This window comes from Pseudomonas sp. A34-9, assembly GCF_029543085.1.
Classification (GTDB): domain Bacteria; phylum Pseudomonadota; class Gammaproteobacteria; order Pseudomonadales; family Pseudomonadaceae; genus Aquipseudomonas.
Map to the genome: position 1 here is coordinate 1,859,203 of NZ_CP119967.1, position 57,039 is coordinate 1,916,241.

General features: G+C 59.2%; 58 protein-coding genes (2 of these 58 cut by a window edge). 51 read left to right on the forward strand and 7 right to left on the reverse strand.

Translation table 11 applies throughout. The annotated features are described in order from the left end of the window. The 33 genes from pseF to P3G59_RS08435 all read left to right on the forward strand — a co-directional run. Positions 1-185: the end of a pseudaminic acid cytidylyltransferase gene (gene pseF / locus P3G59_RS08275; RefSeq protein WP_277761177.1), read on the forward strand. The gene continues 511 nt to the left of window position 1, outside the view; the window shows 185 of its 696 coding nt (coding positions 512-696); its start codon lies beyond the left edge, outside the window; it ends in the stop codon at positions 183-185. Next, entirely contained in the window at positions 182-1,687 is a 1,506-nt protein-coding gene (pseG, locus tag P3G59_RS08280; RefSeq protein ID WP_277761178.1) for a UDP-2,4-diacetamido-2,4,6-trideoxy-beta-L-altropyranose hydrolase, read from the forward strand. The genes pseF and pseG overlap by 4 nt, the downstream gene beginning before the upstream one ends. Then, positions 1,680-2,732, forward strand: a complete 1,053-nt coding sequence (gene pseI, locus P3G59_RS08285) for a pseudaminic acid synthase (RefSeq protein ID WP_277761179.1) — start codon at positions 1,680-1,682, stop codon at positions 2,730-2,732. Before pseG ends, pseI begins: the two co-directional genes overlap by 8 nt. A gap of 226 nt (positions 2,733-2,958) precedes the next feature. Then, positions 2,959-3,885, forward strand: coding sequence for a ketoacyl-ACP synthase III (locus P3G59_RS08290; protein ID WP_095122707.1), 927 nt, complete (start codon positions 2,959-2,961; stop codon positions 3,883-3,885). An 88-nt stretch (positions 3,886-3,973) separates the two neighbouring features. Further along, a complete protein-coding gene (locus P3G59_RS08295) occupies positions 3,974-5,263 on the forward strand; it encodes a 6-hydroxymethylpterin diphosphokinase MptE-like protein (RefSeq protein ID WP_277761180.1) in 1,290 nt (429 codons plus the stop codon). Then, on the forward strand, positions 5,260-5,526 hold the full coding sequence (locus P3G59_RS08300) for a hypothetical protein (RefSeq protein ID WP_277761181.1): 267 nt from the start codon (positions 5,260-5,262) through the stop codon (positions 5,524-5,526). Before P3G59_RS08295 ends, P3G59_RS08300 begins: the two co-directional genes overlap by 4 nt. Positions 5,527-5,769: 243 nt before the next feature. Next, a complete protein-coding gene (locus P3G59_RS08305; RefSeq protein WP_277761182.1) occupies positions 5,770-6,621 on the forward strand; it encodes a flagellin domain-containing protein in 852 nt (283 codons plus the stop codon). Between the two features lie 71 nt (positions 6,622-6,692). Further along, positions 6,693-7,049 carry a flagellar protein FlaG gene (locus P3G59_RS08310; RefSeq protein WP_277761183.1) on the forward strand — a complete coding sequence of 119 codons (357 nt, stop codon included), beginning with the start codon at positions 6,693-6,695 and terminating at the stop codon, positions 7,047-7,049. An 82-nt stretch (positions 7,050-7,131) separates the two neighbouring features. After that, positions 7,132-8,580 (forward strand): flagellar filament capping protein FliD, encoded by a 1,449-nt coding sequence (gene fliD, locus P3G59_RS08315; protein WP_277761184.1) that lies wholly within the window; start codon positions 7,132-7,134, stop codon positions 8,578-8,580. Between the two features lie 129 nt (positions 8,581-8,709). Further along, complete coding sequence (gene fliS, locus P3G59_RS08320) at positions 8,710-9,108, forward strand: flagellar export chaperone FliS (protein ID WP_095191145.1); 399 nt, start codon at positions 8,710-8,712, stop codon at positions 9,106-9,108. A gap of 11 nt (positions 9,109-9,119) precedes the next feature. After that, positions 9,120-9,416: a hypothetical protein gene (locus P3G59_RS08325; RefSeq protein ID WP_007920054.1), complete on the forward strand. Its 297-nt coding sequence runs from the start codon at positions 9,120-9,122 to the stop codon at positions 9,414-9,416. Positions 9,417-9,588: 172 nt separating this feature from the next. Next, a complete protein-coding gene (locus P3G59_RS08330) occupies positions 9,589-11,064 on the forward strand; it encodes a sigma-54 dependent transcriptional regulator (protein ID WP_277761185.1) in 1,476 nt (491 codons plus the stop codon). Between the two features lie 125 nt (positions 11,065-11,189). Then, entirely contained in the window at positions 11,190-12,383 is a 1,194-nt protein-coding gene (locus tag P3G59_RS08335) for an ATP-binding protein (protein ID WP_277762122.1), read from the forward strand. Positions 12,384-12,388: 5 nt separating this feature from the next. After that, the gene (locus P3G59_RS08340; RefSeq protein WP_277761186.1) at positions 12,389-13,780 is read left to right on the forward strand and encodes a sigma-54 dependent transcriptional regulator; all 1,392 of its coding nucleotides are present in this window, start codon (positions 12,389-12,391) and stop codon (positions 13,778-13,780) included. Between the two features lie 128 nt (positions 13,781-13,908). Continuing rightward, on the forward strand, positions 13,909-14,238 hold the full coding sequence (gene fliE, locus P3G59_RS08345; RefSeq protein WP_123452716.1) for a flagellar hook-basal body complex protein FliE: 330 nt from the start codon (positions 13,909-13,911) through the stop codon (positions 14,236-14,238). A gap of 15 nt (positions 14,239-14,253) precedes the next feature. Next, the gene (gene fliF / locus P3G59_RS08350) at positions 14,254-16,041 is read left to right on the forward strand and encodes a flagellar basal-body MS-ring/collar protein FliF (protein WP_277761187.1); all 1,788 of its coding nucleotides are present in this window, start codon (positions 14,254-14,256) and stop codon (positions 16,039-16,041) included. Then, entirely contained in the window at positions 16,034-17,053 is a 1,020-nt protein-coding gene (fliG, locus tag P3G59_RS08355) for a flagellar motor switch protein FliG (RefSeq protein WP_007958288.1), read from the forward strand. The genes fliF and fliG overlap by 8 nt, the downstream gene beginning before the upstream one ends. A gap of 4 nt (positions 17,054-17,057) precedes the next feature. Further along, positions 17,058-17,864 carry a flagellar assembly protein FliH gene (fliH, locus tag P3G59_RS08360; protein WP_277761188.1) on the forward strand — a complete coding sequence of 269 codons (807 nt, stop codon included), beginning with the start codon at positions 17,058-17,060 and terminating at the stop codon, positions 17,862-17,864. Further along, complete coding sequence (gene fliI / locus P3G59_RS08365; protein ID WP_277761189.1) at positions 17,854-19,212, forward strand: flagellar protein export ATPase FliI; 1,359 nt, start codon at positions 17,854-17,856, stop codon at positions 19,210-19,212. Before fliH ends, fliI begins: the two co-directional genes overlap by 11 nt. Positions 19,213-19,218: 6 nt before the next feature. Next, positions 19,219-19,671: a flagellar export protein FliJ gene (fliJ, locus tag P3G59_RS08370; protein ID WP_277761190.1), complete on the forward strand. Its 453-nt coding sequence runs from the start codon at positions 19,219-19,221 to the stop codon at positions 19,669-19,671. 157 nt (positions 19,672-19,828) lie between these two features. Beyond that, entirely contained in the window at positions 19,829-20,134 is a 306-nt protein-coding gene (locus P3G59_RS08375; protein WP_277761191.1) for an STAS domain-containing protein, read from the forward strand. A gap of 5 nt (positions 20,135-20,139) precedes the next feature. Next, positions 20,140-21,843 (forward strand): fused response regulator/phosphatase, encoded by a 1,704-nt coding sequence (locus P3G59_RS08380; RefSeq protein WP_277761192.1) that lies wholly within the window; start codon positions 20,140-20,142, stop codon positions 21,841-21,843. A gap of 31 nt (positions 21,844-21,874) precedes the next feature. Next, entirely contained in the window at positions 21,875-22,222 is a 348-nt protein-coding gene (locus P3G59_RS08385; RefSeq protein ID WP_277761194.1) for an Hpt domain-containing protein, read from the forward strand. A gap of 106 nt (positions 22,223-22,328) precedes the next feature. Next, positions 22,329-23,693: a flagellar hook-length control protein FliK gene (locus P3G59_RS08390; protein WP_277761195.1), complete on the forward strand. Its 1,365-nt coding sequence runs from the start codon at positions 22,329-22,331 to the stop codon at positions 23,691-23,693. Between the two features lie 207 nt (positions 23,694-23,900). Further along, the gene (fliL, locus tag P3G59_RS08395; RefSeq protein WP_007920033.1) at positions 23,901-24,404 is read left to right on the forward strand and encodes a flagellar basal body-associated protein FliL; all 504 of its coding nucleotides are present in this window, start codon (positions 23,901-23,903) and stop codon (positions 24,402-24,404) included. Between the two features lie 9 nt (positions 24,405-24,413). Further along, the gene (gene fliM, locus P3G59_RS08400) at positions 24,414-25,382 is read left to right on the forward strand and encodes a flagellar motor switch protein FliM (protein WP_007920032.1); all 969 of its coding nucleotides are present in this window, start codon (positions 24,414-24,416) and stop codon (positions 25,380-25,382) included. Between the two features lie 53 nt (positions 25,383-25,435). Further along, positions 25,436-25,888 (forward strand): flagellar motor switch protein FliN, encoded by a 453-nt coding sequence (gene fliN / locus P3G59_RS08405; RefSeq protein ID WP_162835973.1) that lies wholly within the window; start codon positions 25,436-25,438, stop codon positions 25,886-25,888. Further along, a complete protein-coding gene (gene fliO, locus P3G59_RS08410; RefSeq protein ID WP_277761196.1) occupies positions 25,889-26,341 on the forward strand; it encodes a flagellar biosynthetic protein FliO in 453 nt (150 codons plus the stop codon). Continuing rightward, positions 26,341-27,099, forward strand: coding sequence for a flagellar type III secretion system pore protein FliP (gene fliP / locus P3G59_RS08415; RefSeq protein ID WP_277761197.1), 759 nt, complete (start codon positions 26,341-26,343; stop codon positions 27,097-27,099). The genes fliO and fliP overlap by 1 nt, the downstream gene beginning before the upstream one ends. Further along, a complete protein-coding gene (gene fliQ, locus P3G59_RS08420) occupies positions 27,096-27,365 on the forward strand; it encodes a flagellar biosynthesis protein FliQ (RefSeq protein ID WP_095191127.1) in 270 nt (89 codons plus the stop codon). The genes fliP and fliQ overlap by 4 nt, the downstream gene beginning before the upstream one ends. 3 nt (positions 27,366-27,368) lie before the next feature. Beyond that, the gene (gene fliR / locus P3G59_RS08425) at positions 27,369-28,154 is read left to right on the forward strand and encodes a flagellar biosynthetic protein FliR (protein WP_277761198.1); all 786 of its coding nucleotides are present in this window, start codon (positions 27,369-27,371) and stop codon (positions 28,152-28,154) included. Between the two features lie 3 nt (positions 28,155-28,157). Continuing rightward, positions 28,158-29,297, forward strand: coding sequence for a flagellar biosynthesis protein FlhB (flhB, locus tag P3G59_RS08430; RefSeq protein WP_277761199.1), 1,140 nt, complete (start codon positions 28,158-28,160; stop codon positions 29,295-29,297). A 176-nt stretch (positions 29,298-29,473) separates the two neighbouring features. Further along, on the forward strand, positions 29,474-30,142 hold the full coding sequence (locus P3G59_RS08435; RefSeq protein WP_277761200.1) for a hypothetical protein: 669 nt from the start codon (positions 29,474-29,476) through the stop codon (positions 30,140-30,142). 282 nt (positions 30,143-30,424) lie between these two features. Here P3G59_RS08435 and P3G59_RS08440 read toward each other — a convergent pair whose 3' ends face one another. The 3 genes from P3G59_RS08440 to P3G59_RS08450 form a co-directional block, all read right to left on the reverse strand. Beyond that, a complete protein-coding gene (locus tag P3G59_RS08440; protein ID WP_277761201.1) occupies positions 30,425-30,784 on the reverse strand; it encodes a hypothetical protein in 360 nt (119 codons plus the stop codon). A 628-nt stretch (positions 30,785-31,412) separates the two neighbouring features. Beyond that, positions 31,413-33,122, reverse strand: a complete 1,710-nt coding sequence (locus P3G59_RS08445) for an Ig-like domain-containing protein (protein WP_277761202.1) — start codon at positions 33,120-33,122, stop codon at positions 31,413-31,415. Between the two features lie 255 nt (positions 33,123-33,377). Continuing rightward, a complete protein-coding gene (locus tag P3G59_RS08450; RefSeq protein WP_102900463.1) occupies positions 33,378-33,737 on the reverse strand; it encodes a hypothetical protein in 360 nt (119 codons plus the stop codon). A gap of 574 nt (positions 33,738-34,311) precedes the next feature. Here P3G59_RS08450 and flhA point away from each other — a divergent pair. The 15 genes from flhA (at position 34,312) to P3G59_RS08525 (ending at position 50,710) form a co-directional block, all read left to right on the forward strand. Further along, positions 34,312-36,441: a flagellar biosynthesis protein FlhA gene (gene flhA, locus P3G59_RS08455; RefSeq protein WP_277761203.1), complete on the forward strand. Its 2,130-nt coding sequence runs from the start codon at positions 34,312-34,314 to the stop codon at positions 36,439-36,441. Between the two features lie 11 nt (positions 36,442-36,452). Next, positions 36,453-37,793, forward strand: a complete 1,341-nt coding sequence (flhF, locus tag P3G59_RS08460; protein ID WP_277761204.1) for a flagellar biosynthesis protein FlhF — start codon at positions 36,453-36,455, stop codon at positions 37,791-37,793. Positions 37,794-37,909: 116 nt separating this feature from the next. Continuing rightward, entirely contained in the window at positions 37,910-38,740 is an 831-nt protein-coding gene (fleN, locus tag P3G59_RS08465) for a flagellar synthesis regulator FleN (protein ID WP_277761205.1), read from the forward strand. Next, complete coding sequence (gene fliA, locus P3G59_RS08470) at positions 38,737-39,477, forward strand: RNA polymerase sigma factor FliA (RefSeq protein ID WP_093439777.1); 741 nt, start codon at positions 38,737-38,739, stop codon at positions 39,475-39,477. Before fleN ends, fliA begins: the two co-directional genes overlap by 4 nt. A gap of 166 nt (positions 39,478-39,643) precedes the next feature. Beyond that, positions 39,644-40,015, forward strand: a complete 372-nt coding sequence (locus P3G59_RS08475) for a chemotaxis response regulator CheY (RefSeq protein WP_161986607.1) — start codon at positions 39,644-39,646, stop codon at positions 40,013-40,015. Between the two features lie 18 nt (positions 40,016-40,033). Next, complete coding sequence (locus P3G59_RS08480; RefSeq protein WP_277761206.1) at positions 40,034-40,822, forward strand: protein phosphatase CheZ; 789 nt, start codon at positions 40,034-40,036, stop codon at positions 40,820-40,822. A gap of 54 nt (positions 40,823-40,876) precedes the next feature. After that, positions 40,877-43,147: a chemotaxis protein CheA gene (locus P3G59_RS08485; RefSeq protein ID WP_277761207.1), complete on the forward strand. Its 2,271-nt coding sequence runs from the start codon at positions 40,877-40,879 to the stop codon at positions 43,145-43,147. A gap of 49 nt (positions 43,148-43,196) precedes the next feature. Next, entirely contained in the window at positions 43,197-44,339 is a 1,143-nt protein-coding gene (locus P3G59_RS08490; protein ID WP_277761208.1) for a chemotaxis response regulator protein-glutamate methylesterase, read from the forward strand. Further along, positions 44,339-45,079 (forward strand): flagellar motor protein, encoded by a 741-nt coding sequence (locus P3G59_RS08495; protein WP_003222929.1) that lies wholly within the window; start codon positions 44,339-44,341, stop codon positions 45,077-45,079. Before P3G59_RS08490 ends, P3G59_RS08495 begins: the two co-directional genes overlap by 1 nt. Before the next feature lie 12 nt (positions 45,080-45,091). Continuing rightward, the gene (motD, locus tag P3G59_RS08500; RefSeq protein ID WP_277761209.1) at positions 45,092-45,982 is read left to right on the forward strand and encodes a flagellar motor protein MotD; all 891 of its coding nucleotides are present in this window, start codon (positions 45,092-45,094) and stop codon (positions 45,980-45,982) included. A gap of 43 nt (positions 45,983-46,025) precedes the next feature. Continuing rightward, entirely contained in the window at positions 46,026-46,814 is a 789-nt protein-coding gene (locus P3G59_RS08505) for a ParA family protein (protein WP_007919990.1), read from the forward strand. Between the two features lie 117 nt (positions 46,815-46,931). Next, positions 46,932-47,891: a CheW domain-containing protein gene (locus P3G59_RS08510; RefSeq protein WP_277761210.1), complete on the forward strand. Its 960-nt coding sequence runs from the start codon at positions 46,932-46,934 to the stop codon at positions 47,889-47,891. Between the two features lie 73 nt (positions 47,892-47,964). Then, positions 47,965-48,450 carry a chemotaxis protein CheW gene (locus tag P3G59_RS08515; protein ID WP_108226832.1) on the forward strand — a complete coding sequence of 162 codons (486 nt, stop codon included), beginning with the start codon at positions 47,965-47,967 and terminating at the stop codon, positions 48,448-48,450. Then, positions 48,451-48,846 (forward strand): DUF2802 domain-containing protein, encoded by a 396-nt coding sequence (locus tag P3G59_RS08520; protein ID WP_277761211.1) that lies wholly within the window; start codon positions 48,451-48,453, stop codon positions 48,844-48,846. Between the two features lie 217 nt (positions 48,847-49,063). Further along, on the forward strand, positions 49,064-50,710 hold the full coding sequence (locus P3G59_RS08525; RefSeq protein ID WP_277761212.1) for a hypothetical protein: 1,647 nt from the start codon (positions 49,064-49,066) through the stop codon (positions 50,708-50,710). A gap of 83 nt (positions 50,711-50,793) precedes the next feature. Here P3G59_RS08525 and P3G59_RS08530 read toward each other — a convergent pair whose 3' ends face one another. From P3G59_RS08530 to P3G59_RS08545, 4 genes are all read right to left on the reverse strand, one after another. Next, positions 50,794-51,441: a hypothetical protein gene (locus P3G59_RS08530; protein WP_277761213.1), complete on the reverse strand. Its 648-nt coding sequence runs from the start codon at positions 51,439-51,441 to the stop codon at positions 50,794-50,796. A gap of 52 nt (positions 51,442-51,493) precedes the next feature. Further along, entirely contained in the window at positions 51,494-53,218 is a 1,725-nt protein-coding gene (locus tag P3G59_RS08535; protein ID WP_277761215.1) for a hypothetical protein, read from the reverse strand. Positions 53,219-53,424: 206 nt separating this feature from the next. Beyond that, the gene (locus P3G59_RS08540; RefSeq protein WP_095050198.1) at positions 53,425-53,754 is read right to left on the reverse strand and encodes an EscU/YscU/HrcU family type III secretion system export apparatus switch protein; all 330 of its coding nucleotides are present in this window, start codon (positions 53,752-53,754) and stop codon (positions 53,425-53,427) included. Continuing rightward, positions 53,751-55,325, reverse strand: coding sequence for a flagellar hook-length control protein FliK (locus P3G59_RS08545; RefSeq protein WP_277761218.1), 1,575 nt, complete (start codon positions 55,323-55,325; stop codon positions 53,751-53,753). Before P3G59_RS08545 ends, P3G59_RS08540 begins: the two co-directional genes overlap by 4 nt. A gap of 197 nt (positions 55,326-55,522) precedes the next feature. Here P3G59_RS08545 and ccmA point away from each other — a divergent pair, with 197 nt between their 5' ends. The 3 genes from ccmA to P3G59_RS08560 form a co-directional block, all read left to right on the forward strand. Further along, positions 55,523-56,158: a cytochrome c biogenesis heme-transporting ATPase CcmA gene (gene ccmA / locus P3G59_RS08550; RefSeq protein WP_034151524.1), complete on the forward strand. Its 636-nt coding sequence runs from the start codon at positions 55,523-55,525 to the stop codon at positions 56,156-56,158. After that, on the forward strand, positions 56,155-56,823 hold the full coding sequence (gene ccmB / locus P3G59_RS08555) for a heme exporter protein CcmB (protein ID WP_008083427.1): 669 nt from the start codon (positions 56,155-56,157) through the stop codon (positions 56,821-56,823). The genes ccmA and ccmB overlap by 4 nt, the downstream gene beginning before the upstream one ends. A gap of 78 nt (positions 56,824-56,901) precedes the next feature. Next, positions 56,902-57,039, forward strand: partial view of a heme ABC transporter permease gene (locus P3G59_RS08560; protein ID WP_123452759.1) — the beginning only. 618 nt of this gene lie beyond the right edge of the window; only the first 138 of its 756 coding nucleotides appear in the window; the start codon lies at positions 56,902-56,904; its stop codon lies off the right edge, out of view.

The window sequence follows — 57,039 nt, forward strand, 5'->3', positions numbered from 1 at the left end:
AGGATGCCGGGCAGTTCTACTGGGGCCGCAGTGAGGCCTGGTTGCGTGGCGAGGTGGTCTATTCGCCGGCCAGTCTGCCGGTGGTTCTGCCCCGGCATCTGGTGCAGGACATCGACACGCCCGAAGACTGGACGCGCGCCGAATACTTGTACGCCGCGCTCAAGGCGGGCGGAGAGCTGCAATGAGAGTGCTGATTCGCGCCGACGCCTCGCCGACCATTGGCAGTGGCCATATCGCCCGTTGCCTGACGCTGGCGCGGGTGTTGCGCGGGCAAGGCAGCCATGTCGCGTTTGCCTGCCGGCAATTGCCGGGGCATCGGCTGGAGGCGCTGAGCGGCGAAGGGTTTGAAACTTTTGCGTTACCCGATCGCTACCCCGCTGAAGACCCACAGCAAGCCATCGAATCGATGCTGCCGTGGCAGGCCGATATCGATGCACTGGGTCTGTTGCTGGACGGCCATGCCGAGTTCGACTGGATCATCGTCGATCATTACGGCCTCGATCATCACTGGCAAACCGCTGCACGCCGCTGGGCGCATCGCATCGCGGCGGTGGATGATCTGGCGACCCGGCGCTACAGCGTTGATCTGTTGCTCAATCAGAACTTGTCCGGCCTCAGCGAAAACTACACACCGTTGCTGCCTGAGGGTTGCCGCACGTTGCTCGGCCCGCGCTACGCCATGCTGCGCGAAGAGTTCAATTGCCCGGCCATCGAGATAAAACCCACGGCTCGCCGGGTACTGGTGAATTTCGGTGGCTTCGATACGGCGATGCAGACGCATCACGCGATGCTCGCTCTCGCTGATTTCAACCAGTTGCAGGTGGATTTTGTCGCCGGTGCCGACAACCCGGCGTGGGCGCAGATGCAGGCGATGGCCGAGACGCGGCCGAACTGGCGCCTGCACAGTTTCGTCACTGATTTCTACCAGCGCATGAGCGAAGCCGATCTGTTTATCGGCGCTGGCGGCGGTACCAGTTGGGAGCGTGCGGCGCTGGGCTTGCCGACGATCTGTATTGCGGTGTCGAACAACCAACAGGTCAACGGCGAAGTCATGGCTGCTGCGGGGGCGCATGTGTTCATGGGCGCCCGTGAGCAGGTCAGTGTCGAGCAATTGCGTGACGCTGTCGGCTTCGTCGTGGGCAATCATTTTCTACGCCAGAGCCTGGCCCAGCGTTCGCGGCAACTGGTCGATGGTCGCGGCGCCGAGCGCGTCGCGGCAGCACTGGCCGGCGCGGTGCTCAAGCTGCGCCCGGCGACGCTGGACGATGCGCAGTTGCTGTTCGAGGGGCGTAATGCCGAAGTTGTGCGGCGCTGGTCGCCGGAGACTGGCGCGATCGATTGGGAGCAACACCTCAACTGGCTGACGGCGAGTTTGCGTAATCCGCAGCGGTTGCTGTTGATCGCCGAGGCGGACGATGGCGCCGTCGGTGTTGTGCGTTATGACCTGCGCGGATTCGAAGCCGAAGTCTCGATCTACCTGCTGCAAGGGCGTTTCGGCCTCGGCTGGGGCAGGGCGCTATTGACCCGTGGGCAGGCATTTGTCGCCGCGCACTGGCCACAACTGACGGTCATCAACGCCTGCGTCCTGCCGGACAATCTGCCCTCATTGAATGTGTTTCGTGACGCCGGGTTTACCCAAGGGGCCTGTGCGTTCACCCGTGTGTTGAAGGATCACCCCCATGCCTAGTTTCAAGATTGGCCACCGCTCGATCGGTGCCGACGCGCCGCCCTTCATCATTGCCGAGATGAGTGGCAACCATAACCAGTCGCTGGACGTGGCTTTGCAAATCGTCGAGGCCGCGGCCAAGGCCGGCGCGCATGCCTTGAAGCTGCAAACCTACACCGCCGACACGATGACCCTGGATCTGGCCGAAGGCGAGTTCTTCATCAAGGATCCGGGCAGTCTGTGGGCGGGTACTTCGCTCTATGACTTGTATGAAAAAGCCCATACACCGTGGGAGTGGCATGCACCGATTTTTGCCCGCGCAAAAGAACTCGGCATGCTCGCGTTCTCGACACCGTTCGATGACACGGCCGTAGACTTTCTCGAAAGCCTTGATGTACCGGCCTACAAGATTGCCAGTTTCGAAAACACCGACTTGCCGTTGATCCGCCGCGTGGCCGCCACTGGCAAGCCGCTGATCATCTCCACGGGCATGGCCAGCATCGCCGAACTGGATGAAACCGTGCGCGCCGCCCGCGAGGCCGGGTGCAAGGACCTGGTGCTGCTCAAATGCACCAGCACCTACCCGGCGACGCCGCTCAACAGCAACGTGCGCACAATTCCCCATCTGCGTGAGTTGTTCGGTTGTGAGGTGGGGCTTTCCGATCACTCGATGGGCGTTGGCGTGTCGGTGGCAGCCGTGGCGCTTGGCGCGACGGTGGTGGAAAAACACTTCACCCTCGACCGTTCGGCGGGTGGCGTCGATGCGAGCTTCTCGCTGGAACCGGCAGAAATGGCCAGTCTGGTGGTGGAAACCGAACGTGCCTGGCAGGCCTTGGGTCAGGTGCGTTATGGCGCCACCGATGCCGAACTGAAATCGGTGGTGTATCGCCGTTCGCTGTACGTCACTGCCGACATGGCCGCCGGTGACACCTTTAGCGGGGACAATCTGCGCGCCATTCGCCCTGGTCTCGGTCTGCCGCCCAAGCACACCGACGCCGTACTCGGCCGCCGCGCCCGTGCACCGATCAAGCGCGGCACGCCGCTGGACTGGTCGTTGGTCGAATAACCCGATCTGCACCGATTCGGCAAAATAGCGTGACCTGCGAGTCATAACGCGCATCTTCACTGTATTGTATTGATCGGGGAGATGGCGCCTGGCTCGTTTTCGATTCCAGTGATAGCCCTTTGCGCTCCCCGTGGCTGCCCGTTGTGGCGGCCGTTTTCTGTTTGTCGGCGCCCCTCGAAATCCTTGCGAGCGGTGGTCTTGGGCTGTTTTTTATTGGGAAGCCGTAATGATTGGCATAAAAAGCATTGCGAGCTACGTTCCTGTAGCCGGCGTGGACAATTACGCACAAGGTGCAAAATTCGAGAAGGATGAAGAATTCATCCTTGGCAAGATCGGCTCGGCATTCCTGCCGCGCAAAGACGCTGAACAAGAAACTTCCGATCTGTGCGTGGAGGCGGCCAATGCGCTGTTTGCCAGCAACCCTGAACTGAAACGTGAATCGATCGACGCCTTGATCGTCGTCACGCAGAACGGTGACGAAGAAGGCCTGCCGCACACCGCAGCGATCGTGCAGGACAAACTCGGTCTGCCGACCAACGTTGCCGCGTTCGACATTTCCCTGGGCTGCTCCGGTTATGTCTACGGCATCTACGCGATCAAGGGTTTCATGGAAGCCGCCGGCCTGAAGAACGGCCTGCTGATCACCGCTGACCCGTATTCGAAAATCGTCGACCCGGAAGACCGCAACACCACCATGCTGTTTGGCGATGCCGCGACCGCTACGTGGATGGGTGAAGATCCGACCTGGGCGCTGGGCAAGGCCAAGTTCGGCACTGACGGTTCCGGCGCACCGCATTTGAAGGTGACCGATGGCGTGTTCTTCATGAACGGTCGTCAGGTCTTCAACTTTGCGTTGCTGAAGGTGCCGGCACACTTGCACGAACTGCTCGATGACTCCGGTCTGAAGGCCGATGACATCGATGCCTTCTGCATTCACCAGGGCAGCGCGGCGATTGTCGATGCCGTGGCGCGGCGTTTCGAAGGGGAGCCGGAGAAGTTCATCAAGGACATGGTCGAGACCGGCAATACCGTGTCGTCGAGCATTCCGTTGCTGCTGGAAAAGCACGTCATCGATTCCGACTGGCAGCGAATTGCGCTGAGCGGTTTCGGTGTCGGTCTGTCGTGGGGCTCGGCGATCATCTATCGTCCTTGAGTCTGAGCAAAAACGGCGGATACAAAAATAGCGTTCAAGGTTAACCTTGAACGCTATTTTTTTGCCTGAAGAGGGAGCGCGAGGCGCCATGAGCGAGTTTTTTCAAGCCAATGCCGAGGTGTTGCAGCGGCGCTGGCCGGCGCTGTTCGAGCGACTGATGGCGGAAGACAGTGCGGCCGTTCCCGCTCAATTGGTTGAGGGGCTTGGCTCGACGCTGAGCATCAACGGCGTTCAACTGACCAGCCGCCATGACCGCCTTCATGAAGCGCGGATTCAAGCGTCCAGCCTGCCCGACCAAGCGCAATTGCATGTCTATGGCACTGGCCTCGGCGATTTGCCCGGGGTGCTGCTTGAGCGCACGGGACTGCAACGCTTGTATGTGCACATCCTCAACGGCGCGTTGTTTGCGCTGGTGGTGCAACTGCTCGATCAGCGTCAGTGGCTGGAAGATCCGCGCGTCGAGTTGTTTTATGCCGGTGATCACGCGGATTTTTTCACGCCGTTTTTTGCCTTGCCTGCCGAGATGCTGCTGGCTGACGACTTCAACGCGAAAGTGCGTGATCGCTTGGTCAGTGAAGTGCACCTGAGCTTCAACAATCGGGATTTCGATCCGCAGTCACCGGAGATTCAACAGCGTTTGCAGGCGTGCCTGCCCGTGCTGCTCGCCGATGCGGATGTGGCGCAGTTGTTCGGCACGTGTGCGGGGCGGGAAATCTACGTGATCGCCACCGGGCCGACACTGGAGCAGCATTATCAGCGCCTGGCGGCAATCCGTCAGCGCGCCGAACGCCCATTGTTCATCTGTGTCGACACCGCGTATCGACCGCTGCGCGAGCACGGGATTGTGCCTGACCTGGTGGTGAGCATTGATCAGCGCATCAGTTTTCGTCATCTGCCCTTCGAGGAGTCCGACGGCATCCCGCTGGTGTATCTGCCGATGAGCGATCCGGCGGTGTTGAAGGCGTGGAAGGGCAAGCGTTACGGTGGTTATTCCGCGAGTCCGATCTACGCGAACCTGCGTGAGCAGCATCCGCGAGCGCAGCTGCACGTGGGCGGCAGTGTGATTCACCCGGCGGTGGATCTGGCGGTAAAGATGGGTGCCACCGGCATCACGCTGTTTGGCGCAGACTTCGCCTTCCCGATGAACAAGACCCATGCTGGCTGGAACGACGGTGATCTGGGGCCGCCAGTGAATCAGGCGCGACATTGGGTGCGCGATGGCCATGGCCAACGGGTCAGCACGCAACTCAATTTTCGCGGTTATCTGTGTGTGCTGGAGCGCTATATCGCTGCGCATCCACAGGTCGCGTTTCTCAACAGCAGCCGCTCCGGGGCGCTAATCGCCGGAACCGGTTTCAACCCGGAGTTTGTGCAATGAGTGCGCTGAGCCTCTGTAAGGATGAATGTCGCCAGTGTGCGGGTTTGTTTCGCCTCGGGCGCGATGTCGAGGCGGCGCTGACGATGGTCGATGTGTTTGAAAAGGCCCAGCAATGTTTAGCGTCTGCCCCGGCAGAGGTTCAGCAGGTGTGGGCGCAGCTGTTACTGCAAATGCTCGAATGCCAGGAGCGCCAGGACTGGTTGGGGCTGGCTGACTCTATGGAGTACGAACTGGTGGATTTGCTCGCAAGTGCGCCGGTCTGAGTCGTGCCGACTGCACTGGCCCGCAGGTTTGCGCGGCAGTCGGTTTTATGACGTCATTTTTTCGCGGTGGATGGGCTGCTAAGTCTTTGTTTTCTTGGGGGTGGCAGGGTGATGGCAAATTTTTTTCAAAAAGCCCTCAAGCAACCTGCAAACCCGACGATAACTATTACGAAGGTTCTCTAGGCCATACCCGGCGGTTGCCAGGGCCGGAAGCCGCAGTACCCAACCAACGAGGAATTCGTCATGGCTTTAACAGTAAACACCAACACCACGTCGTTGAACGTTCAGAAAAACCTGAACCGCGCTTCCGACGCTCTGTCGACTTCGATGCAGCGCCTGTCTTCCGGCCTGAAAATCAACAGCGCTAAAGACGACGCCGCTGGCCTGCAAATCTCCAACCGTATGTCTTCCCAGATCCGCGGTAACACCCAGGCCATCCAGAACGCCAACGACGGTATCTCCGTAGCTCAGACCGCTGAAGGCGCTCTGCAAGCCACTACCGACATTCTGCAGCGTATGCGTGAACTGGCTGTTAAAGCACGTAACGGTACCAACGGCACTGCTGACCAGACCGCTACCAACGCTGAATTCGCTCAGATGTCCGACGAGATCACCCGTATCTCGGCTTCGACCAACCTGAACGGCAAAAACCTGCTGGACGGTTCGGCTGGTACTGTGACCCTGCAAGTGGGCGCAAACACCGGTTCGGCTAACCACATCGACCTGGTTCTGAGCTCCAAGTTCGACGCAGTAAGCCTGTCGGTAGGCAGCGGTACTCTGTCCCTGACCGGTGCTAGCGTTTCTGGCGCTGCTACCAACATCGACAACGCTATCACTGCAATCGACGCCGCTATCGCTGCAATCGGTTCGACTCGTGCCAGCCTGGGTGCTTCGCAAAACCGTCTGACCAGCACCATCCAGAACTTGCAGAACATCACCGAGAACACCACTGCTGCACAAGGTCGCGTACAAGATACCGACTTCGCCGCAGAGACTGCTAACCTGACCAAGCAGCAAACCCTGCAACAGGCTTCGACCTCTGTTCTGGCTCAAGCCAACCAACTGCCTTCCGCTGTACTGAAGCTGCTTCAGTAATTCGGAATGAGTTTGAGCGGGGGAGTGCGCTTGTCGCGCTCTCTCGCTTTTTTCGTTAAGAGGTGATGGGCATGGACATGAGCGTCAAGCTTAACGTGTCTTATCCGGCTCCCAAGCCAGCGACACCTGTTGCTGACAAGCCGTCAGAGACGCCAAAAGTCGCGAAGGCCGATGCTCCGGTTGCTGACAAAAGTCAGGACACGGATGACGCCAAGTTGAAACTGGCAGTGCAGGAGATCGAGAAGTTCGTTCAATCGATCAAGCGCAATCTGGAGTTCTCGATCGATGAGCATTCCGGTAAGGTCATCGTCAAGGTGATCGCAAGCGAGACGGGTGAGGTCGTTCGACAGATTCCCTCCGCAGAAGCCCTCAAGCTGGCAGACAGCCTCGCCAATGCGAGCCACGTATTGTTCGACGCCAAAGTCTGATAGCTGGCATGAATAATGTTTGTACGTTCTCAGGACGCGTGTAACGGTCAAAAGAATGGCAACAATCTGAAGGGAGATGCACATGGCAAGTCCAATTCTACCGGGTTCCGGACTGGGTTCCGGCCTGGACATCGGCGCGATCGTGACCGCGCTGGTCAACGCCGACAAGTCTGCCAAGCAGACGCAGATCGACACTCAGACGAAAACCAACTCGCTGAAGATTTCCGGTGTCGGTTCGCTGAAAAGCGCACTGGCGGCGTATCAGAAGGCGATGACCGACCTTAATAAAGCGTCGAGCCCGGCATTTGCCGGTTTTACCGCAACGTCGGACACACCAACGATTGTCGGTGCAACATCGGACAAAACGGCCGTACCGGGTACTTACAGCGTTGTCGTGAAGAATCTGGCCACCGGCTCGAAAGTCGCCAGTGCCGCATTTGCCGGCGGTGCCGCCAGTGCCATTCCGAGTGGTACTCTGAAAATCAGTCAGAATGGCATTGATTACAATGTTGCGATTCCGGCCAATGCCACTTTGCAGTCCACGCGGGACGCGATCAACACGGCGCAGGCCAGCAACGGTATTTCCGCCAACATCGTGACGGACAGCAGCGGTTCTTCGCGCCTGGTGCTGAGCTCGAACAAGACGGGCGCCGGCATGGACCTGCAGGTCAGCGGTATCGCTGGTCTTGAGATCGATGGCACCCAGGAAATGGGTGACAATCCGGCGGCAGGCGCTTCCGGAGCGGTCGGCAAGGTCGCCAAAGATGCAAACCTCACCATTGACGGACTGGCTGTCAGCAGCAAGACCAACACGGTGACGGGCGCCATCAGCGGCATGACGCTGAATCTGGTTGCTGCGAGCCCTGTCGTCAACGGCACCGCAACCCCGGCGACGGTTTCGGTTGCGACCAATACCGCCGGTATCCAGACGTCGCTGCAAACGTTCATCGATGCCTACAACACCCTGAGGAAAACCGTCGACACGCTGTCCAAGGCAACGCCGGACGCCGATGGCAATCTGACCGTTTCATCGGCTTTCACCGGTGACGCGCTGCCGCGCTCGTTGATGGCTGATGTGCGTGCTCAGCTGACGGATCCAGGGGCTGGCGGCCAAGGGCAATTGTCCGTGCTGTCGCAGATGGGTGTTTTGACTGACAGCAAAACCGGTTTGCTGACGCTCGACACGGCGGTGTTCAACAAGCGTATGGAAATCCCGGGCATGGCTGGTCAGGTTCAACAACTGTTCAGTGGTACCGACGCCAAAAATGGTCTGTTGGCACGCATGAACGCGGCGGTTGATCCGTACGTCAAGACCGGTGGCCTGCTCGATCAGCGCAGTTCCAACCTGACGAACATCACCACGGCCCTGCAAAAGCAGCAGACGGCCCTGGACTTGCGCGTCGATAACCTGACGAAGACGCTGACGGCCAAATACAACGCCATGGACCTGCTGGTCGGGCAGATGAAAGCAACGGCGAGTAATATCACGTCGTTCTTCAGCTCCCTGAATGCTCAGCAGTCCGCGAAGTAACAGGCAGTAACGACAAAAACCCGGCTACGCTTTATCGGCGTGCGCCGGGTTTTTGTCTTTTGATCTAAAGTTCTGTGATTCGATGGCGATACACTGGTTATACGAGTCATTGTGGCAATGAGGTAGAACATGAATCCGATGTTAGCCCTTCGGCAGTACCAGAAAGTCGGCGCACACGCTCAGACATCCGAAGCGAGCCCGCACCGTCTGGTGCAAATGTTGATGGAAGGTGGACTGGCCCGAATCGCTCAGGCCAAAGGCGCCATCGAGCGCAAGGACATTCCTGGCAAGTGCACTTCGATCAGCAAGGCGATTGGCATTGTCAGCGGTCTGCGCGAAGGCCTCGATCTGGAGAACAGCGCAGACACCCTGGCTGATCTGGACGGGCTGTACATCTACATGATGAAGCGCCTCGCCGAGGCGAACATCAGCAGCGATCCGCGCATTCTCGATGAGGTTGCAGGCTTGCTGAGCACGGTGAAAGAAGGCTGGGATGCCATTGCTCCTGTGCCAGCTCCGCAGTTCTGAAGGAGATCGTCATGAGTCTTGTATTGCAGCGAATCGCCGATACCCGTGAAGCGTTGGTCACTGCGCTGGCCGAACGCAACTGGGAAGCCATTGGCGAGCTGGATCTGGCTTGCCGTTCCTGTATGGAAGACGTCATGGCTGAAGCTGCGCTGGATGAAGATGCGCTGCGCAACAATCTTGAGGAGCTGCTGCACGTCTACAAAGAGCTTCTTGAGGTGGCGATGGGTGAGCGGCAGGCGATAGCCAACGAGATGTCGCAGATCACCCAAGCGCAAAAGGCGGCAAAGGTTTACCATCTGTTTGGTTAATTAACCTCCAGTTAATCCAGACATGTGCGCCATAAATTTGACTGTGCACGGTTTTTTGACTTAACTAGTGGCTGTTTTCAGATTTCAGGCGTCTACAGGCACATGGTGTCCTGCAAGCGTCTCGCTTGCCCCTAATTTCGGGCATTGAGTTGACTAGGGAAGTTGCTATTGCATGTGGCGTGAAACCAAAATTCTGCTGATCGATGACGATAGCGTCCGCCGCCGCGACCTGGCGGTGATTCTAAATTTTCTCGGCGAAGAAAATTTACCCTGCGGCAGCCATGACTGGCAGCAGGCAGTCGGCTCTTTGTCGTCTAGTCGTGAGGTCATTTGCGTACTGATCGGGACCGTCAATGCTCCTGGTGCGCTTTTGGGCTTGCTAAAGACACTCTCAACCTGGGATGAGTTCCTTCCGGTTTTGTTGATGGGCGATAATTCTTCCGTTGACTTGCCTGAAGACCAGCGTCGCCGCGTGCTTTCGACCCTCGAAATGCCGCCCAGCTACAGCAAATTGCTCGACTCCCTGCACCGTGCCCAGGTCTATCGCGAGATGTATGACCAGGCCCGCGAGCGCGGTCGTCATCGCGAACCCAATCTGTTCCGCAGCCTGGTCGGCACCAGCCGGGCGATCCAGCACGTGCGCCAGATGATGCAGCAAGTGGCCGACACCGACGCCAGCGTGCTGATCCTCGGCGAGTCCGGGACCGGCAAGGAAGTGGTTGCGCGTAACCTGCATTACCATTCCAAACGTCGCGATGCGCCATTCGTTCCGGTCAACTGCGGGGCGATCCCGGCAGAGCTGCTCGAAAGCGAATTGTTCGGCCACGAGAAGGGCGCCTTCACCGGCGCGATCACCAGCCGTGCCGGCCGCTTCGAACTGGCCAACGGCGGTACGCTGTTCCTCGACGAAATCGGCGACATGCCGCTGCCGATGCAGGTCAAACTGCTGCGCGTCCTGCAGGAGCGCACCTTCGAGCGCGTGGGCAGCAACAAGACCCAAAGCGTTGACGTGCGCATCATTGCGGCGACGCACAAGAATCTCGAAAGCATGATCGAGATCGGCACTTTCCGCGAAGACCTCTACTATCGCCTGAACGTGTTCCCGATCGAGATGGCGCCGCTGCGTGAGCGCGTCGAAGATATTCCGTTGCTGATGAACGAGCTGATCTCGCGCATGGAGCACGAGAAGCGCGGTTCGATCCGCTTCAACTCGGCGGCGATCATGTCGCTGTGCCGTCACGGCTGGCCGGGCAACGTCCGCGAACTGGCCAACCTGGTGGAGCGCATGGCAATCATGCATCCGTACGGGGTGATCGGCGTGGTCGAGTTGCCGAAGAAATTCCGCTACGTCGACGACGAAGACGAGCAAATGGTCGACAGCCTGCGCAGCGATCTCGAAGAGCGCGTGCCGATCAATGGCCATACGCCGGACTTCACTGCCAACGCCATGCTGCCGCCGGAAGGTCTGGACCTGAAGGACTACCTCGGCGGTCTGGAGCAGGGCCTGATTCAGCAGGCGCTGGACGATGCCAATGGCATTGTGGCGCGTGCGGCTGAACGCCTGCGTATCCGTCGGACCACCCTGGTCGAGAAGATGCGCAAGTACGGCATGAGCCGGCGCGATGGGGATGAACAGGCGGATGATTGACGCCTGTTTTTCAACTGCTTCATTTATAAGCAGTTTTTTTTAGGCACGGGTATTGCTACAGCCCTCGCAACGTTCCGTTTAACTGACGGTCAGCCAAGCGAGAAAGCACAATGCCCCAAGCCCAGATGTCCTCTGCCTCCAGTCCCGAGGGGCAGCCGTCCTCCGTAGAGCAGGCAAGCCGACAGGGCCTTGAGCAGGCATTCGAGCTGTTCAGCCAGATGTCCAGCCAGTTGACGGACTCCTACAGCATGCTTGAAGCGCGGGTAACCGAGCTCAAAGGTGAGCTGGCGGTGGTCAGTGCCCAGCGTATGCAGGAGCTGGCGGAAAAAGAACGCTTGGCCAACCGTCTGCAAAACCTCCTTGATCTGTTGCCCGGTGGCGTCATCGTCATCGACGGTCACGGCCGGGTGCGCGAAGCCAATCCGGCGGCCATCGAACTGCTCGGTCTGCCGCTCGAGGGCGAGATGTGGCGCCATGTGATTGCGCGCTGCTTCGCCCCGCGTGAAGACGACGGTCATGAAATTTCCCTGAAAAACGGTCGACGCCTGTCGATTGCCACCCGCTCGCTGGATGCCGAGCCGGGGCAATTGGTGCTGCTCAACGACCTGACAGAAACCCGTCATCTGCAGGATCAGCTGGCGCGCCACGAGCGTTTGTCTTCGCTTGGCCGCATGGTCGCCTCGCTGGCCCATCAGATCCGCACGCCGCTGTCCGCGGCGTTGCTCTACGCCAGTCATTTGACTGAGCAGCAATTGCCGGTCGCCACCCAGCAGCGTTTTGCCGGGCGCCTGAAAGAGCGTCTGCATGAGCTGGAGCACCAGGTGCGCGACATGCTGGTGTTCGCTCGCGGTGAGTTGCCGCTGACCGATCGCCTCACCCCCAATGCCTTGATGCAGGCGCTGCAAGCGGCGGCGCTGACCCATGTGCAGGATCTGCCAATCCGCTGGCAGTGCGACAGCCATGCCGGCGAACTGCTGTGCAATCGCGACACGCTGGTCGGGGCGCTGTTGAATTTGATCGAGAATGCGATTCAGGCCAGTGCCGGCGACGTGCGCCTGAAAGTCCACTGCTACACCCGCGACAACACGCTGCGCCTGAGCATCAGCGACAGTGGCAGCGGGATCGAGGCCGCAGTTCTGGCGCGACTCGGCGAGCCTTTTTTTACGACCAAAGTCACCGGTACCGGCCTGGGCCTGACCGTGGTCAAGGCCGTGGCCCGGGCGCATCAGGGAGAATTGCGCCTGCGTTCGCGCGTTGGGCGCGGCACGTGCGCGCAGGTCATCCTGCCGCTGTTTTCCGCTGTACAGGGAGCTGAGTGAAAGACATGGGCATCAAGGTTTTGCTGGTCGAGGATGACCGCTCGTTGCGCGAGGCACTGGCGGATACGTTGTTGCTGGCCGGCCACGATTACCACGCGGTCGGTTGCGCTGAAGACGCGCTGACGGCAGTGTCGCGCGAGGCGTTCAGTCTGGTGGTCAGTGACGTCAACATGCCCGGCATGGATGGTCATCAATTGCTTGCCCTGCTGCGTGCCCGTCAGCCGCAATTACCCGTGTTACTGATGACGGCCCACGGCGCGGTCGAGCGTGCAGTCGATGCGATGCGTCAGGGCGCGGCGGACTATCTGGTCAAACCGTTCGAGCCCAAGGCGTTGCTGGATCTGGTGGCGCGGCATGCGCTGGGCAATATTGGCTTGAGCGAAAGTGAAGGCCCTATCGCCGTCGAACCGGCCAGTGCGCAACTTCTCGAATTGGCTGCACGAGTGGCACGCAGCGATTCCACGGTGCTGATCTCCGGCGAATCCGGTACGGGTAAAGAAGTGCTGGCGCGCTATATTCATCAGCAATCCCATCGCGCCAGTCAGCCGTTCATTGCGATCAACTGCGCGGCGATCCCTGACAACATGCTCGAAGCGACCCTGTTCGGCCACGAGAAAGGCTCGTTCACCGGCGCCATCGCCGCGCAGGCCGGCAAGTTCGAACAGGCTGACGGCGGCACGTTGCTGCTCGACGAAATTTCCGAAATGCCCCTTGGCCTGCAAGCCAAACTACTGCGTGTGTTGCAGGAGCGCGAAGTCGAGCGCGTGGGTGCGCGCAAGCCGATCGCCCTGGATATTCGCGTGGTCGCCACCACTAACCGCGATCTGGCGGGCGAAGTGGCGGCGGGGCGTTTCCGTGAAGACCTTTATTACCGTTTGTCGGTTTTCCCGCTGGCCTGGCGTCCACTTCGCGAGCGCACTGCCGATATCCTGCCGCTGGCCGAAAGGTTGCTGGCCAAACACGTCAATAAAATGAAGCACGCCGCAGCGAAACTCTCGCCTGACGCACAAGCCTGCCTGACCGCGTACCCGTGGCCGGGCAATGTGCGTGAACTGGATAACGCGATTCAGCGTGCGCTGATCTTGCAGCAGGGCGGTTTGATTCAGCCGCAGGATTTCTGTCTGGCAGGTCCCGTGACGTACACCGCAGTGCCCGTCGCCGCGCCGCTGTCTTCGGTTATTCGCGAGGTGGAAATCGATACCGATTGCGCCGGTGCACTGGGTGATGACCTGCGCCGCCGGGAGTTTCAGATGATCATCGACACCCTGCGCGCCGAGCGTGGACGACGTAAGGAAGCCGCGGAAAAACTCGGCATCAGCCCGCGCACCCTGCGCTACAAACTGGCGCAAATGCGTGATGCCGGGATGGACGTCGAAGGCTATTTGTTCGCCACCTGAGCCGTGCTGCCAAAAGTTGAAAATGCTTTTCTGAAAGGGGTGCCCATGAGCTGGCACCCTTGTTGCTAATACCTGTGTACCCGCCGAGTGAGTGTCAAAAAATTGCGGGCCGCCCAAGAGAGTAGACCATGAGCCAAGGTATTGAATTTAATCGGTTGATGACAGACATGAAGGCCATGAAGCTGGATGCCATGTCTGCACCGAAATCGACGACCGCTGTCCCTGAACTGGCGGGCAGCAGCTTTTCCGACATGCTCGGTCAGGCGATCAACAAGGTCAGCGATACCCAGCAGGCATCGACTCAGTTGGCCAACGCATTTGAAGTGGGTAAAAGCGGCGTCGATCTGACGGACGTGATGATCGCTTCGCAAAAAGCCAGCGTGTCGTTCCAGGCTCTGACCCAGGTGCGCAACAAGCTGGTTCAGGCTTATCAAGACATCATGCAGATGCCGGTTTAAGGACGAGATTGAGTCATGGCAGAAGCAGTCGCCGATAACGTTCCGGCCAAGGCCACCCCGATAGACGGCAAACCGCCGCTGTTCGGCCTGTCCTTCCTGGAAAACCTCTCCGAGATGACCGTGCTGCGTCAGGTGGGCCTGTTGGTCGGCCTGGCTGCGAGCGTGGCGATTGGCTTTGCCGTGGTGCTGTGGTCGCAGCAGCCGGATTACCGTCCGTTGTACGGCAGCCTTGCCGGCATGGACGCCAAGCAGGTCATGGAGACCCTGGCCGCCGCCGACATTCCTTACAACGTCGAACCTAACTCCGGTGCCTTGCTGGTCAAGGCCGATGACTTGTCCCGTGCGCGGATGAAACTCGCTGCTGCTGGTGTCACTCCCAGCGACGGCAATATCGGTTTCGAAATCCTCGACAAGGAACAGGGGCTGGGCACCAGCCAGTTCATGGAAGCGACGCGTTATCGTCGCGGCCTCGAAGGTGAACTGGCGCGGACCATTTCCAGCCTGAACAACGTCAAGGGTGCCCGTGTGCATCTGGCGATTCCGAAGAGTTCGGTGTTCGTGCGTGATGAGCGCAAGCCAAGTGCTTCGGTATTGGTTGAGCTGTATTCCGGCCGTTCGCTGGAGCCAGGCCAGGTCATTGCGATCATCAATCTGGTGGCGACCTCCGTTCCCGAGCTGAGCAAATCGCAGATCACCGTCGTCGACCAGAAGGGCACCTTGCTCTCTGATCAGGCGGAGAACTCCGAAATGACCATGGCCGGCAAGCAGTTCGATTACAGCCGTCGCGTGGAAAGCATGCTCACCCAGCGTGTGCACAACATCCTGCAGCCAGTACTGGGCAACGATCGCTACAAGGCTGAGGTCTCGGCCGATATCGATTTCAACGCCGTCGAGTCCACCGCCGAGCAGTTCAACCCGGATCAACCGGCGTTGCGCAGCGAGCAGTCGGTCAACGAACAACGCACCGCCAGCAATGGCCCGCAAGGTGTGCCGGGTGCCCTGAGCAACCAGCCACCATCGCCAGCCTCGGCGCCGCAAACCACCGGTGGCGCCGCAGCGCCGGCCACCATGGTCCAGCCCGGCCAGCCATTGGTTGACGCCAACGGTCAGCAGATCATGGACCCGGCCACCGGCCAGCCAATGCTCGCGCCATACCCGGCCGACAAGCGTCAACAATCGACCAAGAACTTCGAGCTTGACCGCTCCATCAGCCACACCAAACAGCAGCAGGGTCGCCTGAATCGTCTGTCGGTGTCGGTGGTGGTCGACGATCAGGTCAAGGTCAACGCGGCCAACGGTGAAACCACCCGTGCGCCGTGGAGCGCCGACGAATTGGCGCGCTTCACCCGTCTGGTGCAGGACGCCGTCGGTTTCGACGCCAGCCGTGGTGACAGCGTCAGCGTGATCAACATGCCGTTCTCCGCCGAGCGCGGCGAAGTGATTGCCGATATTCCGTTCTACTCCCAGCCATGGTTCTGGGACATCGTCAAACAAGTGCTGGGTGTGTTGTTCATCCTGGTGCTGGTGTTTGGTGTGCTGCGTCCGGTGCTTAACAACATCACCGGCGGCGGCAAAGGCAAGGAGCTGGCCGGTCTTGGCAGCGACGTGGAACTCGGTGGCATGGGCGGCCTGGACGGCGAACTGTCCAACGACCGCGTGAGCCTCGGTGGTCCGCAGAGCATTCTGTTGCCGAGCCCGAGCGAGGGTTATGACGCGCAACTGAATGCAATCAAGAGTCTGGTGGCAGAAGACCCGGGTCGCGTGGCCCAGGTCGTGAAAGAGTGGATTAACGCAGATGAGTGATAACCGAGCCGCAGTCGCTAAACTGTCCCGGGTCGATAAAGCCGCGATTCTGCTGCTGTCGCTGGGTTCGACCGATGCCGCGCAAGTGCTGCGCCACATGGGCCCGAAAGAGGTTCAGCGCGTCGGCGTGGCCATGGCGCAGATGGGCAACGTCCATCGCGAGCAGGTCGAGCAGGTCATGAGCGAATTCGTCGACATCGTCGGCGACCAGACCAGCCTCGGCGTCGGCTCCGACGACTACGTGCGCAAAATGCTCACCCAGGCACTGGGTGAAGACAAAGCCAACGGCCTGATCGACCGCATCCTGCTCGGTGGCAACACCAGCGGCCTCGACAGCCTGAAATGGATGGAGCCGCGCGCCGTTGCCGACGTGATCCGTTACGAACACCCGCAGATTCAGGCGATCGTGGTCGCGTACCTCGACCCGGATCAGGCCGGTGAAGTGCTCGGCAACTTCGACCACAAGGTGCGTCTGGACATCATCCTGCGCGTCTCGTCGTTGAACACCGTGCAGCCAGCAGCACTGAAAGAGCTGAACCAGATTCTCGAGAAGCAGTTCTCCGGCAACTCGAATGCCTCGCGCACCACCTTGGGTGGCATCAAGCGCGCGGCGGATATCATGAACTTCCTCGACAGCTCGATCGAAGGCCAGCTCATGGACTCGATCCGCGAAGTCGACGAAGACCTGTCCGGTCAGATCGAAGACCTCATGTTCGTGTTCAACAACCTCGCCGATGTCGACGACCGTGGCATCCAGGCGTTGCTGCGCGAAGTGTCTTCCGACGTGCTGGTACTGGCCCTCAAGGGTTCGGACGAAGGCGTCAAAGAAAAGATCTTCAAGAACATGTCCAAGCGTGCCGCCGAACTGTTGCGCGACGACCTCGAGGCCAAAGGCCCGGTACGCGTCAGCGACGTCGAAACGGCACAGAAAGAAATCCTCACCATTGCCCGTCGTATGGCCGAAGCCGGCGAAATCGTACTCGGTGGCAAAGGTGGCGAGGAAATGATCTAAGCCCATGGACAAGCACGACGACGATGTGACGGATCTGATCCGTGCCCGCGATGTCCGTGGTTTCGAATCCTGGGCCATGCCCAGCTTCGACCCGCCGAAGCCCGAACCCGAGCCTGAGCCGGAGCCCGAACCGCCGGAAATGGAAGAAGTGCCGCTGGAAGAAGTCCAGCCACTGACCCTGGAAGAACTCGAAAGCATCCGTCAGGAGGCTTACAACGAAGGCTTCGGCATCGGCGAAAAGGAAGGCTTTCACAGTGCCACCCTCAAGGTGCGTCAGGAGGCCGAGGTAGCGCTGAGCGCCAAACTCGCAAGCCTTGAGCAGTTGATGGCGAACCTGTTCGAGCCCATCGCCGAGCAAGACACGCAGATTGAAAAGTCGCTGGTCGACCTCGTGCAACACATCACCAAACAGGTGATCAAGCGCGAGCTGGCCATCGATTCCAGCCAGATCGAACACGTCATGCGCGACGCCCTCAAGCTGTTGCCGCTGGGCGTCGATAACGTGCGCCTGTACGTCAATCCGCAGGACTTCGAGCAGGCCAAGGCTTTGCGCGAACGTCATGAGGAAACCTGGCGCATCGTCGAAGATGAATCGCTGTTGCCGGGCGGTTGCCGGGTTGAAACCGAGCACAGCCGCATCGATGCCAGTATCGAAACCCGGGTTGTCCAGGTCATGGCGAAGTTGTTCGATCAGTTGCACGAGCAGGCTTTGCACCCGGCTGAAGCGGATCTGAGTCTGGACATTCCGGAAGACGTAAAACCGACGGCCACGCCTGAAGAGCCGCTCGCGGACGACCCCGATGCGCCTTGAACGCACCAGTTTCGCCAAGCGCCTGAGCAGTTATGCCGAGGCCGTTGAAATTGCCGGCGCGCCGATTCTTGAAGGTCGCCTGCTGCGCATGGTCGGCCTCACCCTCGAAGCCGAAGGCCTGCGCGCCGCCATGGGCACGCGATGCCTGGTGATCAATGACGACAGCTATCACCCATCCCAGGTGGAAGCGGAAGTCATGGGTTTCTCCGGCAGCAAAGTCTTTTTGATGCCGGTCGGCAGCGTTGCCGGTATTGCCCCCGGCGCCCGCGTTGTGCCACTGGCCGATACCGGTCGCCTGCCGATGGGCATGAGCATGCTCGGCCGCGTGCTCGATGGCGCCGGTCGCGCGCTGGACGGCAAGGGCGGCATGAAGGCCGAAGACTGGGTGCCGATGGACGGCCCGACGATCAACCCGCTCAACCGTGACCCGATCAGCGTGCCTCTGGACGTCGGCATCCGTTGCATCAACGGTTTGTTGACGGTCGGCCGTGGCCAGCGTCTCGGTCTGTTCGCCGGTACCGGTGTCGGTAAATCCGTGCTGCTGGGCATGATGACCCGCTTCACCGAGGCCGACATCATCGTTGTCGGCCTGATCGGTGAGCGCGGTCGGGAAGTTAAAGAATTCATTGAGCACAGCCTCGGTGAAGAAGGCCTCAAGCGTTCCGTCGTGGTCGCTTCGCCGGCGGACGATGCGCCGCTGATGCGTCTGCGCGCGGCGATGTACTGCACGCGCATCGCCGAGTATTTCCGCGACAAGGGCAAGAACGTCCTGTTGCTGATGGATTCGCTGACCCGTTTCGCCCAGGCCCAGCGGGAAATCGCCCTGGCCATCGGCGAACCGCCGGCGACCAAGGGGTATCCGCCGTCGGTGTTCGCCAAGTTGCCGAAACTCGTTGAGCGCGCCGGTAATGCGGAGAAGGGCGGTGGTTCGATTACCGCGTTCTACACCGTGTTGTCCGAAGGCGATGACCAGCAGGACCCGATTGCCGACTCGGCCCGAGGCGTACTCGACGGCCACATCGTGCTGTCGCGGCGTCTGGCCGAAGAAGGGCACTATCCAGCGATCGACATCGAAGCGTCGATCAGCCGGGTTATGCCGGCGGTGGTCTCGCCGGAACACATGCAGCGCGCGCAATATTTCAAGCAGTTGTGGTCGCGTTATCAGCAGAGCCGCGATCTGATCAGTGTTGGCGCCTACGTTGCCGGCGGCGATCGCGAGACCGATCTGGCGATCTCTCTGCAACCGCAGTTGGTTCGCTATCAGCGTCAAGGGCTGAACGACAAAATCAACATGGGCGAAAGTCAATCTTACCTCGCCACCCTGTTTGCCCCAGCGGCGGGCGGCTAACCGCTCATGGCTGCCGTCAGTCGAGCCGCGCGTCTGGCGCCGGTGGTGGACATGGCCGAACAGGCCGAGAAAACCGCTGTGCAACGGCTGGGCTATTTTCAGGGTCAGGTGAAGGTCGCGGAAAGCAAACTGGCCGACCTCAATGCCTTTCGTCTGGATTACTCCGAGCAATGGATCGTGCGCGGCAGCACCGGCGTGAGCGGGCAATGGTTGCTCGGCTTTCAGGGCTTTCTGGCGCAACTCGATACCGCCGTTGACCAGCAGCGCCAGAGTCTGGTCTGGCACCAGAACAAACTCGACAAGGCGCGTGAAGAATGGCAACAGGCGTTTGCCAAGGTCGAAGGCCTGCGCAAGCTGGTGCAGCGTTACCGCGAAGAGGCGCAACGCCTCGAAGACAAGCGCGAGCAGAAGCTGCTTGATGAGTTGTCGCAGCGCTTGCCGCGCCACCAGCCTTTCTAAAACAAGATCAAAAGATCGCAGCGTGCCGCAGCTCCTACAGGGATCGGTGTAGGAGCTGCGGCACGCTGCGATCTTTTGATCTTGCCCTGCGCCTTGCCCCAACCCTGTCCAAGTGCTAAACCTTGTACAGGTTCGTCAATGACAAGGAAGCCAGTCAATGTCAGTCGTTGCAGAAGTATCTCCGGATGGGAAGAAACTCAAGATATCGGTCAAAGGCCGATTCGATTTCGGCAAACATCAAGAATTTCGTAATTCTTACGAGCGCGTCGAGCCAGAGCCCAATTCCTATGAGCTGGATCTGAAAGACACCACTTATCTGGACAGTTCCGCCCTCGGCATGTTGCTGCTCTTGCGGGATCACGCGGGTGGCGATGATTCGGATATTCGGGTGGTGAATCCGAATTCGGATGTGCGCAAGATCCTCGCCATCTCCAATTTCGACAAGCTCTTCGACATCACTTGACGGCCATGCAGGCGCAAGAGCCGCTGACGATCCTGATCGCCGAAGACAGTGCCGCCGACCGACTGCTGCTCTCGACCATCGTCCGTCGCCAGGGGCACGAAGTCCTGACGGCGGCCAACGGTGCTGAAGCAGTCGATCTGTTTCGCCGCCAGCAACCCGATCTGGTGCTGATGGACGCGATGATGCCGGTCATGGACGGCTTCGAAGCCGCGCGGCAGATCAAGGCGCTGGCGGGCGAAACGCTGGTGCCGATCATCTTCCTCACCTCGCTGACCGAAAGCGAAGCGCTGGCCCGTTGTCTGGAGGCCGGTGGTGACGACTTTCTGGCGAAGCCCTACAACCAGGTGATCCTCGCCGCCAAAATCAAGGCGATGGATCGTTTGCGCCGGTTGCAGGCGACCGTGTTGCAACAGCGCGACCTGATCGCCAAACACCATGATTACCTGCTCAACGAACAGCGCGTGGCCAAAGCGGTGTTCGACAAGGTTGCGCACTCCGGCTGCCTGAGCGCAGCGAATATCCGCTACCTGCAATCGCCCTATGCCTTGTTCAATGGCGACCTGCTGCTGGCGGCCTACACCCCGGCGGGCGACATGCATGTGCTGTTGGGGGATTTTACCGGTCATGGCCTGCCGGCAGCGGTCGGGGCGATGCCACTGGCCGAAGTGTTCTACGGCATGACCGCCAAAGGCTATGGCCTGGCCGAAACCCTGCGCGAGATGAACGCCAAGCTCAAACGCATCCTGCCGGTGGACATGTTCTGCTGCGCCACGCTGCTCTGCCTGAGTTTTCAGCGGCGTTCGGTCGAAGTGTGGAACGGCGGCATGCCCGATGGCTATCTGCATCGGATCGCCACGGGCGAGCGCGTGCCATTGGCCGCGCGCCATCTGCCGCTGGGCGTGCTCAGCCCACAGGCATTCGATGACTGCACGGAAGTTCATCCGATGGCGGTGGGTGATCGGGTGTTCTTGTTGTCCGACGGTGTGATCGACACCAGCGATGCCAATGATCAACTGTTCGGTGTCGAGCGTTTGCAGCAGGTGTTCGCCGCCAATCGTGAGCCCGACCGCCTGTTCGAGGACCTTGAGCAGGCACTGCGGGATTTTCGCGGCGAGGCACGCGACGACGTCAGCATGGTCGAGGTCAGCCTGCTCGAGCCGGCGCAGGTCAGGCCGTCGGCGCCGGTGTATTCCGACAGTGGCCAGTCATGTCCGCTCGACTGGTCGGTGAGCTTCGAGTTTCGCGGCGCCACGCTCAAGCGTTTCAACCCCTTGCCGTACCTGTTGCAGTTGCTGCTTGAAGTGCATGGGCTGCGGACGCAGAGTGGCGCTTTGTACAGTGTGCTGGCCGAGTTGTATTCCAATGCGCTGGAGCATGGCGTACTGGGGCTGGACTCCAGTCTCAAGCGCGATGCGGCGGGTTTCGCTCGTTACTATCAGCAGCGCAATGATCGGCTCGAGGCGCTGCAGGACGGTTTTGTCCGCGTGCATTTGCAGGTGCAGCCACGAGGCGAGGGCGGGTGCCTGCTGATTCGCGTTGAAGACAGCGGCAAGGGTTTTGATGTGGCGCGGGTCATGGAAAGGCCGCTGGACGGTGTCCGTTTGTCGGGGCGCGGCGTCAGTCTGGTCCGGCAATTGGGGCATAACGCCAGTTGGTCGGACGAAGGTCGTAGTGCTCGCGTGGAGTTTTCCTGGGAGGTTGAGGCATAATTCGCGCAATTCTTGATCAAGGAGTGAGCAAGTGACTGACACACATATTGATCGCGAGGCGCTGAGCGTACTGCGCGAAGTCATGGAGGAGGGTTATCCGGAACTTCTGGATACCTTTCTGGCAGACTCCGAAAATCGCCTGGTTGAGCTGCGCAAGGCAGCGGACGCCACGGTCCTGTCGGAAGTGGCCCATAGCTTCAAGGGCAGCGCCAGCAACATGGGCGCTCTGCGGTTGGCGGCGCTCTGCCAGAAGCTGGAATCGGAAGCCAACGTCAAAAGCCCCGCGGACATCGCCAGGCTGGTTGCTGACATCACTGGCGAGTTCGCCGAAGTCCGCCCGGTTTACGAAGACGAGCGACAGCACGCGCTAACGCACTGATATCCCGCCGTTCGGCGCTTTTCACGAGCGCCGGGCAAATCTGGCCCGGCACTTGCAGTCATCTGCGCAACTGTACCTACGATCCCAGTGCAGCGGAGACCGTTTCATGCCTGCGACCCCCAACATCCTTCTTCAGAACGCCGCTCAGGCCAAGGCGCAAGCTGCCTCGGCGAAAACGTCGGCTATGGCCGTAGACACTGGGGATAAAGCCTCAAGCTTCGCTAAAGTGTTCGCCGATCAGGGATCGAGCAAGCCTGTCGCCACCGCTGACAATTCGCCCAAGTCGCCGCGTGACAAGGTCTCTGACAACAGCGGCAAAAAGGATGTCGGCAAGGATCAGTCTGCCGCTGCGCAGCCGGCGGTTGCCGATAGCGGCAACGACTTGCCTGCCGACAAAACCGCAGCGACCGATGACACCAGCACCAGCAGCGACGACAGCGCGGACAGCAGCCAGACCCCGGTGGTGGATGCTGCGCCGGTTGATCCGACACTCGATCCGGCATTGGCAACCGCTGTCCAGCCTGTGGTGACGACGCCTGTGGCGCAGGCCCCGGCAACCCCTGCCCAGCCTGAAACCGAAACCCCGGCACTCGCCGCATTGCCGGGTGTGGTCAAAGATCCGGCACCGACCACCGACAGCGATTTCGACCCTTCGGCTGATCCCCTCGATTCGATGCCGGCCGTGCGCATGGCGATGGAGCAGGGCGGGCACATTTCCGCCGCCAGCCAGGCACAACCGAAAGCCTCGCCGGCTCAGGCGCAGGCCGACGGTGAACTGACGGCGGCGCAAAACTTCGCGGCCGGCATGGCCAGCATGCTCGACGTGCAGGCCGACAAGGACAGTACCAGTCAGGGCGGCGACAAAGCGTTCAGCGGCTTGATCGATGACGGCCTCAAAGACCTCAAAACCGCCACCAGCGATACCCGCGTCGATGACTTCGCCAACCGTCTGGCGGCACTGACGCAGGCGGCTACACCGAAGACTGCGAATGCAGTACCGGTGAATCAGCCGATTGCCATGCACCAGAGCGGCTGGACCGAAGAGGTGGTCAACCGCGTCATGTATCTGTCGAGCGCCAACCTGAAAGCGGCAGACATTCAGTTGCAGCCGGCCGAACTGGGGCGCCTGGACATCCGTGTCAACATGGTCCCGGATCAACAAACCCAGGTCACGTTCATGAGCGCGCATCCGAGCGTGCGTGAAGCGCTGGACGGGCAAATGCATCGTCTGCGCGAGATGTTCAACCAGCAGGGCATGGGCCAGGTCGACGTCAATGTCTCCGACCAGAGCCGGGGCTGGCAGGGGCAGCAAGGTCAGGAGCAGGCGCAACAGGGCCAGAATGGTCGCACCAGCGCTGCCGGCGGTCGCCTCGATGCGGCGGATGAAGAATTGGCACCTACCGCAATTGCTGAAGCCGCCGCTCAAACCACCAGCGTGATCGGCACCAGCGCGGTCGACTACTACGCCTGACGACTGCGGCGACTCGAAAAGATCGCAGCCTTCGGCAGCTCCTACAGGGTGTACACATGCCTGAGTAGGAGCTGCCGAAGGCTGCGATCTTTTGCTTTTGTGCGTGTAGCAGTTCCCCCCTGTTCTTGGCTCCGACACTTCTGGCATAACACTTGCTCTTGCCTTGCCGTGCGACTGTGAAAACCCGAATAGTGACGGATTATTGGCATGGCGAAGAGCGAAACAGCAGCAGTGAAAGACCCCGCAACCAAAGGCAAACTCAAGCTGATCATTGTGATCGTGCTGGCGTTGCTGCTGGCCATTGGTGCATCCGTGGGGGCGACCTGGTTCTTCATGCACAGTGCCCAGAGCAAACCTGCCGAGGCCGCTGATGCGGCGCCTGTCGGCAAGCAACCGGCGATTTTCGAGCCGATGGCGCCGGCCTTTGTTGCTAACTACAACCAGAACGGCCGTCAGCGCTACATGCAGGTGAGCATCACCATGCTGGCGCGTAATCAGGCCGATCTGGAAGCGCTCAAAGTGCACATGCCGGTGATCCGCAACAACCTGGTGATGCTCTTCTCCGGTCAGGATTTCGCCACCTTGGCGACCCCGGTCGGCCAGGAGATGTTGCGCCAGAAGGCCACAGCCAGCGTCCAGGAAGTGGCGCAGAAAGAGCTGGGCAAAGTGGTGATCGAACAGTTGCTTTTCACTAATTTCGTACTGCAGTAGGAACACGACATGGCCGTGCAGGATCTGCTGTCCCAGGATGAAATCGACGCGCTGTTGCACGGCGTCGACGATGGTCTGGTACAGACCGATAACGCTGCCGAACCCGGCAGTGTCAAAAGCTACGACCTGACCAGCCAGGATCGCATCGTCCGTGGACGCATGCCGACTCTGGAAATGATCAACGAGCGATTTGCCCGCTACACCCGCATCAGCATGTTCAACATGCTGCGCCGCTCGGCGGACGTTGCCGTCGGTGGCGTACAGGTGATGAAGTTCGGCGAATACGTGCACTCGCTGTACGTGCCGACCAGCCTCAACCTGGTCAAGATCAAACCGTTGCGCGGCACTGCGCTGTTCATCCTCGACGCCAAACTGGTGTTCAAGCTGGTGGACAACTTCTTCGGCGGCGATGGCCGTCACGCCAAGATCGAAGGGCGTGAATTCACCCCGACCGAACTGCGCGTGGTGCGCATGGTGCTGGAGCAGGCTTTCGTCGATTTGAAAGAAGCCTGGCAGGCGATCATGGAAGTCAACTTCGAGTACATCAACTCGGAAGTGAACCCGGCCATGGCCAACATCGTCGGCCCGAGCGAAGCGATTGTTGTCTCCACCTTCCACATCGAACTCGATGGCGGTGGCGGCGATCTGCACGTGACCATGCCGTACTCGATGATCGAGCCGGTGCGCGAAATGCTCGATGCCGGTTTCCAGTCCGACCTCGACGATCAGGACGAGCGCTGGGTCAATGCCCTGCGCCAGGACGTGCTCGACGTCGACGTGCCGATCGGTGCCACCGTCGCGCGCCGCCAGTTGAAGCTGCGCGACATCCTGCACATGCAGCCGGGGGATGTGATCCCGGTGGAAATGCCGGACGAAATGATCATGCGCGCCAACGGCGTGCCGGCCTTCAAGGTCAAGATGGGCTCGCACAAAGGCAACCTCGCGTTGCAGGTGATCGAGCCGATCGAGCGTCGCTGAAGCGGCGCTCCAACCCCCAAGCATTTAACTGAATTTTTGCCCGCCGAGGACAAATGATGAACGACGATATGAACGCCCAGGACGACCAGGCACTGGCTGACGAATGGGCTGCGGCCCTGGAAGAAACCGGTGACGGTCAAGCTGACATCGACGCCCTGCTGGCCGCCGACGCAGCCAGCGGCTCGCGTCTGCCGATGGAAGAGTTCGGCAGCGTGCCGAAGAACAACGACCCGGTGACCCTCGACGGCCCGAACCTGGACGTGATCCTCGACATCCCGGTGTCGATCTCGATGGAAGTGGGCAGCACCGACATCAACATCCGCAACCTGCTGCAACTCAACCAGGGTTCGGTGATCGAGCTGGACCGTCTGGCCGGCGAGCCGCTGGACGTGCTGGTCAACGGCACCTTGATCGCGCACGGTGAAGTGGTGGTGGTCAACGAGAAGTTCGGCATCCGCCTGACTGACGTGATCAGCCCAAGCGAACGCATCAAGAAGCTGCGCTGAGTGAAACGGTTTCTCTGGGCTTTGCTGGCATTGCCATTGAGCGTGCTGGCCGCCGAACCGTCGACGACCACCACCGTGCCTGCTGCCACCGCGCCGATGGTCAACAGCGGCGTGGCCGGGCAACTGACGCAATTGGTGTTCGGCCTGTTGCTGGTGCTGGGGTTGATCTTCTTCCTCGCCTGGCTGTTGCGCCGGGTGCAGCAGGCAGGGCCGGCCGGCAAGGGCCAGGTGATCGAGCTGATCGGTTCGCGCGCGCTCGGGCCGCGTGACCGGTTGATGCTGGTCCAAGTCGGCAACGAGCAGATTCTGCTCGGCCTGAGCCCTGGCACCATCACCGCGCTGCACGTGCTCAAGGAGCCGGTTGAAGTGCCCAGCGCCAGTGAGAAAGCGACGCCGGAATTTGCCCAGCATTTGCTGAAGATTCTCGGCAAGGATCAGAAGGATAAGAAGTAATGGGTGCGTTACGCATCGTCTTGACGCTGGCCTTGTTGCTGGCCGCGCCGCTGGCGTTCGCCGCCGATCCGTTGTCGATCCCGGCGATCACGCTTGGCACCAACGCCGATGGCGCGCAGGAATATTCGGTCAGCCTGCAGATCCTGCTGATCATGACCGCCCTGAGCTTCATTCCGGCGGCCGTGATTCTGATGACCAGCTTCACGCGGATCATCATCGTCTTCTCGATCCTGCGTCAGGCCCTCGGTCTGCAACAGACACCGTCGAACCAGATCCTTACCGGCATGGCGCTGTTCCTGACCATGTTCATCATGGCGCCGGTGTTCGACCGGGTGAACAACGATGCGCTGCAACCGTATCTGGCGGAAAAACTCACCGCTCAGCAAGCGGTGGAAAAGGCTCAGGTGCCGATCAAGGACTTCATGCTCGCACAGACGCGCACCAGTGATCTGGAGTTGTTCATGCGCCTGTCCAAGCGTACTGACATCGCCACGCCGGATCAGGCGCCGCTGACCATTCTGGTGCCGGCGTTCGTTACCTCCGAGCTGAAAACCGCGTTCCAGATCGGCTTCATGATCTTTATTCCGTTCCTGATCATCGACCTCGTCGTGGCCAGTGTGCTGATGGCGATGGGTATGATGATGCTCTCCCCGCTGATCATCTCGCTGCCGTTCAAGATCATGCTGTTCGTACTTGTGGATGGCTGGGCGCTGATCATCGGCACGCTTGCCAGCAGTTTTGGAGGTGTCACGCCATGACGCCAGAAGTTGCGGTCGACATATTTCGTGAAGCCCTGTGGCTGACCACCATGATGGTCGCCATCCTGGTGGTGCCGAGCCTGCTGGTCGGTCTGCTGGTTTCCATGTTTCAGGCTGCGACCCAGATCAACGAACAGACCCTGAGCTTCCTGCCGCGTCTGCTGGTGATGCTGGTGACCCTGATTGTGGGTGGCCCGTGGATCGTGCAGACCTTCATGGAGTACATCATCCAGCTGTACAAAAACATTCCGATGGTCATCGGCTAAGCCATGCAATCGCTGCTTCAGTTGACCGACACCCAGATCAGTTCCTGGGTGGCGACATTCATGTTGCCGCTGTTTCGCGTCGCCTCGATACTGATGGTCATGCCGGTTTTCGGCACAACCCTCATTCCCCGGCGTGTGCGCCTGTATTTCGCTGTGGCGATTACTGTGGTGATTGTGCCGGGACTCCCGCCGATGCCGGCAGTCAGCCCGCTCGATCTCAGTGGTTTGCTGTTGATCGCCGAACAGATTCTGGTCGGCGCCGTTCTCGGGTTTTCTCTGCAGCTGTTTTTCCAGGCCTTCGCCGTGGCCGGGCAAATCGTCGCAGTCCAGATGGGTATGGGTTTCGCCTCGATGATCGACCCGACCAACGGGGTATCGGTGGCGGTCATCGGGCAGTTCTTCACCATGCTGGTGACGCTGTTGTTCCTGTCGATGAACGGCCATCTGGTGGTCTTCGAAGTCCTCACCGAAAGTTTCACCACATTGCCGGTTGGCAGTGGCTTGATGACCGCGCATTACTGGGAGTTGGCCGGCAAGCTCGGCTGGGTACTGGGGGCGGCGTTGTTGCTGGTGCTGCCGGCAATCACCGCACTGCTGGTGGTCAACATCGCCTTCGGCGTGATGACCCGCGCCGCGCCGCAACTGAACATTTTCTCCATCGGTTTTCCGCTGACCCTGGTCCTCGGCCTGTTTATTGTCTGGGTCGGTCTGGCCGACATTCTCAACCAGTATCAGCCGTTGGCCAGTGAGGCCTTGCAGCTGTTACGCGAACTGGCACGGGCGCGCTGAGTCATGGCAGAGAGCGAAAGCGGTCAGGACAAAACAGAAGACCCCACGGACAAACGCAAAAAAGACTCCCGTGAAAAGGGTGAGATTGCCCGCTCCAAAGAGCTCAACACGCTCGCCGTGATGATGGCCGGTGCCGGCGCGTTGCTGGTGTTCGGCGGCATGCTGGCCGAAGACCTGATGGAACTGATGCGCCTGAACTTCACGCTGTCGCGTGAGGTGATCATGGATCAGGGGTCCATGGGCGCGTTTCTGTTGCAGTCCGGCCAGATGGCCCTGCTGGCGATTCAGCCGATCATGATCACCCTGTTGATCGCGGCGCTGATCGGGCCGATTTCTCTCGGTGGCTGGCTGTTCGCGGCGGGCTCCATGGCGCCCAAGTTCAGCCGAATGAACCCGGCGGCAGGCCTGAAACGGATGTTCTCGTTCAAGGCTGTGGTCGAACTGCTCAAGGCCCTGGCCAAGTTTCTGATTACGTTGGGCGTGGCGTTGGCCGTGTTGTCGGCGGACGTCGATGACTTTTTGCGGATAGCCCACGAACCGCTTGATATGGCGATCATCCACAGCGTCACGCTGGTCGGCTGGAGCACCTTGTGGCTGGCCTGCGGCCTGATCATCATCGCCGCCGTCGACGTGCCGGTACAGCTCTGGGAAGCGCACAAGAAACTGCTGATGACCAAGCAGGAAGTGCGCGACGAGCACAAGGATCAGGAGGGGCGCCCGGAGGTCAAACAGCGCATCCGCCAGACCCAGCGCGAAATGTCCCAGCGGCGCATGATGGCGGCGATTCCCGACGCCGACGTGGTCATCACCAACCCGACCCACTACGCCGTCGCGCTCAAGTACGACTCGGAAAAGGGTGGTGCGCCGATCCTGCTGGCCAAGGGCAGCGATTTCCTCGCCCTGAAAATCCGCGAAATCGCCGTGGCCAACAACGTCATGCTCCTCGAATCGCCGGGGCTGGCACGCTCGATCTACTACTCCACCGAACTGGATCAGGAAATCCCGGGTGGGTTGTATCTGGCGGTTGCTCAGGTGTTGGCCTACGTCTACCAGATTCGCCAATACCGCGCCGGCAAGGGCAAGCGCCCGGATCCGCTCAAGGACGATCTGCCGATTCCGCCGGATCTGCGCCGCGATTCCTGATAGTTGCCGTCTGTCTGAATTCCCCCATCACCCGCCGCAGTAGTCCGCGCCTGTTCAACTGGCGGTTACCGCCTGTCTGAAAGCCCTGTTTACCTGTCAGATCTGACAGTAGACGCCATCTTCCAGCAGCGCTGTCATGTATTCGGGAATTATCCCTAATCGCAGAGAGCACGATCATGGCAGAACGAATCTACAAAAAACTTGAAGGAATGACGCTGGAATATGTTTCAGGACGGCTCGAGGAGAATCCGAAGGAGCGGGCCATCCGTTACAGGGTCACTTTCGACATGGATCTGGATTTCACCCACTTTGTGCAAATGGCCAACTTGCATATTCCGGGTTACCTGAATAACCCGATCAACGCTGTCCGGCCTGAACTGAACGGCATGGCTTACCACTATTCCTACAACTACTTTTTTGATGCCGCTGGAAAAATTCGCGACAACGAGGCGTTATTCGGGATTTTCACTGATTCAGCTAATTACATGGATCAATGGGCGGCGGGTGCCGATCTGGAGGTGCGTTACGGCAAGCCTGAGTTTGAGATGATTGGCCGCAAATTGCGCATCCATGCACACAGAGACCTTCGCTTGCCTGATCAGTCGCGCAACATTGCTATTGCCGATTTGCCGGTCGTTTCCTTTCAGTGGGCGCTTAACCTGATGGAGGGGCACGTTGATGGCCCCCAAATTACTGCGCCATTTACCAAGGTCGTGCTCATGTACATGAATGAAGATCTTGTTGAAGTCGAAGGCCAGAAAATGTTCAGGGGCGCGAAGTATATCAATGGCAAGCAACTCAGTTTTGGTGCTATTTCGCCCAAGCAGATTCTGACCGCGCAGTGACATTTGCGCTGAGTTCACTGGCCCCTTCGCGAGCAGGCTCGCTCCTACTTTTGGAATACATTCCACTCCCAAATCTGTTTTGCATTTCATTCCACATCTGGAATGCATTTCACTGTGGGAGCGAGCTTGCTCGCGAAGAGGTCGGCACTCACACCAAATCCGTCAACGCTTGATTGAGCGTTCCCGCACGCAGCACAGGAACGCCTCAACGGACGCTCCACGTTATGATCGTTCCCACGCAGAGCGTGGGAACGATCATCGGGGGGGGGGGGGGGGCGGGCGCTACTGCGACAACTCCAGATTATCCATCACCCGATTCACTGCCAGTTCGCCGAGCATGATCAACTGCGCGATCCCCAGCAGCGTCCTGCGTTGTGACGCGGGTATGAGGTGGGCGAAGTCATGGGCGATGGTTCTGGCTGAGGCGAGTGTTTCGCTGGCATCGGCCAGCAGTTCCTCGTTTTTGAAGTCGGCGGTGACGGCGTACATCCGGCGGGTTTTGCGTGGCGGTGGCGTGGAGCCGGGTGGGCAGAGGTAGTGATCGAGGGCGCGGTCGGCGGCTTCGTGGAGTTTTTTTGAATCGAGGGATTCGTAGGGGGAGGTGGGGTCGGTTTCGGGTGGGTTGGGTGTTGGTTTGATCATGGTGGAGCTCCTTTGAAGTGGAGCCGCTACGACCTGTCGCTAAACAGGAGGGGTGGCGGCTGTACGCAGGTTAGCGAACCGGTCAAAGGCACCCGGCAGACCCGAGGGTCTCCCGCATACAGCCACCATGACGAAATCGCGAAAATACAGATCCGCAACGAAGCCTGGAACGCCGATGCACCTTTGACTTGAATTCGAGTCGCTAAACCCGATCGCTGATTCGTCAGCGACCGATCCACAATAGAACCCGACCCCAAAGCGCACAAGCCGGCGGATTCTGGCGTAGCTGTAGGCAATGGCGCAAGGATTTGTAGCCTCGAAGGCGTGTCGGGAGGTGTCATTTAAACGCCTGAGTTTAAGACGCAATTTGCGCTGACTTCACTGCCCCCTTCGCGAGCAAGTCGAATCGTCGCACCGTCGCTCCCACATTTGGATTGCATTTCCCCTGTGGGAGCGAGCTTGCTCGCGAAAGGGCCATCCCGGTCAGCAGAAAAACCTCGATCAAGCCCCGCTGTTCAAATCACTGCTCAAATAAACCCGTCCCCTTTTCACAATGAAAGTCTGACCCTTGTCGAGACGGGTATTCAGAATGCGAAGTTCTGCAGCCATTTATCCTGACTAGTTTCAACTAATCAACGCTGCTTGAACCTGCGATCATTTCTGCGGCTTCTAAGATCTCCTCACTAGCGCTCATCGCTCCCGTTCCTCCCCAATAATTCAACGAAAAACTCAACCCGTCTCTGGGGTCGGCTGTCTGCGCCAGCCACTCAAAATTTCGGGTATAGGTGTTATAAACCTCTCCCTGGGCTCCATTGGTGTTGCCGGTCCAGGCTCTGTCCAGTTGAGGAAACTGTGGACCTGCAATCCAAGCGAACCAAGGCTGAGAGAAGCAACGCTGCATGACCGCACGGATTTGCGGCGTTAAGTGAATCTCTCCTCTTTGCGCCAGTGATTGAAGGTATCTCTGGTAAGTCCAACCTACGCCTCCGTGTACCAACAAGGAGTAGATGTTCGAGACCTGGACTGAGTAGCTGACCTGCGCATCTTGTTTGTCGGTGATGGTGATGGTTGCCCCACCGTTGCCCATTCCCGTGGCCTTGCCGCTTGCGTCAACTGCTGCGACGGAGGGATTCGAGGACTTGTAGGTATAGGGCGGATTACCTCCAATAGCCACGCGAATCTTAGTGTTACCAATCGCATCGACACCATTGAGGTGTGGACAGTAACCACTTCTCACCATTATTCCGTCCAGCACCATCAGCGTCGTGTCCACTGAAAGTGGTTCGACACTCACAGTCAGTAATCGCACGTTGGAATAAACCGAGGTTGGGTGGTACAGCGATTTAGCATACAAGCGGTGACCGCCGACTGTTACGGTGATGGTGTGCTGCCAAGACCCGTCAATTGGACTCGCGGTCAGTTTGCCTTTGGACACTGCGCTCGGACCACTACCGTCGAAAATCTCGATATCCTTCCCTTTGCTGGCGGTACCCTTGAGTATTAACGTGGTGCTGGTGGTGCTGGCACCCTCCGCCACTTCTTCATTGTTGGAATCCAATACGTTGACGAGGGTCGGGGCCGGCAGATTTTCCTCTTTAAGGCGAATATTCAGCGTCTCATTCGGCGATTCACCAGAATTTCCCAATTGATCCGTCACCTCGAAATTGGCATTGATCTCGCCGTCAACAAAGTTTTTAAAGTCATCGGTATACAGCGTTACGCTCACAGGTGCCGAGGGATCTGTGACCTCCATCTTGAATGTTGCATTGCCGAGTTTTAATTGCACTTGATCGAAGGGTTCTTTGGTGGTGTAGCGCATTTCGAACGTGACGCCCTCCTTGGCCAGTTCAGCGGTAACGCCGTAGGCGATTACCTTGGGTGGAATAATCAGCTTGAAGTTGGCGTGGGGGTGCAGGTGGTAGAGCACGCGCAAGATATCCGATGATTCTTCATTGCCGCCTAGCCGTTTAACTACGTACTGCAGTTTGTTGATGCCGTTTACAAACTTGGTTTTCGGAGCTTGCAGCGCGATTCGCTTGTTTTCCTCGCCGGGCTCGACAGTGTAGCTGTCCACGGGTGTCGTCCCGTCATTGATAAACAATTCGACTGATTCGTACTCGGCTAGCGTCGCCACGCCCCGGTTTAGCAGTAACGTCCACGGATCAACCACACACCTCACGCGTTCTGGGGTACCGGTGAAGAGCCGTCTAGGTATACCACCATCAGCGAGACCGGATGGCCTCACCGGGGTCAGCCAGCCAGGTATGAAAACCGGGACCAGTTTTAAAATTTCAATCACTTCGTCAGACTGGATGTCGATGGTTGATTCAGTGTCCATGACGCGCTCCTGACCCTTGATAGGCCGGCTAGTGGGGAAGCGCTATCACATACTGTCCAGTGAATTTTGCCCACTGTCAGATCTGACAGGTACATCCATGTTTTAGACGAGCGGTCCGAGTTTCGCCGCGTGTTTTGCACATTGCTCAATGGGCCATCCGTCGCAAGACCGCTCCTTGAAAAAGCAAATAGTCGAGTCCTCTTTTCTTGGCATTTGGAATGCATTTCCCTGTGGGAACGATCATCGAGAGGGGCGCTACTGCGGCAACTCCAGATTATCCATCACCCGATTCACCGCCAGTTCGCCGAGCATGATCAGCTGCGCGATCCCCAAGAGCGTCCTGCGCTGCGACGCGGGTATGAGGTGGGCGAAGTCGTGGGCGATAGTTCTGGCTGAGGCGAGTGTTTCGCTGGCATCGGCCAGCAGTTCCTCGTTTTTGAAGTCGGCGGTGACGGCGTACATCCGGCGGGTTTTGCGTGGCGGTGGCGTGGAGCCGGGTGGGCAGAGGTAGTGATCGAGGGCGCGGTCGGCGGCTTCGTGGAGTTTTTTTGAATCGAGGGATTCGTAGGGGGAGGTGGGGTCGGTTTCGGGTGGGTTTGGCGTTGGTTTGATCATCGGTAAAGCCTCTAGAGTAGTGAAGCTGCCACCGTTCGCTGCTAACGAAGGAGGTGGCGGCTGTACGCGGGTTAGCAGACCAGGACTCTAGAACCCGGCGCACCGAAGTGCCCCACGCAAAGCCGCCATAACGGCAGCGGACTTTGTGCGTCTAGAGAAACATCCAGGCTGCTAAACCCGATCACTGAACATTCAGTGACCGATCCACAATAGAACCCGACCCCAAAGCGCACAAGCCGGCGGATTCTGGCTTGGCTGTAGGCAAAGGCGCAAGGATTTGTAGCCTGATTACGTGTCTTGGCGTGTCATTTAAACATTGGTGTTTAAAAGCACAGGATCGCAGCCTGCCGCAGTCGCTAGAGGAGACGTAAATCCCTGTAGGAGCTGCCGAAGGCTGCGATCTTTTGATTTTCAAAAGCAAGATCAAGAGATCGCAGCCTTCGGCAGCTCCTACAGGGATCGCATCCGGTGCGATCTTTTTTTACCCGCGCAAAAGTTGGAAAGCTTCTTGCAGTACCCGCCGTGAGCCCGCTGTGGGCGTCAAAAGTTTGCTTTAAAGGAACGGGGAAAACCGGTGGATCGCTCTCAGTTATTCAACACTGCTCGCTCGAATGTTGCCGACCTCAGTCGAGGCAATCTGGGCGTGCCATTGTTGCTGCTGGTGATGCTGGCGATGATGATGTTGCCGGTGCCGCCGTTCCTGCTCGACGTGTTTTTCACCTTCAACATCGCGCTGTCGATTGTGGTGCTGCTGGTTTGCGTGTACGCGCTGCGGCCGCTGGATTTCGCCGTGTTCCCGACGATTCTGCTGGTCGCGACGTTGTTGCGGCTGGCGTTGAACGTGGCGTCGACGCGGGTGGTCATGCTCCACGGTCAGGACGGCCACGCCGCCGCCGGTAAGGTGATCCAGGCCTTTGGTGAGGTGGTGATCGGCGGTAACTACGTGGTCGGTATCGTGGTCTTCGCCATTTTGATGATCATCAACTTCGTCGTGGTGACCAAGGGTGCCGGGCGGATTTCCGAGGTGAGCGCGCGCTTCACCCTCGATGCGATGCCCGGCAAACAAATGGCGATCGACGCCGACCTCAACGCCGGCCTGATCGACCAGAACCAGGCCAAGATGCGTCGTCAGGAAGTCGCCCAGGAGGCCGAGTTCTACGGTTCGATGGACGGTGCCAGCAAGTTCGTCCGTGGTGACGCCATCGCCGGCCTGTTGATTCTGTTCATCAACCTTATCGGCGGTATGGCCGTCGGTATCTTCCAGCACAACATGAGCTTCGGCGATGCCGGTCGGGTTTACGCCTTGCTGACCATCGGTGACGGTTTAGTGGCGCAATTGCCATCACTGTTGTTATCGACAGCGGCAGCGATCATGGTGACCCGTGCTTCCGGCTCGGAAGACATGGGCAAGCAGATCAATCGTCAGATGTTCGCCTCGCCGAAAGCGCTGGCGGTGGCGGCCGGTTTGATGGCGGTGATGGGCCTGGTGCCGGGCATGCCGCACTTCTCCTTCCTGACCATGGCGGCGCTGGCTGCGGGTGGCGCGTACCTGTTCTGGAAGAAGCAGAACGTGGCCAAGGTCGTGGCGCTGGAAGAGGTCAAGCGCCAGCAAGAGCTACTGCCGTCGCCGGCCCGCGCCATGGAAACCAAGGAGCTGGGCTGGGATGACGTGACGCCGATCGACATGATCGGCCTGGAAGTCGGCTATCGTCTGATCCCGCTGGTGGATCGCAACCAGGGCGGGCAGTTGCTGGCGCGGATCAAGGGCGTGCGCAAGAAACTCTCGCAGGATCTGGGCTTCCTGATGCCGACCGTGCACATTCGCGACAACCTCGATCTGGCGCCAAGCGCTTATCGCCTGACGTTGATGGGGGTGATCCTCGCCGAAGCCGAGATCTATCCGGACCGCGAGCTGGCGATCAACCCGGGCCAGGTCTACGGCACGCTCAACGGTATCAACGCCAAAGATCCGGCTTTCGGCCTGGAAGCGGTGTGGATCGAAATCAGCCAGCGTGCGCAGGCACAATCCCTCGGTTACACGGTGGTGGATGCCAGCACCGTGGTCGCGACGCACTTGAACCAGATTCTGTACAAGCACTCCAGCGAGCTGATCGGCCACGAAGAAGTGCAGCAACTCATGCAATTGCTGGCCAAAAGCTCGCCGAAACTGGCTGAAGAGCTGGTGCCGGGCGTGGTATCGCTGTCGCAACTGCTCAAAGTGCTGCAAGCGCTGTTGGCCGAACACGTGCCGGTGCGCGATATCCGCAGCATTGCCGAAGCCATCGCCAACAACGCTGCGAAGAGTCAAGATACCGCCGCGTTGGTGGCTGCGGTGCGCGTTGGCGTATCGCGTGCCATCGTCCAAAGCATTGTAGGCACTGAGTCCGAGCTGCCTGTGATCACCTTGGAGCCAAGGTTGGAACAAATATTGCTCAATAGTCTGCAGAAGGCAGGACAAGGCTCGGAAGAGGGTGTTCTGCTGGAGCCAAGCATGGCCGAGAAGCTGCAGCGTTCGCTCATCGAAGCGGCGCAGCGTCAGGAAATGCAAGGTCAGCCGGTGATCCTTTTGGTCGCTGGCCCGATCCGCGCGATGCTCTCGCGCTTTGGCCGCCTCGCAGTCCCTGGGCTGCATGTGCTGGCCTACCAGGAAATACCGGACAACAAGCAAGTGACCATCGTTGCGACAGTAGGGCCCAACGGCTGAGGTAGTGGTTTATGCAAGTTAAGCGTTTCTTTGCCGCCGATATGCGTCAGGCCATGAAGCTGGTTCGTGATGAGCTGGGCGCTGATGCCGCCATCATTGGCAATCGCCGCATTGCCGGCGGTGTCGAGCTGACGGCGGCACTGGATTACAAACTGTCGGCGCTGGCGCCACGGGTTCCGAACATGGAGCTCGAAGACGAGCTGCGCAAGACCCAGTCGCGCATCGTCACCGCTCAGGCCGAACTGAGCCTGCGTGGCGAAGCCGACGGCAATAGCAATCGCCAGATCTTTGCCGGGCTGCCGTTGACGGCCGGCCTGCCGCTGACCGCCGCTGAACCGCTGACCGAGCCGACTTATGCCGCGCCAGCGCGCCCGGCTGCGGCCCCTGCGCAGTCTTCCGGCGGCGTGGATCCGCGTGCACTGGATTCGATGCGCTTTGAATTGAACAGCCTGCGCGAGCTGATGGAAGTCCAGCTCGGCACCCTGGCCTGGAATCAGCTGCAAGGCAGCCGTCCGGCGCAAGCCAATCTGTATCGTCGTCTGCAACGTATCGGTCTGTCCGGCCCGTTGTCGCGCGATCTGCTGGCGATGATCACTGATATTGAAGAACCGCGTCAGGCCTGGCGCATGTTGCTCGCGCATCTGGCACGGATGATTGCCGTACCGGAAGTCGAGCCGCTGGAAGAGGGCGGTATCATTGCCATGGTCGGCCCTGCCGGCATGGGCAAGACCACCACGCTGGCCAAGCTGGCCGCGCGCTACGTGCTGAAATACGGCGCGCAGAACGTCGCGCTGGTGAGCATGGACAGTTTCCGCATCGGCGCGCAGGAACAACTGAAGACGCTGGGGCGCATTCTCAATGTGCCGGTGACCCACGTCGACCCGGGCCAATCGCTGGTGCAAGCGCTGGATCCATTGCTGCGCAAGCGCGTGGTGCTGATCGATACTGCCGGCCTGCAAGCCAGCGATCCGGCCCTGCGCATGCAGCTCGAAAGTCTGGCCGGACGTGGCATTCGCTCAAAAAATTATCTGGTCTTGGCAACCACCAGCCAGAAACAGGTTCTAACCGCCGCTTATCACAGTTACAAGCGTTGCGGGCTTGCCGGCTGCATCCTGACTAAACTGGATGAAACGGCCAGCCTTGGCGAAGTGTTGAGCCTGGCGATCAGTCATGAATTGCCGGTCGCGTACCTGACCGATGGCCCACGGATTCCGGATGATCTGCATCTGCCGCGCCGTCATCAACTGGTCAGCCGCGCCGTCAGCGTGCAAATGCAGGAAGAACCCAGCGAAGAAGCCATGGCTGACATGTTCGCTGATATCTATCACAGCCCGACCAAGCAGGTAGGCTGAGGTATTCATGAACAGTTTTTGTACCTACATCGATGGTCTGCCATGCATTGTTCCGGTTGTGAACGCGCAGCCAGTAATGTGGCCTCCGTCTATGCAAGACAAGGTAAAGAAATAACATGGGCAGCATGCATCCCGTACAGGTGATCGCGGTGACCGGCGGCAAAGGTGGCGTCGGCAAGACTAATGTGTCAGTGAACTTGTCGCTGGCGCTGGCAGAGCTTGGCCGTCGGGTCATGCTGCTGGACGCCGACCTGGGCCTGGCGAATGTCGACGTATTGTTGGGTCTGACCCCTAAACGCACGCTGGCCGACGTCATCGAAGGCCGGTGCGAATTGCGTGACGTGCTGTTGCAAGGCCCGGGTGGCATTCGCATCGTCCCGGCCGCGTCCGGCACGCAGAGCATGGTCCACCTGAGCCCGGCGCAACACGCCGGCCTGATTCAGGCCTTCAGCGACATCGGCGACAATCTCGACGTGCTGGTGATCGACACCGCTGCGGGTATTGGTGACTCGGTAGTCAGTTTCGTACGCGCCGCGCAAGAAGTGTTGCTGGTGGTCTGCGATGAGCCGACCTCGATCACTGACGCGTATGCGCTGATCAAACTGCTCAACCGCGACTACGGCATGAACCGCTTCCGCGTGCTGGCCAACATGGCGCAGAGCCCGCAGGAAGGGCGCAACCTGTTCGCCAAGTTGACCAAGGTCACGGATCGCTTCCTTGACGTGGCCCTACAATACGTCGGCGCCGTGCCTTACGACGAAAGCGTGCGCAAAGCGGTGCAGAAGCAGCGTGCGGTGTACGAAGCCTTCCCGCGTTTCAAGTGCGCGCTGGCGTTCAAGGCGATCGCGCAGAAGGTCGACACCTGGCCGCTGCCCGCCAACCCGCGTGGCCACCTTGAATTTTTTGTCGAGCGCCTCGTGCAGCAAACGGCAGGGCCCGTGCTATGACCGCAAGCGGTATGAACTACTACAAGAAGTCGGCACGTGACGCGCAGTACGAACTGATCGAGCGTTACGCGCCACTGGTCAAACGCATTGCTTATCACTTGCTGGCACGCTTGCCGGCGAGTGTGCAGGTCGAAGACCTGATCCAGGCCGGGATGATCGGCCTGCTCGAAGTCTCGACCAAATACGACGCCAGCAAAGGCGCCAGTTTCGAAACGTACGCGGGCATACGAATCCGCGGCGCGATGCTCGACGAAGTGCGCAAAGGGGATTGGGCGCCACGCTCGGTTCACCGCAATACCCGTATGGTCAGCGACGCGATTCGCTCAATTGAAGCTAAAACCGGCCGTGATGCTAAAGATCACGAGGTTGCGGCCGAACTCCAATTGAGTCTCGACGATTACTACGGGATTTTGAATGACACCTTGGGCAGCCGCCTGTTCAGTTTCGACGACCTGTTGCAGGACGGCGAACACGAAGGGCTGCACGAGGATGGCGCCAGTGCTCATATGGAGCCGTCACGCGATCTGGAAGATGAACGTTTCCAGGCAGCGCTGGCGGACGCGATTGCCAATTTGCCGGAGCGTGAGCGACTGGTGTTGGCGCTGTACTACGACGAAGAGCTGAACCTCAAGGAGATCGGTGAAGTCCTTGGCGTCAGTGAATCGCGGGTCAGCCAGTTACACAGCCAGTGCGCGGCCCGTTTGCGGGGGCGTTTGGGGGAGTGGCGAGCGCGCTGAAGGCAGTGTGGGGACACTGCGAACGAGGCTGGTGCGGTGATGAACGGCACCGGTCTTGCTCTGTTGTGCTCCAGACAGTCTTCGAGTGCTGCGCCGATTGATTGAAGTGGCGCGTCCAGGTGCTGGGCGCGTTTAAGACTGCTTGGAGGTCGAATTGAACAAAGACATGAAAATCCTCATCGTTGATGACTTCTCAACGATGCGGCGGATCATCAAGAACCTGCTGCGCGATCTTGGGTTCACCAACACCGTCGAGGCTGACGATGGCGTGACTGCCATTCCAGTGCTCAACAGCGGAAGCATCGACTTTCTGGTAACGGACTGGAACATGCCGGGCATGACCGGTATCGACCTGCTGCGCCACGTACGTGCCGATGAAAAACTCAAGCACCTGCCCGTACTGATGGTGACTGCAGAAGCCAAGCGCGAGCAGATCATCGAAGCCGCTCAGGCCGGTGTAAACGGCTACGTAGTCAAACCTTTCACGGCTCAGGCGTTGAAAGACAAAATCGAGAAGATTTTCGAACGCATCGGCTGATGAACGCGCGGGGGAGCTATGGAGCATAACGAATCTTCACAGGGCGATTTCGAGTCGACCCTGAAAAAACACGCGGTCGAACTGGTCGAAAGCCTTGAAAAAGGCAGGTTCGGCGACGCTGTGCAACTGATCCATGAGCTCAATCAGACCCGTGACCGTGGCCTGTATCAGGAAGTCGGCAAGCTCACACGTGAACTGCACAGTGCGATCGTCAATTTCCAGATCGACCCGAACATGCCGCAGGCCGAGGAAGTGTCGCAAATCACCGACGCCACCGAACGCCTGGGCTATGTGGTCAAGCTGACAGAGGCCGCGGCCAACCGCACCATGGATCTGGTGGAAAGCGCCACCCCGGTAGTCAATGGTCTGGCTGACGAAGCCCAGACCTTGAGCGCCGATTGGTCTCGCTTCATGCGTCGCGAGGTCGGGGCTGAAGAGTTCCGCGAGCTGGCGCGCCGGGTCGACGGTTTTCTGTCACGCAGCAGCACGGACAACCGTGCGGTGTCGAGCAATCTCAACGACATCCTGCTGGCCCAGGATTACCAGGACCTGACCGGTCAGGTGATCAAGCGTGTGACCCAACTGGTCACCGAAGTCGAAAGCAATTTGCTCAAACTCGTCCTCATGGCCAGTCAGGTGGACCGCTTTGCGGGCATCGAACATGACCGTGCCGCGATGCTTGCAGAAAAAGATCCACAAAAACATCTCTCGCAGGGTGAAGGTCCGCAGATTCATGCCGATAAACGAGAAGACGTTGTGTCCGGTCAGGACGATGTGGACGATTTGTTATCCAGCCTCGGGTTCTAGAGTTTTGGAATTTTAGGTTTTTTGGGTTTTTAGACCTGTAGGAGCACCCCATTAATGAGCTTCGGCGCCGATGAAGAGATCCTTCAGGATTTCCTGGTTGAGGCCGGCGAGATTCTTGAGCAACTGTCCGAACAACTGGTCGAGCTGGAAAGCCGCCCGGATGACGCAGATCTGCTCAACGCAATTTTTCGCGGTTTCCACACTGTAAAAGGGGGCGCCGGCTTCCTTCAGCTCAACGAGCTGGTGGAGTGCTGTCACATCGCCGAAAACGTGTTCGACATCCTGCGTAAGGGTGAGCGTCGCGTTGATGCAGAACTGATGGACGTGGTGCTCGAAGCACTGGATGCGGTGAACAGCATGTTCACTGAGGTTCGTGAGCGTGCACCGATCACCGCTGCCACCCCGGAACTGCTGGCCGCCCTGGCGCGCCTGGCCGAACCGCAAGCGGCGGACGAAGCCCCGGCTTCACCAGTGGCCGAGATGATCGAAGAACTGGTCGTCGAAGGCGACTCGTCGGGCGACATCACCGATAACGAATTCGAACAACTGCTGGACTCGCTGAACGCCGTCAAGGCTGAAGCTGAAGCTCCGGCCGCTGCTGCTCCTGCGCAAACGGCCGCTGAAGCCGCGAGCGATGAAATCACTGATGCCGAGTTCGAGTCATTGCTCGATCAGTTGCACGGAAAGGGCCAGTTCGCGGTGGACGCGATTGCGCCAGTTGCGGCAACCCCTGCGGCACCGGCCAAGGGCGACAGCTCCGACATCACCGACGACGAATTCGAAGCGCTGCTCGATCAGTTGCATGGCAAGGGCAACTTCGCCGTGGATGCGCTGGAGTCGGCGATTGCTTCGGCGCCTGCGCCAGCTGCACCGGCCGCCGCCGCTGCCGGCAGCGACCTGATCAGCGATCACGAATTCGAATCGCTGCTCGACGAATTGCACGGCAAAGGCAAGTTCTCCGAAGTCGGTGCTGCGACTGCCGGCTCCGCGTCGACTGTCGCCACACCGGCTGCCAAGGCACCGGCCGCTGCGGCAGCGCCCAAACCTGCCGCCAAGCCTGAGCCAAAAGCCGAAGCGCCAAAACCGGCTGCCGCCGCGGCACCGGCTCCGGCCCGTGCCGCCGCTGCACCGCCACCGGAAAAACCGGCGAGCGAAGCGGAAACCACCGTGCGTGTCGACACGGCACGTCTCGACGAAATCATGAACATGGTCGGCGAGTTGGTGCTGGTACGTAACCGTCTGGTGCGCCTGGGCCTGAACAGCGGCGATGAAGCCATGCAAAAGGCCGTGTCGAACCTCGACGTGGTCACGGCTGACTTGCAGACCGCCGTAATGAAGACGCGGATGCAGCCGATCAAGAAGGTCTTCGGGCGCTTCCCGCGTCTGGTTCGTGACCTCGCGCGTCAGCTCAAGAAAGAGATCAACCTGGAACTGGTGGGTGAAGAAACCGACCTCGACAAAAACCTTGTCGAGGCTCTGGCCGACCCGCTGGTCCACTTGGTGCGCAACGCGGTCGACCACGGCATCGAGTCACCGGAAGAACGCGAAGCATCGGGCAAGGCCCGTGGCGGTCGCGTGGTACTGGCAGCCGAGCAAGAGGGCGACCACATCTTGCTGTCGATTTCCGATGACGGCAAAGGCATGGACCCGAATGTCCTGCGCGCCATCGCGGTAAAACGCGGCGTGATGGACAAGGACGCGGCCGATCGCCTCAGCGATACCGAGTGCTACAACCTGATTTTCGCCCCGGGTTTCTCGACCAAGACCGAGATCTCCGATGTGTCCGGCCGCGGTGTCGGCATGGACGTGGTGAAGACCAAGATTTCCCAGCTCAACGGTTCGATCAACATTTACTCGACCAAGGGCCAGGGCTCGAAGATCGTCATCAAGGTGCCGCTGACCCTCGCGATCATGCCAACCCTGATGGTGATGCTCGGCAATCAGGCGTTTGCGTTCCCGTTGGTCAACGTCAACGAAATCTTCCACCTCGACCTGTCGACCACCAACGTCGTCGACGGTCAGGAAGTGGTGATCGTGCGGGACAAGGCGCTGCCATTGTTCTACCTCAAGCGCTGGCTGGTCAGCTCCGCCGCTCACGAAGAGCAGCGTGAAGGCCACGTGGTGATCCTTTCGGTGGGCACTCAGCGGATCGGCTTCGTCGTCGATCAACTGGTCGGTCAGGAAGAAGTGGTCATCAAGCCATTGGGCAAAATGCTGCAGGGCACTCCGGGCATGTCCGGCGCCACCATTACCGGTGACGGCCGCATCGCGCTGATTCTCGATGTTCCAAGCATGCTCAAGCGTTACGCCGCACGGCGTATTTGAATCCGGGGCGGCGGGGCGACAACGTCCCGCTGCACCTAATGGAGTGTTTATGGCAGTCAAAGTCCTGGTGGTGGACGATTCGGGTTTTTTCCGCCGCCGCGTCTCGGAAATTCTTTCAGCGGATCCGAGCATTCAGGTGGTCGGCACCGCCACCAACGGTAAAGAGGCGATCGATCAGGCGCTGGCGCTCAAGCCGGACGTGATCACCATGGACTACGAGATGCCGATGATGGACGGCATCACGGCAGTGCGGCACATCATGCAGCGCTGCCCGACTCCGGTGTTGATGTTCTCCTCGCTGACGCACGAAGGCGCCCGGGTCACCCTGGATGCGCTGGACGCCGGCGCGGTGGATTTCCTGCCGAAGAACTTCGAAGACATCTCGCGCAACCCGGAGAAGGTCAAGCAGTTGCTGTGCGAAAAGGTGCATAGCATCTCGCGCAGTAATCGTCGTTTCAGTGCTTATAGCGCACCTGCGCCAGTGGCTGCGCCTGCGCCTGCACCGACCCCGGCTGCATCCAGCTTCAGCAGCCACAGCACCAGCGCTCCGGCCCGTCCGGCGCCTGTGCATGCGCCTGTCGCAAGTCGTGCGCCGGCTGCCAGCGCTTCGTCGCCGGCACCGAAACGCAAGGCTTACAAACTGGTGGCCATCGGCACCTCGACGGGCGGCCCGGTGGCGCTGCAACGTGTGTTGACTCAGTTGCCGGCGAATTTCCCGGCGCCGATCGTGTTGATCCAGCACATGCCGGCAGCGTTCACCAAGGCCTTCGCCGAACGTCTCGACAAGCTGTGCCGCATCAGCGTCAAGGAAGCCGAGGATGGCGACATCCTGCGTCCGGGCCTGGCGTTGTTGGCCCCGGGTGGCAAGCAAATGATGATCGATGGCCGTGGCGCGGTGAAAATCCTCCCGGGCGACGAGCGTCTGAACTACAAGCCGTGCGTGGACATCACCTTCGGTTCTGCGGCGAAATCCTACGGCGACAAAGTTCTGGCGGTGGTGCTGACCGGCATGGGCGCCGACGGCCGTGAAGGCGCACGTCTGCTCAAGCAGGGCGGCAGCGCGGTGTGGGCGCAGGACGAAGCAAGCTGCGTGATCTACGGCATGCCGATGGCCATCGTTAAAGCCGACCTCGCCGACGCGGTATACAGCCTCGACGACATCGGCAAACACATTGTCGAGGCGTGTATCTGATGGATGTTTTAAGCCTTATCGGGATCATCATGGCGTTCGTCGCCATCATCGGTGGTAACTACCTTGAGGGTGGTCATCTCGGTGCGCTGGCCAACGGCCCGGCGGCATTGATCGTACTGGGCGGCACCATCGGTGCCGCACTGCTGCAATCGCCGATGAGCGCGTTCAAACGCGCCATGCAGATCCTTGCCTGGATTCTGTTTCCGCCACGGGTCGATCTGGCCGGTGGCATTGATCGCGTCGTCAACTGGAGCCTCACCGCGCGCAAGGAAGGCCTGCTGGGTCTGGAAGGCGTGGCTGATGCCGAACCCGACAACTACTCGCGCAAAGGCCTGCAACTGCTGGTCGACGGTGCCGAGCCGGAAGCGATCCGCAGTATCCTCGAAGTGGATTTCTACACCCAGGAAGCCCGCGACATAGAAGCGGCGAAAGTCTTTGAAAGCATGGGCGGCTACGCGCCGACCATCGGCATCATCGGTGCGGTGATGGGCCTGATCCACGTGATGGGCAACCTCGCGGATCCGACGCAACTGGGCAGCGGCATCGCCGTGGCGTTCGTCGCGACCATTTACGGCGTGGCCAGTGCCAACCTGGTGTTGCTGCCGGTCGCGGCCAAGCTGAAGTCAATCGCGCTGCGGCAGTCGCGTTATCGCGAAATGTTGTTGGAAGGGATCCTGTCGATCGCCGAAGGTGAAAACCCTCGCTCCATTGAGTTGAAGCTGCAAGGCTTCATGGATTAAGGGAATAACCTCATGGCCCGTCGTCGCCACCAGGAAGAGCATGTAAACCACGAACGCTGGCTGGTTTCCTACGCTGACTTCATTACTTTGCTGTTCGCGTTCTTCGTGGTGATGTACTCGATCTCGTCGATCAACGAAGGCAAGTACAAAGTCATTTCCGAAGCATTGATCGGGGTCTTCACCGACTCCGATCGCTCGCTCAAGCCGATCCCGATTGGTTATGAGCGGCCGAAAACCGTGACCCCGGCCAAGCCGCTGGTCAAGGACGCCGAACAGGTTGACGCCGGTATCGCCGGTGCCAGTGACCCGCTGAAAAGCATTGCCGATGACATCAGCGCCGCCTTCGGTGACTTGATCAGTTCCAATCAGATGACCGTGCGTGGCAACGAGCTGTGGGTCGAGATCGAACTCAACTCCAGCCTGTTGTTCGGCAGCGGCGATGCCATGCCCAGCGACATCGCGTTCAACATCATCGACAAGGTCGCGGCGATTCTGAAACCGTTCGATAACCCGATCCACGTCGAGGGTTTCACCGATGATCAACCGATTCGCACCGCGCAGTACCCGACCAACTGGGAGCTGTCCTCGGCGCGTTCGGCGAGCATCGTTCGCATGCTGGCGATGCAGGGTGTGAACCCGGGTCGCCTGGCGTCGGTGGGTTACGGTGAGTTCCAGCCGGTCGCCAATAACGCCACCGCCGAAGGCCGTGCGAAAAACCGTCGCGTAGTGCTGGTGGTGTCGCGCAATCTCGATGTGCGCCGCAGCCTCACGGGCACCGGAACCGCCAATGCGCAACCGGACGCTGCGTTGAAGCGTGCTGGCACACAAACTGCACCGACCCCGGTCAAGACGCCGGGACGCGAGAGTGCCGTCAATTCTCCGTCACCCGCATTAACACGCTGAGCTATGTCTCGGTCGAGCATATCGGCCGGGAGGAACGAACTGAATGAGAGTCTGGGCAGTCGCCAATCAAAAGGGTGGTGTCGGTAAAACCACATCTTCCATCGCTTTAGCCGGATTGCTGGCCGAGGCGGGCAAGCGCGTGGTTGTGGTCGATCTCGACCCGCACGGCTCGATGACCAGCTATTTCGGTTACGACCCCGACAGCCTGGAACACAGCAACTACGATCTGTTTCTGCACAAGGGCAGCGTGCCGCAAGGCCTGCCGGGGCAGTTGCTGCTGTCGACCAGTGACGAACGTATTTCGCTGCTGCCATCGAGCACCGCACTGGCGACGCTTGAGCGACAGTCGCCGGGGCAGAGTGGCCTCGGTCTGGTGATCGCCAAGAGTCTGGCGCAGCTGTGGCAGGACTTTGATTACGCGGTGATCGACAGTCCGCCGTTGCTCGGCGTGCTGATGGTCAACGCCCTCGCAGCGAGCCAGCAACTGGTGATCCCTGTGCAGACCGAACACTTGGCTGTGAAAGGCCTGGAACGCATGGTCAACACCTTGGCGATGATCAATCGCTCGCGCAAACAGGCGCTGCCGTTCAGCATTGTGCCGACCCTGTTTGATCGCCGTACGCAAGCCTCCATGCATACCTTGCGTGTGCTGCGCGACAAATTCCCCGAGGAGATATGGCAGGGTTACATCCCGGTCGATACCCGTCTGCGCGATGCCAGCCGGGCCGGTGTCACGCCTTCGCAATTCGACGGCAAGAGCCGTGGCGTGCTGGCATACCGCGCGCTGCTCAAACATCTGTTGGCGCAACAACTTGTTCCGCAGGTGGCTTGAGATGATGTTGAACCTTGTAGGAGCTGCCGCAGGCTGCGATCTTTTGATCTTGCCTGGCGGTACTCCTGAAAAGATCAAAAGATCGCAGCCTGCGGCAGCTCCTACAGGGGGTTGCGCATGAATCGGCCGGTTAAGTTGACGTCGAAGCCGCAACTGGCGCTGCAGTCTTATCTGGATGGCTTGCTGCAGGAGATTCCTGAAGAGCTGCCGCCGGTGATCGAGGCGCAGCCTGACGTTGTGGACAACAGCGAAGCGCTGGACGAGTTCCAGGCGGCGGTATTGGAGGAGCAGGCGCGTGACGCACAGAAAGCGGCCAGGCCTGCTGCGCCAGTTGTCGCGCCTGCCGTTGCACCTGCAGCCAAGGCACCGGTGGCACTGATCGAAGCAGCCGAACCGGTTCGCGCGTCGGTTTCGACACTGGCACCGCTGCTGCAAACCCAATTGCTGAAAACCGCGCCGGAACCGGCGGTGGCTGCACCGGCTCCAGCAGCCGCTGCGCCTGCACCCGTCGAGCAGACGTTGGTGCCGCCGCTGGTGGAAGTGCATCTGCCGCCGAATAACACGCCGCCGCCGGTGGAAACCGATGGCCGCCCGGCCTGGGCTTCGGAAGCGTTCGAATGCCTGTTGTTCGACGTCGCCGGCCTGACGCTGGCCGTGCCGCTGGTGTGCCTCGGCTCGATCTATTCGCTGGCCGGCCACGAGCTGACGCCGCTGTTCGGTCAGCCGGAATGGTTCCTCGGGATTTTGCCGAGCCAGGCCGGCAACCTGAAAGTGTTGGACACCGCGCGCTGGGTCATGCCGGATCGCTATCGCGATGACTTCCGTCAGGGCTTGCAGTACGTGATTTCGGTACAAGGATACGAGTGGGGCCTGGCGGTGCATCAGGTCAGTCGTTCGTTGCGTCTTGATCCGAATGAAATCAAATGGAGAAGTCACCGGGGTCAGCGGCCATGGCTCGCCGGCACCGTGATTGAACACATGTGCGCCTTGCTCGATGTTTCCGCACTGGCCGAGTTGATCGCCAGCGGCGGGGCAAGGCACATGTCCGGCAGTAAGCCGAGCCACAAACCGACATAACAGACACTACCGGCATCGATATGCCGGAAAACGAAACATAAACCGCCAGGGCGGTACTTCGAGGGGCTAGGGTATGAACGACAAGGCGACGGCGGCAAAGGGTTCTGAAGATCCGATCCTGCAATGGGTGACCTTCAAGCTGGACAACGAAACCTATGGCATCAACGTGATGCGCGTGCAGGAAGTGCTGCGCTACACCGAGATCGCTCCAGTGCCGGGTGCGCCTAGCTACGTGCTGGGCATCATCAACCTGCGCGGTAACGTGGTCACCGTGATCGACACCCGTCAGCGCTTCGGCCTGAACAGCGGCGAGATCAGCGACAACACCCGTATCGTCATCATCGAAGCCGACAAGCAAGTCGTCGGCATCATGGTCGACAGCGTGGCCGAAGTGGTTTACCTGCGTCAGTCGGAAATCGAGACGGCGCCGAACGTCGGCAACGAAGAGTCGGCCAAGTTCATCCAGGGCGTGTGCAACAAGAACAACGAGTTGCTGATCCTGGTCGAGCTGGACAAGATGATGAGCGAAGAAGAATGGTCGGATCTGGAGAACATCTGATTGATTCTCGAAGTCGCGGTCATTGTCCTGTTCCTCTTCTGGGCAGGCACGCTGGCAATGTTTGTGTCGTACATCAAGGCGCAAAAAGTAATCGCTGCGCAACAGGCTCAGGGCGATGCGCTGCGTGATCAGCGCATCAAGGAACTGGCCAAGCGTGTCGACGATTACCAGAACGGCAACGTGCGCATGGGCGACGCCCTGCACGAGTTGCGCGCGGTAGTCGGTCCGTTGCCGGACAAGATTGTTGCGCTGGAACAGCGCGACCCGTCGAGCCTGTCATTCGCCCAAGCGGCGAAACTGGTGGGCATGGGCGCCAGCGTCGATGAACTGACTCAGTCCTGTGGGTTGACCCAGGCTGAGGCGGAGTTGATGCGCAAGTTGCACAAAAGCAGCTAGGAGCTTCGAGCTTTCAGCGGCAAGCAAGATCAAAAGATCGCAGCCTTCGGCAGCGCCTGCATCGGGATTCGCATTTCCCCGTAGGAGCTGCTGAAGGGTGCGATCTTTTTATTTCGGTATAAAAGACCGCTGGTCGGGACTGTCAGATCTGACAGTAGATAACGATCTTCGATGCTCAACATACTCAAGATGAAATCAACTTCATCAGGGTATGGATATGAAACTCTTACTGTTCTTGACTTTAGTTTTTTCCGCTGCTGTTAATGCCATGTCTGGTCCGGCGCTAGTAGTGGACCTGAATGCAAAATATCAAAGCAATGTCGCGCAGTGTGCAAATGGAACTCCCGCCTATTATTGTTCTGGCGTTCTTTTGCGAGCGGTGGACTACAGTACCTTCTTCAAATTTTGGGATTATGGTTCGCAGGCGACAAAACTTGGCTCCGTTGCATTCACTTATATTCGTTCGGATGTGGGTAGTACTGCACTTAACGGAAACAGAAAAAGCGGTTTTATCTTGAAAGACCAGACTTCGGCATTGGCGGTGGGTAAGGCCGTGAGTTTGCGTTGTATTTTCCCTTTTCCGACCGAATCACTCAATGAACGGGCAGATCACGGTTGTGGGTTTGCACCGAAAGTGGCGCAAGCGGATCCCGATCTTGCCAATTGTGCCAAGTTATGGGGCTCGCCCGTTACGGCTGCTGCATGGTTGAAGAATTTCAAAGAACATGATTCTTTGCCAAAAAACCAATGTTCGTTAAGTACGGTTGTCGCTGCGCAATTCAAGGCCAGTCTGGAAGCACACAAACTCGTGGATACAACGTGGACGGCCAAACCCACTGAGGTTCTGGTTGAAACCTGGGATGAACGCAAGCCTGAAAAGCTACCCGTGGAGGCGGTGTTTTACGACGCATTGACGCCCGCCAAGTTGGTGGATGCTCAGAAGTTTCAGCGTGAGTATTATCTTGAGACTTCTTTGTATGTGCCTATTGTAAAAATCAATATGGCCGCAGCCAACAAGCAAATATTCAGTTTTGATGCGAAAGATCAAAGGTTTGGGCAGTTAGTCGCTGAGAGACTGAATAGTAGATATAACAATGTTTCAAACAACTGTAGCGGAAAGCCCGCGTATTATTGCAGTGGTGTGATAGTGCGTACTACCGGGGCCAAGCCGTCTTACCATTCCTGGAATCCAAGCCCTACGGCAATCAACAAGAAAGGCGTTCCTTTCTCGTACTTGCGTAAGGATTTGGGTATCACAACCTTGGCTTGGGGAGATCTACACGGATTCATTTTCAAGGACTTCGCCACTGCAGAGCGACTGGAAACCTATCCGATCAGCCTACTGTGCTCGTTTCCTACGGATGCGGCGAGTTGGTACCGCGCAGGCACTGGTGGTTGTGGAGCGCACAGTTCCTATCCGACCAATAGCCATTCCTGCCCGGAAGAAGGCGTGAACACTCTGGAGAAGTGGAAGACACATTATCGAGCGGTGGCGGGTTCTGGATATTTTTCAAACAGAAACAGACATCAATGTGGATTCACTTCAAGTGTTGAACAGTTTGCCATCAGTCTTGATGCGCGAGCGCATTTTGAGCCGCCAGCGGGGGAGCGTTCGCATCACAACGAAATAATTCTGTCTCTTTGGCCGCAAGATATTCCAAAGCAACTACCGCTGTATGCTTTTTTCTATCTGCAGCATCAGGGCGGTGGTGCTGGCGTGACCGGCGCGAAATACATTCAACAGGATTATTTCAACATCACCGGTGATGTGTTGCCTGTTATCAGGGTCGACCTCTCGCCAGGAGCCGCGGCAGTCTTCAGTTTTCACGAAGGAGATCAGGCCGCGACGTTAACAGGTCGTTGAACGTGATGTATCGGCTCAGCTAAAGAAAAGTAAAGGCATAAGGTGTGGTTTGTCTGCACCTTATGCCTTTTTTGCGGAAGTATTCAAAGACTGACGCGCAATACACGAGAAAACATCAGATTGTCATTCGAGCCGGATCGGTGAACGCTGTAGTTTATCAATACTGTTTCTCCTGCGTTCTCCTTTATCCAGCCTGGTGGAATGCTGAATGCCATCGAGGAACTGTTTTGAATCGGCTGGCTTTCAGTATCCCGGACCACCACGCCATGCCACCTTACTCTTACGGTATAACCGGAAGTCATGTTCAAGAACTTGACTGTCACATTTTTTCTGTCACCCGATAGTCGCGGTTCGCTGAGGTCAAACATTTGTTGATCTACATTCAGTGAGAGCGATTTGGAAATGAGCAGCGGCGTGCCAGGACTCAAGCGGACGCTGTAGTTGACAGTGACAAGGCTGCCAATGGAGTCGATCACTTCAAGTCGAGGAATTCTGAAGTTGAGAGGCCCGGGGGTGCCAACGATTAACGTCTCGGTGTCATATTTATAGCGACCATTTGTCCAGCGCGCCGTCACGGCTTGTCCGCCGAGCATGCCGACGTAGTGTGGCACCTGTACATTGATATGTGTGCTGTCATAAACGTCGTTGAAGTTCAGACGATTACCGTCAGCACCGTAGGCCTCCAGAACTTTGGGGGCAGTAAGGTTTAATACATTTAATTCAGTGCTCATCTCTTTAACTCCTTTTGGGGAAATCAAGTGCGCGGCCGGTTACCCGTACTGCTTACAGCTCGATTCTCAATACCTGAGAGAACTGGCTTTGCTCATCGATACCGGTCCGATTGACGCTGTAGTTGATCAATACGGTTTTTCCTTTGTTTTCTGATACCCAGCCCGCAGGGATAGAAAATTCTGCGGTGACCCCTGTTTTCATATCCTGCCATTGCGTCCTGCGGGTGATGATTCCGCCGAAACGGACGCGCGCCTGATATCCGTTGGCCATTGCCGGATATCGCACCGTCACTGTGGTTAGGTCGGGGGTAAGCCTTGGAGGGGGCAACACGAATTCTTGAGCGTCCACAGCCAGATTTAATGGAACAGATCGGTGCAACGGGCCGTTCGGGTAGGTACGTACCGTGAAACTGACGGGAACGGTACTGCCGATGGAATCCACAACTTCCATGCGTGGAACGTTCAGGTCCATTGCGCCAACGCTCGTCACCGTGGTGATTGCGCTGTCGTAGACATGCCGCGCGGACGCGTAACGGAGGCGGATGGTTTGCCCTATCGCCATTCCTACATATTGTTCAATACGAGCGGTTATGTGCCTGGCGGTGTAAATATCGGACATTTTCAGGCGATCGCCTTGGGTCCCGTAGGCTTCCAGGATTTTTGGCGACTTCAAGATGATCGTGGTTTTAACTGTGAAGGTTTTAGCCTCGGATTCAGGCTTTGCCTCTCCTCGAACCACTCGCACAGTGACACTGACCGAGTGTTGGTCGCTTTCGTTGGCCCAACTTGACGGTACCTGGAACTCCAGCGCTCCACTTCCTGAGTAAGTCTTGGCTGTTGTCTCGCGCTCTATTCGCCCTTGCCAATGAACGCGTACGCTATCGCCGGCCAACAGACCAATACCTGATGCGACGACCTGAATGTTGGAAACGTAAGCAGGGTCCAGCACCCCGCCTTGTTCGCCTGTCACCGTTGGGGCAGGTATGCGATTCACGTTTACCTTGACTTCAGTGGGAATTGCCCAAGGGGCATAAGCGTGTGGACGGTTTCCACAGCGATCGATCACTTGGAAGGTAATCGAATGTTTGCCATCGCCCGCACGCTTGATCAGGTCTTCGTCGAACCTGATCAAAATCGGATGGTTTTGCGGGTCGCTTATTTGCTCTGGGGTGACGGGATAAAACGTCACCTGTTCTTCATCACCCCATCGCGCGACGATGCGGTCGAATGGCGTGATGTTCAGATAGGGCTCGATACGCATGACAATCCCTTGTCTGGCCATCTCGCTATCAACGCCATCCTTGATATCCGGCGTGAAGCTATAAAGCAGACGGGGATGACCTTGTGGCTCGGGCTTGTCGAGCACGCCGCCCGGCAGCGTACGTTTAACCAAAATGTTGAGCTTGGACGAGTCTGCTTCATTGCCGCTGGAACGGATAACACGATAAAAAACCGGAAACGCGCTTCCATCCAGTATCTGGCCTGCCGGTACATGGAAAAGGAGGGGGGCTTTAAGTTTTTCCGGGGTGTCGATGATTTCCGTCAGTACGGGAGTCACGCCGTCGTCCCAGAAGAGCTGGCACTTTTGGCCTATTGCGTTATCGAGCCACGGATCAACGCTGACGAGCAGATCGGCATTCAGGGGGGCGGCACCAATGCCACCGTGGTAACCCTCACCACCACCAATCGGTGAAATCCATGCGGGAATATGTGGGGCTCCGAGGGCCAGCGCATTGCTGTCCGTGGAGTTCTCATCGGTCTCGGGGGGCAAAGTCATCGGAGTGCTCCTGTCAGGGCAGCGCCGAGAACTATTCCATCGGAGCTGTCACTTCATCAGGCGACAACAGCGACTTTTCGCGCAACTGTCAGATCTGACAGTTGCGATAAACGGTAAATAATGAAGGGGAGTTTTCAGTCAGCTAAGGTGATTAACGGATCTGAAGTTTCAAAGGGTAAGCGATAAAAGATTGCTGCCTGCAAGGCCTAATAATCATCCCCACGTTCGGTAACGTCCTTCTCGACCATCGGCGCATTGGGATCCTGCCCCTCGGGGAATTTTCCCTTCAGATTCCACGCAAACGCGATGATCTCCGCGATCGTGCGATACAGCTCTTCGGGAATGCTGTCGCCCAGTTCCATGCGCGCCAATAAGCGCACCAACTCGGCGTTCTCGTAGATGGGCACTTCGCAATCGCGAGCGATGCGCAGGATTTCTTCGGCCAGTTCGTCATCACCTTTGGCGGTGAGGGTCGGCGCGTGGTTGCCGTCGTATTTGAGGGCGATGGCCTGGCGTGGGGCAGTGGAATCGTTCATGCGGTTTCGTCGACCCAGCGGTGTTCGAGGCGGGTTTGGTTGCCTTGCGGCGGCGTGCCGTGGTGGCAGTCGATGTCGCCGACGTTCAGCCCGCGATCGAGCAGGCGCTGGCGCAGGGCGAACAGGTTGTTTTCGATCAGGTCGGCGGTGTACGGCCGTTCGGCCCACAGTTGGCCGGACAGGCTGCCGGCGATCAACTGCGCCTGAATCTGCATCGGCCCGAGCGGTTCCATGTCGAGCGCCAGATCGACGCGCCACAGTTGTTGCCTGGGTTCGCGCTCGTCACGACGTTCGTTCGGCTGCGGTTCTCGCTCCGGCGCTTCTTCACGCTGGAACTTGACCTGCAGTGGCACGATGTCTTGCAGGTTGCGCATGGGGATTTCCAGCTGCCAGGTGCTGAGCAGGCGCCCATCGTCGGTGACGCCGGTCTGTTCCAGGCTCGACAGTTGATGGCTTTGCAGGCGCGAAACAGCGGCAGCGGCGAGGCGCAGCAACTGTTCCAGATCGCCTTCGCCGTCCAGGCTTTGCAGCAAGCGCTCGGGCAGCGGGAAGCTGCTCGGCAGCGGTTTGGCGCTGACCTGCCCAAGCATGCCGAGGGCATTACGCACGAAGCTCGGCAGCGCCTGTGCCAAGGTGTTGGCGGCGATGATCGCGTTGAAATTGGTGCTGCTCGGCAGGCCCGGGGTCAGTTGTGCGATCAGCTTGAGCAGATCGGCTTTCATGTCCGGGGCCAGCGTCGGGGTTTGTCCGGTCAACAGTTTGGCTTCGAGGAACGCGCCGCTGTTGGCCAGGGCCAGCGCCACGCCTTTGGCGGTGCTCAGTTGTTGCACGTCCGGAAGGCTGGCGAGCAGTTTGTCGACCACGGCGCGCAAATCCGCAGAGGTTTGATCGGTGGCGGGTGGCAGGTTTTGCAGCGCGTTCAACAACCCGCTCAGCGACGCCTGACGACTTTGCTGGCCGAGCAGTTGCTGGCTGACGGCCAGTTGTTCCTGGCGGCTGCTCATTGGCAGGAATTTCAGGGTTTGTGAGTCTTCCACCAACGCCGAGAGCAAAGTGCCAATGCGCAGCGGCTGCGGGCTATCGATGGTCAGTGTGCTGCCGCTCTGCGCGGTATTGAGCAGCGTGACCAGCGAACGGAATACCGCGGCTTGCCCCGGCGTCTGCGGCAGCGCCTGCGAGGTCAGCACTTTGCCTTGCAGCAGGGTGCCGACCGGCAGTTGTGCGGTGTCGATGCGGGTGAGGGCGGCGACGCTGCTGGCAATCGCCTGCTGCACGGTAATCGCCAGATTGCCCGCCGACGGCTGAGTGATCGCCAGGCTGGTGCCTTGGGGCAACGGCAAATTGCTGGTCGCCTGCACGGTGGTCTGGCGGCCGCTGTCGAGCGTCACTTTGAGCAACAGTTGAAAGGTCTGGTCCGCCTGCTTGAGCGATAACACCTCGGCCTTGGCACTTTGCCCGGCGCCGATCAGGCCTTCGACCGGGGTCAGCAGCTTGAGCAGCTCACCGACCTGCGGGCGAACGGTCGCCGGGGTGGTGGGCGGGAGCGGGAGGATGTTCATTTCGCCTGTCATACGCGGACACAACCTGAGGAAAATGCACTCTTGAGAGTAAGGCACGGCATGTATAATGCCGCCCGTCTTGCGCTTCGTTCAAAAAACATAGCAATTGTTTGACCTGGCTCGCTGGATCGAGCCGTCAATGCATCTATGCTGCATCTCTTTAACGGCCGCGCCAGAGCCGACTTGAACCGTATAAGGCCCGTGATCCCTTGACCAGTCCTGTCCTGCAAACCGTTGCCCTCGCGTGTGAACGTGATCTGCGGCTGCTTTTCGAAAATCTCGAATTGAGGCTGGCCAGTGGCGATATGGTGCAGATCAGTGGCCCCAACGGCAGTGGCAAAACCAGCCTGTTACGTTTGCTGTCCGGGCTGATGCAGCCGACCGCCGGGCAAGTTTTGCTCAATGGCCAGCCGCTGACCGAACAACGCAGCGAACTCGCACGCAACCTGCTGTGGATCGGCCACGCCGCCGGGATCAAGGATCTGCTGACCCCGGAAGAGAACCTGTCATGGCTCTGCGCGCTGCATCATCCCGCCGAGCGTGATGCCATCTGGCAAGCGCTGGCAGCCGTAGGATTGCGCGGTTTCGAAGATGTTCCCTGCCATAGCCTGTCCGCCGGTCAGCAACGCCGCGTGGCGCTGGCGCGTTTATATCTGGACAGTCCGCCGCTGTGGATTCTCGATGAGCCGTTCACCGCCCTCGACAAACAGGGCGTGGCGCAGCTCGAAGAACATTTGGCCGGGCACTGCGAACGCGGTGGTCTGGTGGTGTTGACCACGCACCACACGCTGAGCCGGATGCCGGCCGGTTATCGCGACATCGATTTGGGGAACTGGGCAGTATGAGTGTGTTTGGCCTGCTGGTTGCCCGTGAATCCCGACTGCTGTTTCGCCGCCCGGCGGAGCTGGCCAATCCGCTGATTTTCTTCGCCATCGTCATCGCGTTGTTCCCGCTGGCCGTCGGCCCGGAAACTCAAGTGTTGCAAAACCTGTCCCCCGGGTTAGTCTGGGTGGCGGCGCTGTTGTCGGTCCTGCTCTCGCTGGACGGGCTTTTCCGCAGTGATTTCGAAGACGGCTCCCTGGAACAGTGGGTCCTTTCGTCGCACCCGCTGCCACTTCTGGTCTTGGCCAAGGTGCTGGCACACTGGCTTTTCTCCGGTCTGGCGCTGGTTTTGCTCTCACCGTTGCTGGCGTTGATGCTCGGTTTGCCTGCCGCATGCCTGCCGGTTTTGCTGTTTTCGTTGCTGCTGGGAACACCGGTGCTGAGCCTGCTCGGCGCGGTGGGCGCGGCACTGACGGTCGGTCTGAAGCGGGGCGGCCTGTTGCTGGCGCTGCTGATTCTGCCGTTGTACATCCCGGTGTTGATCCTGGGCAGTGGCGCCTTGCAGGCGGCGTTGCAAGGCATGCCGGCGACCGGGTATCTGCTGTGGCTTGGTAGCCTGACCGCCCTGGCGATCACCCTGACACCTTTTGCAATAGCGGCTGGCCTGAAGATCAGCGTCGGCGAATAATGAGGTCTGGTTAAAATTTAACCAGCAAAGACCCTGAGACTGCTCACACCGATGAGCGGCACCCGTGATGGAAACAGTATGAACTGGACCTGGTTTCACAAGCTCGGCTCGCCCAAGTGGTTCTACGGCATCAGCAGCAAGTTCTTGCCGTGGCTGAGCATCGCAGCGTTGCTGCTGATTGGCGTCGGCGTCGTTTGGGGCCTGGCCTTCGCGCCG

Bases quoted from the DNA above. Each gene is read 5' to 3' on its own strand.
- pseG (WP_277761178.1), top strand. From the start codon at position 182: ATGAGAGTGCTGATTCGCGCCGACGCCTCGCCGACCATTGGCAGTGGC.
- pseI (WP_277761179.1), top strand. From the start codon at position 1,680: ATGCCTAGTTTCAAGATTGGCCACCGCTCGATCGGTGCCGACGCGCCG.
- P3G59_RS08290 (WP_095122707.1), top strand. From the start codon at position 2,959: ATGATTGGCATAAAAAGCATTGCGAGCTACGTTCCTGTAGCCGGCGTG.
- P3G59_RS08295 (WP_277761180.1), top strand. From the start codon at position 3,974: ATGAGCGAGTTTTTTCAAGCCAATGCCGAGGTGTTGCAGCGGCGCTGG.
- P3G59_RS08300 (WP_277761181.1), top strand. From the start codon at position 5,260: ATGAGTGCGCTGAGCCTCTGTAAGGATGAATGTCGCCAGTGTGCGGGT.
- P3G59_RS08305 (WP_277761182.1), top strand. From the start codon at position 5,770: ATGGCTTTAACAGTAAACACCAACACCACGTCGTTGAACGTTCAGAAA.
- P3G59_RS08310 (WP_277761183.1), top strand. From the start codon at position 6,693: ATGGACATGAGCGTCAAGCTTAACGTGTCTTATCCGGCTCCCAAGCCA.
- fliD (WP_277761184.1), top strand. From the start codon at position 7,132: ATGGCAAGTCCAATTCTACCGGGTTCCGGACTGGGTTCCGGCCTGGAC.
- fliS (WP_095191145.1), top strand. From the start codon at position 8,710: ATGAATCCGATGTTAGCCCTTCGGCAGTACCAGAAAGTCGGCGCACAC.
- P3G59_RS08325 (WP_007920054.1), top strand. From the start codon at position 9,120: ATGAGTCTTGTATTGCAGCGAATCGCCGATACCCGTGAAGCGTTGGTC.
- P3G59_RS08330 (WP_277761185.1), top strand. From the start codon at position 9,589: ATGTGGCGTGAAACCAAAATTCTGCTGATCGATGACGATAGCGTCCGC.
- P3G59_RS08335 (WP_277762122.1), top strand. From the start codon at position 11,190: ATGTCCTCTGCCTCCAGTCCCGAGGGGCAGCCGTCCTCCGTAGAGCAG.
- P3G59_RS08340 (WP_277761186.1), top strand. From the start codon at position 12,389: ATGGGCATCAAGGTTTTGCTGGTCGAGGATGACCGCTCGTTGCGCGAG.
- fliE (WP_123452716.1), top strand. From the start codon at position 13,909: ATGAGCCAAGGTATTGAATTTAATCGGTTGATGACAGACATGAAGGCC.
- fliF (WP_277761187.1), top strand. From the start codon at position 14,254: ATGGCAGAAGCAGTCGCCGATAACGTTCCGGCCAAGGCCACCCCGATA.
- fliG (WP_007958288.1), top strand. From the start codon at position 16,034: ATGAGTGATAACCGAGCCGCAGTCGCTAAACTGTCCCGGGTCGATAAA.
- fliH (WP_277761188.1), top strand. From the start codon at position 17,058: ATGGACAAGCACGACGACGATGTGACGGATCTGATCCGTGCCCGCGAT.
- fliI (WP_277761189.1), top strand. From the start codon at position 17,854: ATGCGCCTTGAACGCACCAGTTTCGCCAAGCGCCTGAGCAGTTATGCC.
- fliJ (WP_277761190.1), top strand. From the start codon at position 19,219: ATGGCTGCCGTCAGTCGAGCCGCGCGTCTGGCGCCGGTGGTGGACATG.
- P3G59_RS08375 (WP_277761191.1), top strand. From the start codon at position 19,829: ATGTCAGTCGTTGCAGAAGTATCTCCGGATGGGAAGAAACTCAAGATA.
- P3G59_RS08380 (WP_277761192.1), top strand. From the start codon at position 20,140: ATGCAGGCGCAAGAGCCGCTGACGATCCTGATCGCCGAAGACAGTGCC.
- P3G59_RS08390 (WP_277761195.1), top strand. From the start codon at position 22,329: ATGCCTGCGACCCCCAACATCCTTCTTCAGAACGCCGCTCAGGCCAAG.
- fliL (WP_007920033.1), top strand. From the start codon at position 23,901: ATGGCGAAGAGCGAAACAGCAGCAGTGAAAGACCCCGCAACCAAAGGC.
- fliM (WP_007920032.1), top strand. From the start codon at position 24,414: ATGGCCGTGCAGGATCTGCTGTCCCAGGATGAAATCGACGCGCTGTTG.
- fliN (WP_162835973.1), top strand. From the start codon at position 25,436: ATGATGAACGACGATATGAACGCCCAGGACGACCAGGCACTGGCTGAC.
- fliP (WP_277761197.1), top strand. From the start codon at position 26,341: ATGGGTGCGTTACGCATCGTCTTGACGCTGGCCTTGTTGCTGGCCGCG.
- fliQ (WP_095191127.1), top strand. From the start codon at position 27,096: ATGACGCCAGAAGTTGCGGTCGACATATTTCGTGAAGCCCTGTGGCTG.
- fliR (WP_277761198.1), top strand. From the start codon at position 27,369: ATGCAATCGCTGCTTCAGTTGACCGACACCCAGATCAGTTCCTGGGTG.
- flhB (WP_277761199.1), top strand. From the start codon at position 28,158: ATGGCAGAGAGCGAAAGCGGTCAGGACAAAACAGAAGACCCCACGGAC.
- P3G59_RS08435 (WP_277761200.1), top strand. From the start codon at position 29,474: ATGGCAGAACGAATCTACAAAAAACTTGAAGGAATGACGCTGGAATAT.
- P3G59_RS08440 (WP_277761201.1), bottom strand. From the start codon at position 30,784: ATGATCAAACCAACACCCAACCCACCCGAAACCGACCCCACCTCCCCC.
- P3G59_RS08445 (WP_277761202.1), bottom strand. From the start codon at position 33,122: ATGGACACTGAATCAACCATCGACATCCAGTCTGACGAAGTGATTGAA.
- P3G59_RS08450 (WP_102900463.1), bottom strand. From the start codon at position 33,737: ATGATCAAACCAACGCCAAACCCACCCGAAACCGACCCCACCTCCCCC.
- flhF (WP_277761204.1), top strand. From the start codon at position 36,453: ATGCAAGTTAAGCGTTTCTTTGCCGCCGATATGCGTCAGGCCATGAAG.
- fleN (WP_277761205.1), top strand. From the start codon at position 37,910: ATGGGCAGCATGCATCCCGTACAGGTGATCGCGGTGACCGGCGGCAAA.
- fliA (WP_093439777.1), top strand. From the start codon at position 38,737: ATGACCGCAAGCGGTATGAACTACTACAAGAAGTCGGCACGTGACGCG.
- P3G59_RS08475 (WP_161986607.1), top strand. From the start codon at position 39,644: ATGAAAATCCTCATCGTTGATGACTTCTCAACGATGCGGCGGATCATC.
- P3G59_RS08480 (WP_277761206.1), top strand. From the start codon at position 40,034: ATGGAGCATAACGAATCTTCACAGGGCGATTTCGAGTCGACCCTGAAA.
- P3G59_RS08485 (WP_277761207.1), top strand. From the start codon at position 40,877: ATGAGCTTCGGCGCCGATGAAGAGATCCTTCAGGATTTCCTGGTTGAG.
- P3G59_RS08490 (WP_277761208.1), top strand. From the start codon at position 43,197: ATGGCAGTCAAAGTCCTGGTGGTGGACGATTCGGGTTTTTTCCGCCGC.
- P3G59_RS08495 (WP_003222929.1), top strand. From the start codon at position 44,339: ATGGATGTTTTAAGCCTTATCGGGATCATCATGGCGTTCGTCGCCATC.
- motD (WP_277761209.1), top strand. From the start codon at position 45,092: ATGGCCCGTCGTCGCCACCAGGAAGAGCATGTAAACCACGAACGCTGG.
- P3G59_RS08505 (WP_007919990.1), top strand. From the start codon at position 46,026: ATGAGAGTCTGGGCAGTCGCCAATCAAAAGGGTGGTGTCGGTAAAACC.
- P3G59_RS08510 (WP_277761210.1), top strand. From the start codon at position 46,932: ATGAATCGGCCGGTTAAGTTGACGTCGAAGCCGCAACTGGCGCTGCAG.
- P3G59_RS08515 (WP_108226832.1), top strand. From the start codon at position 47,965: ATGAACGACAAGGCGACGGCGGCAAAGGGTTCTGAAGATCCGATCCTG.
- P3G59_RS08525 (WP_277761212.1), top strand. From the start codon at position 49,064: ATGAAACTCTTACTGTTCTTGACTTTAGTTTTTTCCGCTGCTGTTAAT.
- P3G59_RS08530 (WP_277761213.1), bottom strand. From the start codon at position 51,441: ATGAGCACTGAATTAAATGTATTAAACCTTACTGCCCCCAAAGTTCTG.
- P3G59_RS08535 (WP_277761215.1), bottom strand. From the start codon at position 53,218: ATGACTTTGCCCCCCGAGACCGATGAGAACTCCACGGACAGCAATGCG.
- P3G59_RS08540 (WP_095050198.1), bottom strand. From the start codon at position 53,754: ATGAACGATTCCACTGCCCCACGCCAGGCCATCGCCCTCAAATACGAC.
- P3G59_RS08545 (WP_277761218.1), bottom strand. From the start codon at position 55,325: ATGACAGGCGAAATGAACATCCTCCCGCTCCCGCCCACCACCCCGGCG.
- ccmB (WP_008083427.1), top strand. From the start codon at position 56,155: ATGAGTGTGTTTGGCCTGCTGGTTGCCCGTGAATCCCGACTGCTGTTT.